Origin of the sequence: Bradyrhizobium sp. 160, assembly GCF_023073735.1 — a bacterium.
Classification (GTDB): domain Bacteria; phylum Pseudomonadota; class Alphaproteobacteria; order Rhizobiales; family Xanthobacteraceae; genus Bradyrhizobium.
In genome coordinates this window covers 1-56145 of sequence record NZ_JADPKD010000084.1, presented here as the reverse complement: position 1 = coordinate 56145, position 56145 = coordinate 1, and the positions used below count along the sequence as shown (strand labels likewise).

Below are 56145 nucleotides of genomic sequence, written 5' to 3'. Positions count from 1 at the left end.
CTTATCCCAAAGGCAAGACAGCAAGCGGTTCATCGTTTGATCGTAATCGGCTAACAGCGGCGCACCGCCACCTGCCCTTCGGCACCAAGTTGCGCGTTACTCACGGCAGCCGAAGCGTCATCGTCACAGTCAATGACCGCGGTCCGTTCGTCCGCAGTCGTGTCCTCGACCTTTCGCTGGCCGCTGCGCGCAGCTTGGGGATTACCGATCGTGGCGTGGCTCAGATTCGTGCAGAGGTGTTGTGAACACACAACCGGCGTCGAAGCGAAATGGCCTGCAATTCAAAGAACTCCGACGCTACTGCGCCATTATTCTCGTCAGTATACCATTTACTCTGCGGGCTGACGGCAGCGCCGAATGGCGCAAATCCGATAACCCCCGGCCCTCTACTTAAGTGACCCTGGCAGTCTCTTCTCCACCGCTGTCAAATCGCTTCGGAAAACCGTCATTCTCCAATGACATCGCTACTGTGCATGGGGTTGTTTTCGGCGTTTTTGTTTCCCGACCACCGAAGCAGCCGCCCACGACTGACGCGCGCATCCGTCACGGGCGGGAGCAGACTCCACGCCGACGGTCAATCCACCCGACAGATGAGTTGAGAAAATGGTCGGAGCGAGAGGATTTGAACCTCCGACCCCTAGTCTCCCAGACTAGTGCGCTAACCGGGCTGCGCCACGCTCCGAATGCCGTTCCATTAGCTAGGATCGCCGCCTTGTGCAAGGCGCCCGCACCAAATTGGTGTCGGCTCAAATTCCGGAACTGCCCGCAAAGCCGGCGGAACGGCCCTACCCGTCCTTCAGCGCCTGATCCAGCATCTCACGGCAGGCAACGAGGTCGGCGAGCGCCCGCCCTAGCCGCTCCCGGTCCAGCGCGCTGGGGCCAGCCGGCGCGGCGGCAGTGCCGCCCTTGCGGAAGGTGGTGAGGATGTCCTCGTCGTCGATCTCGGCGAAGCGGAAGTCGATGCCTTCCTCTTCGTCGCCCTGGTAATCGTCATCGTCGCTGTCGGTGACGCCCCTGATCGGTGCCTCGTCGTCGGGCTCCATCAAGCTCGCGCCGATGGCGTCCTCGATGGCCCCGAACGAGACCGCGGCGGCGCTGTCGGCGAGGCCCTGCACCGATTTGACGCCGTGCTCTTTCAGGATCCGCTGCACCCCGCGGATGGTGTAGCCCTCCCCGTAGAGCAGGCGGCGGATGCCCTTGAGCAGGTCGACGTCGTCGGGGCGGTAGTAGCGGCGGCCGCCGCTGCGCTTCATTGGCTTGATCTGGGAGAACCGCGTCTCCCAGAACCGCAGCACGTGCTGCGGAATGTCGAGTTCCTGCGCTACTTCGCTGATGGTTCGGAACGCATCCGGCGCCTTGTCCAAATGCCAATCCTTTCCGAAAGGCGATTACGCCTCGGGTTGAGCCTTGCTGGCGTCGCCATTGGTGCGGTGCTGGGCGTTGATCCGCTGCTTCAGGATCGCCGACGGCTTGAACACCATCACCCGGCGCGGCGAGATCGGCACCTCGGTGCCGGTCTTCGGATTACGGCCGATACGCTGACCCTTCTTGCGCACCATGAAGGAGCCGAACGAGGACAATTTCACCGTCTCGCCCTTCTCAAGGCAGTCGGTGATCTCCTTGAGCACGAGTTCCACGAAGGCGGACGATTCCGTGCGCGACAGGCCCACCTTCTGGTAGACGGCTTCGCACAGATCGACACGCGTTACGGTTTTGCTTTGATCGGTCATCGCCCTGCCCCACATCACGGCGAACAATTGTTGTCTGAAATTAGGAGCTTACGATACAACGGTCAACAGCGCTCATCAATGCAGACGCATCGATAATCGCGCTGATTCCGGCAAAATTTTATCGACTGTTGCTACCAGCGCACGAGCGCGGAGCCCCAGGTGAAGCCGCCGCCCATGGCCTCCAGGAGAACCAGGTCGCCCTTCTTGATGCGGCCGTCCCTGCGTGCCACCGACAGCGCCAAGGGAATCGAAGCCGCCGAGGTGTTGCCGTGACGGTCCACGGTCAGCACCACCTTCTCCGGCGCGATATGCAACTTGTGCGCGGAGGCGTCGATGATTCGCTTGTTGGCCTGGTGCGGCACGAACCAGTCGATGCTGTCGGCATTGAGCCCGGTCGCCTGGAAGGCATCGACGATCACGTCCGTGATCATGCCCACCGCATGCTTGAAGACCTCGCGGCCCTCCATACGCAGATGGCCGACGGTCTGTGTCGAGGACGGCCCGCCGTCGACGAACAGCTTTGCCTTGTGGCGGCCATCGGAGCGCAGATGAGTGGTCACGATGCCGCGGTCGGTCGCGGCGGTGCCCGGCTGCTCCTGCGCCTCCAGCACGACAGCGCCGGCGCCGTCGCCGAACAGTACGCAGGTGCCGCGGTCGTTCCAGTCGAGGATGCGCGAGAAGGTCTCGGCGCCGATCACCAGCGCGCGCTTATAGGCGCCGGTGCGCAGGAAATTGTCGGCGGTGGCCAGCGCGAACACGAAACCGGAGCAGACCGCCTGGAGGTCGAACGCCGCGCCATGGTTGATGCCGAGCCCGTGCTGCACGGCGACCGCGGTTGCGGGAAACGTATTATCCGGCGTCGAGGTCGCCAGCACGATCAGCTCGATCGATTGCGCGTCCACCCCCGCATCGCTCAGCGCAGCCTGCGCCGCCCGCAGCGCCAAGTGCGAGGTGAACTCGCCCTCAGCCGCGATGTGCCGTTCACGGATGCCGGTGCGCTGTACGATCCACTCGTCGGAGGTGTCGATGCGGGCCGCCAATTGGGCGTTGGTCACCACCTGCTCCGGCAGATAAGAGCCGCAGCCGAGCACGACCGAACGAATTTTCGTCACGAAACAGCCTCCTGCGCGGCCTGCACGGAACTGAGTGCACCACCCTCGCGGTTGAGCATCTGATTGATCTTGTTCAGGAGATCGTAGTGAGCCATCTCATAGCCAACATCGATCGCATAGGCAAAGCCTTCGGCGCTGATTCCGCCATGGCTCTTGACCACTAGTCCCTTCAGTCCCAGGAACACTCCGCCATTCGACTTGTTTGGGTCCATCTTGTCGCGCAGGGCCTGAAAAGCGCTGCGCGCAAACAGATAGCCGAGCTTGGACAGCCAGCTCCGCTGCATCTCGTTACGGAGTAATTCCGCCATCTGCCGTGCGGTTCCCTCGGCGGCCTTGAGCGCGATGTTGCCGCTAAAACCTTCGGTCACGATGACGTCGGCCAGCCCCTTGCCGATGCCGTCGCCCTCGACGAAGCCGATATAGTCGAGCTCCGGCAGGTTCCTCGCACGCAGGATCTCGCTAGCCTCGCGGATCTCCTCGTGGCCCTTGATCTCCTCGGCGCCGATGTTGAGCAGCCCGACCGTGGGCCGCGTCTTGTCGAACAGCACGCTCGCCATGGCCGCGCCCATGAGCGCGAGCGACACCAAATGGTGGGCGTCGCCGCCGATGGTCGCACCGAGGTCGAGCACGACGGACTGGCCACGCTTAGTTGGCCATATCCCGGTGATCGCCGGGCGGTCGATGCCCGGCAGCGTGCGTAGGTGGAAACGCGCCATCGCCATCAGCGCGCCGGTGTTGCCGGCGGAGATCGCAACATCCGCCTCGCCCTTCTTCACGGCATCGATCGCGAGCCACATCGAGGAGGTTTTGCGGCCGCGCCGCAACGCCTGGCTCGGCTTGTCCTCCATGCTGACCGCGACGTCGGTATGGATGATCTTCGAGGCGGCCTTGAGCGCGGAGTGCTTTTCGAGCTCGGGCTCGATCTTGGCGCGGTCCCCGACCAGCAGGAATTCGCTGTCGCGGTGCCTGCCAAGCGAGATGGCAGCGCCGGGAATGACCACGGCGGGGCCGACATCGCCTCCCATGGCGTCCAGCGCGATGCGAATCTTGCTTGGCATGAAAGTCCTGGAACTGGTCTCGTGCGGTCTTAAGCTAGCGGGCCGCAAAATGGGTTCGCCACGGACATGGCGGTTGGCCGAGCGCCACGCCGCACCCGGACCGGGCCGCGACAATAGCGTTTTGTACCCCCGAAACAACCTCTTGCCCCCAGCCTTTTGCATTCAGGACGATCCGCGAGCGCACCGACAAATCAGGGCGGAAACGCATTGAAATCAAACGGATGAAACCGTTCTTCAAACCAGCGCGGCAAACGGTTCGTGTCCGGTCCGAAGCGGTCCCGCCGCAAATCCAAGCTATTTGCCCTTTTTCCTGTCCTGCAGGGCCTTCAGGGCTGCGAAGGGATGGTCCTCGGGATCGAGGGCGGTGACGTCCGCCTCGAACACGGCCCCCTCCTTGCGCGGATAGGGATCGATTGCCAGAAACAGCGCGTCAGTGGCGAGACGCCCAAGGTCGATGATGCCATTGACGATCGCCTCCGGCGGGTCGGCGACCGCAGGCAGCGCCTCGTCGTCCTGTCCCTCCTCGATCAGGTCGGCCAGCCGGCGCGCCTCGGCTTCGGGAGCGAACATCAGGTCCACCTCCTCCTCGATCTCGGTCTCGATCGGATCGAGCGTGACGACGCAGGTCTGGCCGATCCGGCCGCGGACCAGCCCCGTGACCTGGATCCGCCCGCCGCTTCTCGGCACCACATCGAAGCTGGCATGAGCGGACAGGATCTCCCGCAGGCCCGCGAGCTCGGCCATGGCCTGCCGTTCGGCCGCCGAGGCCTCGAGTACGCGATGCAGGCCGGTGTCAGGGACCTGCGCCACGATGACGGGCGCCCGCCAGGGATCGGGCTCGGATCCGGTCGTCGGTCGGCTCATGGCGTGACATCCTCTGGGAGGGCTGAGGGAAACTTGAAGGACGCGCGCAAGAGCGCGGCCTCGTCGGTCCGGCCGAGATCGGCTTCTGTGGCCCGGGCATAAGCCGCGAGCCTCTGCGCCTGATCGATGCCGGTCCCGTTCAAGATATTCTTGCAGATCGCCGATGCCAGCGCCTCGCCGCCGCCCTCCATGGCCTGGTCATAGGCCTGGACGCGGCCATAGAAGGCCTCGCCAAAAGCCCGCATCCGCTTCGGCACGGTCTGGTCGCCCACCCCCATCTCGCGGAGATTGTCGTCCATGTCCTCGCAGAAGCGGTCGAACAGCGCCTGCGACAGCTCGGGGGCGCCCTGGACCGTGCGCAGGCGGCGCAGCAGCAGCCAAAGATGCAGCAGCAACAGGTCGAAACGCCCGTTAACCGTGTCCGGCACGCCCAAGTCACGGTAAAATATGGGTTCTCGCGCCTGCGTCACGATCATGCCATAGATGGCCTCGATGGTGCCCCGCGGGGCTAGCCGGGGTTTCCTGAAGTGATTGAACGGCCAAAGCATTGTGGTGTCCGCAAGCAGGCGCGCGCGTGTTGCATTCAGAGCCTCCGCCCGGTACTTCAGCGCCTCGCGCGACGCAAGGGGACGGAATCAGTTCCGCAATGACGATAACGAACCAGACCAGCCAGCGCGCAAGTCAGCGGCGCGGCCTTCACGCATGTTGGCGCGGCCTGCGCATAGTCGCGGCCGCGACCCTGGTCAGCGCGGCGCTTGCGGGTTGCACCGGCGAGCAGTTCCAGAAGGGCTACATCCTGCCGCCTGGGGCACTGGAGCAGATTCCGATTGGCGCGAGCCAGGACCAGGTGCTGATCGTGATGGGCACGCCCTCCACCGTCGCGACCCTGGACGGCGAGGTGTTCTACTACATCTCCCAGCGCTCCGAGCGTCCCGTCGCCTTCATGAACCAGAAGGTGGTCGACCAACGCGTGATCGCGATCTATTTCGACAAGAACCGGCGCGTGCGCCGGCTGGCGAATTACGGCCTTCAGGACGGCAAGATCTTCGACTTCATCAGCCGCACCACGGCGACCTCGGGTCAGGAGATGAGCTACCTCACCCCGCTGTTCAAGCTGCTCAGCTTTAACTGAGCCCTTAGGGCGTTTTCGAGCCAAGTGGATACCGGTTCGCGTAAAGAAAACGCATGAAGAATCTGGAGCCCGTTCCGATTGCACCGGAATGGGCTCGAGCCTGCGGCGTCGTGCCGTTTCGTGCGACTTGCCGTCGCACGTCGGGTTCCCTACGCTCGCTGCAAAACGAGAAGCAGGGAGTGGACTCGTGCCCAAGACTTTTTTGTCCCGTCGTCGTGTGCTCGCTGGCGCTGCCGGCCTCTCGGCCGCAGCAATCCTGCCGCGATCGAGCCTGGCCGACTGGAAGCCCACCGAGAACGTTCGCCTCATCGTGCCGGCGGCGGCTGGCGGCTCGACCGACGTCATGGGCAGGCTCCTCGCCGCGCATCTGCAGACTGCCTGGGGCCAGTCGGCGGTCGTGGAGAACCGCTCGGGCGGTGGCGGCACCATTGGCACAGCCGAGGTGGTCCGCGCCAAGCCCGATGGTCACACCATCCTGATCGGCAATCCGGGGCCGAACGCGATCGCCTACAGCATTTTCAAGAACCTCACCTACAAGCCGGAGCAGCTCCAGCCGGTCTCCAACATGATCCGGATTCCGAACATCGTCTCGGCGCATCCGAAGACCGGCATCACATCGATTCCCGAGCTGATCGCGTACCTGAAGGCCAATCCGGACAAGCTCAGCTACGCCTCCTCAGGCGTCGGCCAGAGCCCTCACCTCACCGGCGCCTGGTTCCTTCAGCTCACCGGGTTGAAGATGACCCACATCCCGTTCCGCGGCGCCGGCCCCGCACTCCAGGCCGCGCTCGCGGGCGACATCCAGATCCTGTTCGACAATCTCTATCCGAGCCTGCCGCAGGTGCAGAACGGCACGCTCAACGGCCTCTGCGTCACCACGACCGAGCGTAGCGAGCTCGCGCCGAATCTGCCGACCATGCGCGAGAGCGCGCCGGAGCTGGCGAACTTCGACGTGTCCTCCTGGTTCGCCGTCTTCCTGCCGAAGGGCGTCCCCGCGCCCGTGCTCGAAGCGCTCAATCTCCAAGTGAAGGCGATGCTGGAGCGCGACGACATCAAGAAGCAGATCGCCGCCATGGGCGCCCGCGCCGACTACGGCACGCCGCAGCACTTCGCCGCCTTCGTGGATGCCGAGACAAAGAAGTTCGCCGCGATCATCCAGAAGGAAGGCCTGCAGATGGACGTGCAGTAACGCACAGCGTCATTCCGGGGCGGCTCCAACGAGCCGAACCCGGAATCTCGAGATTCCGGGTTCGGTCTGCGGACCGCCCCGGAATGACAATGAGAAAGAAAACCCCGCGGCTCGCGCCGCGGGGTTTTGTCTCGTTCCACTTCCGCCGCTCAATGCGCCAAGATCGCCAGCAGCAGCAAGGCCACGATGTTCGTGATCTTGATCATCGGGTTCACCGCGGGGCCGGCGGTGTCCTTGTAGGGATCGCCGACGGTGTCGCCGGTCACCGCCGACTTGTGGGCATCACTACCTTTGCCGCCGAAATGGCCGTCCTCGATGTACTTCTTGGCGTTGTCCCAGGCGCCGCCGCCCGAGGTCATGGAGATCGCGACGAACAGGCCCGTCACGATTACGCCGAGCAGCATCGCGCCCACCGCCGAGAACGCCGCTGACTTGCCGGCCGCACCTCCACCCGCGATCGCGTAGATCAGGAAGTAGACGACAATGGGCGACAGCACCGGCAGCAGCGAGGGGATGATCATCTCCTTGATCGCCGCTTTCGTGAGCAGATCCACCGCCTTGCCGTAGTCCGGTTTGTCAGTGCCCTGCATGATGCCGGGCTTCTCGCGGAACTGACGGCGCACCTCTTCCACGATCGCGCCGGCAGCACGGCCGACGGCCGTCATGCCCATCGCGCCGAACAGATACGGCAAGAGGCCGCCGAACAACAGGCCCACCACCACGTAGGGATTGTTGAGCGAGAAGTCCGGATTGACGCCTGCGAAGTAGGGATGGCGCGCGGAGTCGGCAACGAAGAACTTGAGGTCCTGGTTGTAGGCCGCGAACAGCACCAGCGCACCGAGTCCGGCCGAGCCGATCGCGTAGCCCTTCGTCACCGCCTTGGTGGTGTTGCCGACCGCGTCGAGCGCGTCGGTCGACTTGCGCACCTCCTTCGGCAGGCCCGCCATCTCGGCAATGCCACCGGCATTGTCGGTGACCGGACCGAATGCGTCGAGCGCGACGATCATGCCGGCCAGCGCCAGCATGGTGGCAGTCGCGATCGCGATGCCGAACAGCCCAGCGAGGCTGTAGGTGACCAGGATGCCGGCGATGATGACGATCGCGGGCAGCGCGGTCGCTTCCATCGAGACGGCGAGGCCCTGGATCACGTTGGTGCCGTGACCGGTCACCGAAGCCTGGGCAATCGACTTCACCGGTCGATAGTCGGTGCCGGTGTAGTATTCGGTGATCCAGATGATCAGCGCCGTGACGACGAGGCCGACCACGCCGCATTCGAACAGAGCTGTGCCGGTGTAGTCGACGCCGTCGAGCTTGCCGAAGCCGATCAAGTAGTAGATCACCAGCGCGATGCCTATCAGGGACAGGATGCCGGTCGCGATCAGGCCCTTGTAGAGCGCGCCCATGATCGACTGGCTCGGCCCGAGCTTCACGAAGAAGGTGCCGATGATCGAGGTGATGATGCAGATGCCGCCGATCGCGAGCGGCAGCGTCATCATGTTGGCGAGGATCGGCGTCTTGGCGAAGAAGATCGCCGCCAGGACCATGGTGGCGACGGCGGTCACCGCATAGGTCTCGAACAGGTCAGCGGCCATGCCGGCACAGTCGCCGACATTGTCGCCGACATTGTCGGCGATCGTGGCGGGGTTGCGCGGGTCATCCTCGGGGATGCCGGCCTCGACCTTGCCGACGAGGTCGCCGCCGACGTCCGCCCCCTTGGTGAAGATACCGCCGCCAAGACGGGCGAAGATCGAGATCAGCGAGGCGCCGAAGCCGAGCGCCACCAGGGCGTCGACGACGAGACGGCTGTCGGGCGCGAGCTTAAGCGAGTGGACCAGGAAGGCGAAATAGAGTGTGACGCCCAGCAGGGCGAGACCGGCGACCAGAAGGCCAGTGATGGCGCCTGCTTTGAAGGCGAGCTCCAGGCCGCCCGCGAGCGAGGTCGTCGCGGCCTGAGCAGTGCGCACATTGGCGCGGACCGAGACGTTCATGCCGATGAAGCCGGCCGCCCCCGACAGGATGGCGCCGATGGCAAAACCGATCGCGACATAAACCCCAAGGAAATAGGCAAGCAGCACGAAGATGACGATGCCGACGAGACCGATCGTGGTGTACTGGCGCCGCAGATACGCCTGTGCACCTTCGCGCACCGCTCCTGCGATCTCCTGCATGCGCGGCGACCCCGCATCCGCGCTCAACACCGAAGACGTCGCCCAAATCGCGTAGACGACGGAAAGCACTCCGCAGAGTACTATCAACCATAATGCTGTCATGTGATTTTTTGCCTCAGATCCTTGATGTACCCCCGGCGCCTTTTGTTGTCCGTCGTGCGGTGCGGCGCCTTGATTTTGAACAAAGCCGCCCCTTGCCCGAAGGGGCGGCCCCAGTCGGTTGCGAGCTTGCCAAAATCAAATTGAGGGTGCAACGCCGGATAAGGCCGAAACAGCCGATCTCGGCAGGTATTTAGGCCGGGCCCTGAGCGTCTGGCGCTGGCTTGGAGCGATTCCTAGAAATGGCTGTACGAAAGGCGCTTCAAAGTCAATTCCTGCCCCTGCCCATCAAGGAAGCGCGGCGGCTCTTGGCCCGCAACAATCGTGCCGATCGCCGTGACGGCAAGGCCAGCCGCCCGCCCCGAGGCGATCAGCGCATCGCTTTGCGCCGGCGGGACGGTGCACAGCACCTCGTAATCGTCGCCACCGGCCAGTAGCGTCTCGACGCCAACAGCCTTGCGCGCGACCAGGCCTGCTGCCGCAGCCGATAGCGGTATGTTCGCGACGTCGACCGTGGCCGAGACACCGGATGCTGCGCAAAGCTTGGCGAGATCGCCCGCGAGCCCGTCGGAGACATCCATCGCGGCGCTTGCGTGATCGCGCACGGCCTGCGCCAGCGCATTGCGCGGCCGCGGCACGCGATAGCGCGAGACCAGAAAATCCCGCGCGGCGGGATCGGATGTCAGCGCGCCGGCCGCAGCGCCGCCGGTGAGCACGTGGAGGCCGAGCGCGGCATCGCCGATCGTCCCCGTCACCAGAATGCGGTCGCCCGGCCGGGCGCCGATGCGACCGACCATTCGTCCTTGCGGGACGCGGCCGAAGGCAGTGATCGAGATCATCTGCGGTCCCGGCGTCGACACCGTATCGCCGCCGAGCAGCGGGCACGCGAAGCTCTTGGCGTCCTCGCCGAGCGCATCCGCAAACGGCCGCAGCCAGGCATCCTCCCCGTTGCGCAATGCCAGCGTCAGCACGAATCCGGCTGGGACCGCGCCCTTGGCCGCGAGATCGGACAGGTTCACCCGCAGCGCCTTGCGCGCGATGGTGTCAGGCGGATCAGCGGCAAGATAATGCACGCCCTCCACTACCGCATCGGTGGTGACGACGATGTCCTCGCCAGCCGATCTCAGGATCGCGGCATCGTCGACTAGGCCGAACGCGCCGGGATCGATCGCCAGCGGCTTGAAATAGCGCGCGATGAGGGAGTCTTCGCCAGAGAGATTTTGCGTGTCTGCCATCGGCGCCAGCCTCACTCCTCTCTGTCATCGCCCCGGCAAAGGCGCGAAGCGCGTCTCCAAAAAAGCGACTGGGCGATCCGGTATTCCAGAGAGCTCGGGCGACATCGATAGGCCCCGCCGTATTGGATCACCCGCCTTCGCGGGTGATGATGGCGATGTATGGGGCAATCATACCGCATCACTTCATCACCCCAGGGTATCGCTACCCACGCCCGAACTCGTCACCGCGAAACTGGCGGCCGATCTGGTCGAGGACTGCGTTGACCATGCCGGTCTCCTCGCGGTCGACGAAAGCGTTGGCGACGTCGACATATTCAGAGACCACGACGCGGCCCGGGACGTCCTTGCGGTGCTGGAGCTCATAGGCCCCGGCCCGCAGCACTGCACGCAGGATCGCCTCGATCCGCTTCAGGGGCCACCCCTTCGACAGCGCCTCGTCGATCAGCGGATCGAGCTTCTTCTGGTCGCGCACGACGCCGGAAACGACGTCGCGGAAGAAGGCGGCCTCCGCCGGAAGGTACGTATCGCCCTCGACCTCGTTGCCGAGCCAGTGGCTCTCGAACTCCGCAAAAATGTCGTTGATGCCCGCACCGGCGATGTCCATCTGGTAGAGCGCCTGGACGGCGGCGAGCCGCGCCGCGCCGCGGCGGTTCGCCTTCTTCTCCGGAGCACCCGCCGGCTTTTTGTTGTTGTCGGCCATGGCTCAGGCCTGCGCCAGACGGCGTTTGATGCGCAGCATCACAAGCGCGGCACGTGCGGCATCGCCGCCTTTGTTGAGCTCGCTGGCGCGTGCCCGCGCCCAGGCCTGCGCTTCGGTGTTGACGGTGAGAATGCCGTTGCCGAGCGGCAGCTTTCGCGCCACGGCAAGATCCATCAGCGCGCGCGAGGATTCCTGCGAGACGATCTCGAAATGAATGGTGTCGCCGCGGATGACGCAGCCGAGCGCGATCACTGCGTCATAGGGCTTGCCGTTCGCCGCAGCCGCGTCGACCGCGATGGCGACCGCCGCCGGAATTTCCAGCGCGCCGGGAACCGTGATGACCTCATGCGTCAGGCCGGCCGCCTTCAGCTCGGCGATTGCGCCGTCGAGAAGCGCGTCCTGGAGATCGTCATAGAACCGCGCTTCGACAATCAGCGCGCGGGCGCCGGAAATGTCGGTCTGGTCTTTCAGGGGTGCGCGCCGCGCGTCTGCCATCGTTCAATCCGTTTCGAAAGGGTCGGCGCTATGTAGTCGCCGGAAGCAGGTAAGCCAAGTTCTAAAGACATGGTCATTCCGGGCGGCTCGAAGAGCCGAACCCGGAATCTCGAGATTCCGGGTTCGATGCTAACGCATCGCCCCGGAATGACGGCTACGCCGTCATTTCCGTCAGCCGCGCCGCGTAGCGAGCCATCAGATCGACCTCGATATTGACCTCGTCCCCCGCTTTCCAGCCGCCGATCGTCGTCACCGTCAGCGTGTGCGGGATGATAAGCACCGAAAAGGTCACGTCCTTCACTGTATTGACGGTCAGCGAGACGCCGTCGAGCGTGATCGAGCCCTTGGTGGCGATGAAGCGCGCCAGCTCGCGCGTCGTCGAGAGCTCGAACCGCGCCATCTCGGGCAGGTCCTCGCGGCTGAGAAGCGTCGCGACACCGTCGGCATGGCCGGCGACAATATGACCGCCGAGCTCGTCGCCGATCTTCAGCGCCCGCTCGAGGTTCAGCCGTGTGCCGACCTTCCAGTGTTTTGCGGTCGTCAGCGCCAGCGTCTCGGCGGCGGCATCGACCTCGAACCACGTCTTGTCCGCTTGAACGCCGGAGGCGACCACGGTGAGGCAGACGCCGTTGCAGGCGATCGAGGCGCCATCGGCGATGGTGGCGCGATCATAATTGCAGGCGATGCGCAGACGGTGCAGCTGCCCCTGCGCCGTCGGCGTGAAACTGACGATCTCGCCAATATCGGTGACAATGCCAGTGAACATTACGAGCGCTCGTAAACGGTGAGAGTATCCTTGTCGAATGTCTCGCTAGCATGAACCTTGTAGGCCCGCGACTGCGTGATTTTCGACAGGGGCAATGCATCGAGCGCATCGACGCCGCCAGAGCCCACCTCTTCCGTGCCGCGGAACAGCCAGATTTCGTCGACGAGGTCGGCCGCGACGAAGGACGCGGCGACACGGCTGCCGCCTTCGACCATCAGCCGCGTGATGCCTTTCTCGGCCAGCGCATGCAGCACGGCCGTGAGATCGAGTCCTGATGCCCCGACCGACGGCACACGCAACATTTGCGCACCGGCCGCGCCAAGCCGTGTGGCGGCTGCGGCTTCGGCGAGTTCAGAACTCACCACCCAGAGCGGTGTTTCTCGCGCAGTGCGGACAAGCTTGCTCGCGCCGGGAATGCGCAGGTTCTGATCGAGCACGACCCGCACCGGCGAGCGCGCCCCCATGCCCGGCAGGCGGCAGGTGAGCATCGGATCGTCCGCCAGCACCGTGCCGATGCCGACCAGGATGGCATCGCTCTGAGCGCGCAAGAGATGCACGCGATTGCGCACCGCCTCGCCGGTGATCGCGACCGGCTTGCCGCCGGCCGCGCCGATCTTGTCGTCAGGCGAGACCGCAAGCTTCAGGATCACGTGAGGACGCTTGTCCCGGATGCGACGGAAATGCCCGGCGTGATCGAACGCAGCCTCTGCCGCGCACAGACCGACGTCTACTGCGATGCCGGCTGCCCGCAAGCGCGCATGACCCTGGCCGGCGACTTCAGGATTGGGATCCTCGATCGGCGCTACGACCCGCTCGATCCCGGCGGCGATCACCGCATCGGCGCAAGGCGGCGACTTGCCGAAATGCGAGCACGGCTCCAGTGTGACATAGAGCGTGGCGCCGCGCGCCGCTTCGCCTGCCCGCCGCAAGGCTTCGGGCTCGCCATGCGGCCGCCCGCCAGGCTGTGTCCAGCCGCGACCGACGATCACGCCGTCCTTGACGATGACCGCGCCAACCGCCGGATTAGGCCAGGTGCGGCCCTGCCCGCGACGCCCAAGCGCCAGCGCAAGCTGCATGAAGCGGAGATCCGCATCCTTGGCCTCACGGGCCTTCTGCGCGAACTGATCTTCCAGGAGGCGGAAGATCATTTGCGGATCGCGGCGAGCCGCGCTTCCTCCTCACCGGAGAGCTCGCCGAGCACGTCGGCGAAATCCTTGGCCTCGCGGAAATTGCGGTAGACGGAAGCAAAGCGTACATAGGCGACGTCGTCGAGCGTGCGCAGATGCTCCATCACGGTCTCGCCGATCACCTCGGAGGAGATCTCCGCCTCACCGCCGGTCTCGAGCTCGCGCACGATGGTGGAGACCATCTTCTCCACCCGCTCCGGCTCGACCTGCCGCTTGCGCAGCGAGATCTGCACCGAGCGCATCAGCTTGTCGCGGTCGAACGGCACGCGGCGGCCGTTGCGCTTGATCACCGTGAGCTCGCGCAGCTGCACGCGCTCGAAGGTGGTGAAGCGGAAATTGCAGGCGACGCACACGCGCCGCCTGCGGATGACGGACGAATCCTCGGTCGGACGCGAGTCCTTTACCTGCGTATCGAGACTGTTGCAGTTCGGGCAGCGCATCCGTGTACCTTGACCTTACTGGTAGATCGGGAACCGGTCGGTGAGCGCCTTGACCCGTTCCTTGATCGCCGCTTCCACGAGCGGCGCCTTGCCGTCGTCGGATTGTGCGATCGCGTTGAGCACTTCGGCGATCATGCCGCCGACCTGCTGGAATTCGGCGACACCGAAACCGCGGGTGGTCGCGGCCGGAGTGCCGAGGCGGAGGCCGGAGGTGACGAACGGCTTTTCGGGATCGAACGGAATCCCGTTCTTGTTGCAGGTGATGGCGGCGCGGACCAGCGCCTTCTCCGAGACGTTGCCCTTCAGGCCCTTCGGCCTGAGGTCAACGAGCATCAGATGGTTGTCGGTGCCGCCCGAGACAATATCGAACCCATGGCTCTTCATCGCCTCGGCCAGCGCCTTGGCATTCTCGACGACGTTCTTGGCGTAGACCTTGAAGTCCGGACGCAGCGCTTCGCCGAAGGCGACCGCCTTCGCCGCGATCACATGCATCAGGGGACCTCCCTGCAGGCCCGGGAAAATCGCCCCGTTTAGCTTCTTTGTCAGCGTCTCGTCGTTCCAGAGCATCAGGCCGCCACGCGGACCGCGCAGCGATTTGTGCGTCGTGGTGGTGGTGACGTGGGCATAGGGCACCGGCGAGGCGTGCACGCCGCCGGCGACGAGGCCGGCGAAGTGAGCCATGTCGACCAGCAGATACGCGCCGACGCTATCGGCGATCTCGCGGAAACGCTTGAAGTCCCAGGCGCGAGAATAGGCCGAGCCGCCCGCGACGATCAGCTTCGGCTTGACCTCTTCGGCCTGCTTGGCGACCGCGTCCATGTCGATGATCTGGTCCTCGCGGCGCACGGTGTAGTGCGCGGCCTTGAACCACTTGCCGCTCATGTTGACGGGCGAGCCGTGGGTGAGATGGCCGCCGGCCGCAAGATCAAGACCCATGAAGGTGTCGCCCGGCTGGAGCAGCGCCAGGAACACCGCCTGATTCATCTGGCTGCCGGAGTTCGGTTGCACGTTGGCAAAGTTGGCGCCGAACAGCTTCTTGGCGCGATCGATCGCAAGGTTCTCGGCGACGTCGACCCACTCACAACCGCCGTAGTAGCGCGCGCCCGGATAGCCTTCCGCATATTTGTTGGTCATCACCGAACCCTGCGCTTCCAGCACGGCCCGGCTGACGATGTTCTCGGAGGCGATCAGCTCGACCTCATGGCGCTGCCGGCCGAGCTCGCCCTTGATGGCGGCGGCGATGTCCGGGTCGGCCTGCTCGAGCGAGGCGGTGAAAAACGAATCGGGCGCGGAAGCGGTTTTGGCTGAGGTCATCTTGCGAATATCTCCACCGCCGCAGCCTTTTGGCGGGCTACGGGCGGGTCTGGTGTGGCGGTCGGAAGCATGCGCGATCTACCACATTGCCCGCTCCCGGCCAAGCATTTGCGGGTCCGGCCTGAGATTTGTGCAAGATATGGTGGGGATTGGAGGTTCTCGGCATTGGAGCGGTTTCATAGAACCGCGCCTTCCGCGAATGTCCGGACAGAACCACTTTGGACCGCACCTCGCCCAACGGCCGGCGGCCCAAGCCGGCGCGGTTTTAAAGCCCGGTATACCCCGCTTTCACGGGGTCCACGCTGCCGTCGAGCTGCCGCAGATAAGTCAGGCCGCAGACCGTCAAGCGGTGGGGGTCCTTCTCGCCGGCCTCCATCAAGGTAGTGAGATAGTTCGTGACCTTGGCCCGTGCCTCCTCGCTTGCCGCCGCGGTGCGGTTGGCGAGCAGGTCATAGGTCTGCATGATGCGGTCGATGGCGGCTTCCATGGCACCCTCTGGTTCTCTCGAATTTTGGGAGTTTTGATCAGGCAACCGCTCGAGCCTCGGACTGCATCTCAAACCCGGTGATCGCCTTGTTGGCGAGCCTGATCTTGTTGAATTCGCCCTGCTGGAGCAGCTTGACGATGATCCCGAGCAGGCGCTCGTCGGTGACGAGGGAATCTGGGATCGCGCCGGAGCGGCGAAGGTAGTTGGCGGCAATCGCGTAGGCTTCGCTCACAAGTTCCACGTTCAGCGCCTGAAGCCCACGCTCGACCAGCATCGACGTTTCTCCGATCCGAAGGAGATAAGCGCCGAGGCCGGAACTGGTTCCTCACAGCGAGACATTTTTTTCGCACTGCAAAAAGTAAAACGCACCGGACGAAATCCGGGCCGGTGCTCTTGGGGAAGTCGAGGCACGTTCGGAGGCTTGCCGGTCTTATTGGGGCCGGCTTGGCCTTGATCCCTTGGAACTCAGAGCCGGTACAGGATCTGGTCGGTCCAGAACCGCTCGAGGCGGTGCAGCGACTTGTTTAGGGTCGAGAATTCCTCGCCCGAGATGCCGCCGACCTGCTCCACCGTCTTGACGTGCTTCTGGTAGAGCGCATCAACGATGCGGCGGACTTCCTGGCCCTGTGGCGTCAGGCGGATGCGCACCGAGCGGCGATCAACGCGCGAGCGCTGATGATCGAGGAAACCGAGCTCGACGAGCTTCTTCAGATTGTAGGAGACGTTGGAGCCGAGATAGTAACCGCGCGTGCGCAGCTCGCCCGCGGTCAGCTCCTTGTCACCGATGTTGTAGAGCAAAAGCGCCTGGACCGAGTTGATGTCCGCACGGCCGCGGCGATCGAACTCGTCCTTGATCACGTCGAGGAGCCGGCGATGCAGCCGCTCCACCAGAGTCAAAGCTTCCAGATAGAGCGACTGCACCGAACCCTGCTGGCCGGAGACGCGCTCTGCGGTATCTGCCGCAGTTGCGACGGCTTTCATCATGACACTTCCCCTGTTGTCGTTTTTATCGACACTTATTCGACGAAACTTGTGTCCCGCCTGATAGGTGCAACTTAAGGGGCTCGTTTGAAGAACGGCTTAAATAAGAGAATAAAGAGATCATGAATTTAAGACAGTGAATTGCGGATTAAGCCTGTGCTACAAGCACTTTTCGCAACACTCTGTTGACCCTCGCAAGGTCCTGTTCACCCTCCGTCCGCCCCCCTTGTCGCATTCCAGCACAGCCCCGCCCCGTTTCGAAACGCGGGCGTAACAGCTGTGGCGGAACAACGCTGGTCAACGAAAACTTACCGCAAATTTAGGCAACCAACGGTCAACCAAACGCGCAGTGTCCCGGACAAGCGCAGCGAAGCGGAGCGCAGAGCCGGGACCCAAGAAGCCACAAACGAGATTGCGGTGAGATGGGCCCCGGCTCTGCAACGCATCACGCCGCACCGGACGATGCTTCGCATCGCCAGGGGCGCGCCGCATTGCGTCCGGGGCACGCGAGCATCTTTGATCGCGCCGAGAAACGCTGCTACGGCGGTCGTTCCCGCGCAGCCATCCAGGCCAGCGCGAGATAGGCGGCGAGCATGAACGCTTCGACACCGACCACGACCAGGCTGCCGCCGTAGATGCCGGGAAACATCAGCTCGATCACCGCCATCGACACTACGGTCGTCAGCCACACCACGGCGCCCCAGGGCGTCGCCAGCCAGAGACCAACTGCTGCGACGAGCTCGATCACGGCGAAGTAGACGGTTGCGGCCTGCCAAGCCATCGCCTGGTTCTCGAAAGCCTCGTCCTCGCCGCCGACGAAACCCGTCACTTGCGCCCAGTGATAGAGACCCTTCAGGATCGAGAGCAGCGCCATCCCACGCAGGAACAGCACGAGCCGGCGCGTCCAGACATTGTCATCGGACGCAGAGCGCTCCGACGAGATCGCCGCCACCGACAACGCGCTATCCCTGGCGCTGTCTCTGGCATTGTCCCGGGCGCTGTCGCGGGCCGCATCGCGTGTGGAGATCTCGGACATGGCCCCCTTCTGGCTGCTTCGCCCCGCAAAATCAATCGGCTGCCATCCCTTGCGGCAGGTCAAGCCGCGGTGACGGGAACCATGCGAGCTGGTATAAGAATAATTCCAGCCGGAGGAAGAGTGATGGCGATCAAATACGGACGTCCGATCGAATTGCGCGAGGTTTCGCGCCGGGATGGCGCCAGCGCCTCCCCTGCCCTCGATCTGACCGTCCGTCCGCGCCGCAACCGCAAGGCCGAGTGGGCCCGGCGCCTGGTGCGCGAGAATGTCGTCACCACGGATGATCTGATCTGGCCGCTGTTCCTGATCGACGGCAACGACAAGCGCGAGCCCGTTGCCTCGATGCCCGGCGTCGACCGCCTCAGCGTCGACCAGGCGGTGCGCGAGGCCGAGCGCGCCATGAAGCTCACCATCCCCTGTATCGCGCTGTTTCCCTATACCGACCCGTCCTTACGCGACGAGGAAGGATCGGAAGCGACCAACCCGAACAATCTGGTCTGCCAAGCTGTGCGCGCGATCAAGAAGGAGTTTCCGGAGCTCGGCATTCTCTGCGACGTCGCGCTCGATCCCTTCACCAGTCATGGCCATGACGGCCTGATCTCCGACGGCAAGATCTTGAATGACGAGACGGTCGCGGTGCTGGTGCGCCAGGCCCTGGTGCAGGCCGAAGCCGGGTGCGACATCATCGCGCCTTCGGACATGATGGACGGCCGCGTCGCCGCGATCCGCGAGGGGCTCGACCGCTCAGGCCTGCTCGACGTGCAGATCATGGCCTATGCGGCCAAATACGCTTCCGCCTTCTATGGCCCGTTCCGCGACGCCATCGGCTCGGCCAAGACGCTCATCGGCGACAAGCGCACCTACCAGATGGACAGCGCCAATACCGACGAAGCACTGCGCGAGGTCGAGCTCGACATCACCGAGGGCGCCGACATGGTGATGGTGAAGCCCGGCATGCCTTATCTGGACGTGGTCCGCCGTGTGAAGGATACTTTTGCGATGCCGACCTTCGCCTACCAGGTCTCCGGCGAATACGCGATGATCGCGGCCGCGGCCAATAACGGCTGGCTCGACGGCGAGCGCGCGATGATGGAAAGCCTGCTCGCCTTCAAGCGCGCCGGCGCCGACGGTGTGCTGAGCTACTTTGCGCCGAAAGTCGCGGAGAAGCTGCGGGCGCAGGGGTCATAAACGCCCACCGCCTCTTCGATGTCGTCGCGGCGAAGGCCGGCCACCTGTCCTGGTCTTCGCGAGGACGACGATGGAGGCGTCGCGCCGGCGCATCCCCGCCGCGCCGCTCCGCCGCCGAATTGCCAGAATATTTTCGCTTGTTGATCCCAGCGCGCCCTTGGCATGCGAACGGCCTGTTCCCATGTCCTGCCACGGGGGTTCGCTGGGAGAACGGACATGTCGGACTCGGGCAATTCAGGCGCCTGGCGCAACGGCGGCCTGCAGCCGCACGCCTACGATCCCTATCTGCATCCGGAGCTGTTCCGCGGTGTTGCGACGCGGCGGGTGTTCGCCTTCCTGGTCGACATGGTCGTGATCTCGGTGCCGGTGATCCTCGGCTATATCTTCATCGCCTTGTTCGGTGTGGTCACGCTCGGCATCGGTTGGGCGCTGTTCTGGATCGCCTGGCCGGCCTCGGTGGTCTGGGCCATCATCTATTACGGCGCGAGCATCGGCGGCCCTTCCTCCGCGACGGTGGGCATGCGCCTGATGGATCTGGAACTGCGCACCTGGTACGGCGCGCCCGGCTACTTCGTGCTCGGCGCCACCCATGCGGTGCTGTTCTGGGTGATGGTCTCGTTCCTGTCGCCCTTCGTGGTGCTGGTCGGCCTGTTCAACGGCCGCCGTCGCCTGCTGCATGATTTCGTCTTGGGAACGGTCGTGATCAACAATTCGGTCCGCGTACCCGCGCCCCAGGCCGCAAGGACGTTCTGATCAAGGACCTATCAACCCGGATCTTCTAAGCTGACTGATCTGATCTGCCGAGCAGGCCAATTGACCCGGAGCTTCCGTAGCGCGATGCTGACACACAGTTTGGAGGCCCACGACGTCCCTTGACCCAGCACTCGCGCGATACCCCGCAATTTTACCTCACGGCGCCCTCCCCGTGCCCCTATCTGCCGGGCCGGCATGAGCGCAAGGTGTTTACGCACCTCGTGGGTGAGCGCGCCGGTGACCTCAACGATCTCCTGACCCATGGCGGGTTCCGCCGCAGCCAGTCGATTGCGTACCGTCCCGCCTGCGACCAGTGCCGCGCCTGCGTCTCCGTCCGGGTTGTCGCCAATGAGTTCCGGCCGTCCCGCAACTTCAGGAAAGTGCTGGCGCGCAACGCCGACATCATCGGCGAGCAGCGCAGCGCCGTTCCCACCTCCGAGCAATATTCGATATTCCGCGCCTATCTCGACGCCCGCCATCGCCATGGCGGCATGGCCGACATGACCGTGCTCGACTACGCCATGATGGTCGAGGACAGCCATGTCGAGACCCGCATCATCGAGTACCGCAAACGCGGCCCCGACAGCGGCCTCACCGGCCGCGGCGAGGAACTGATCGCGGTGGCGCTGACCGACGTGCTCAGCGACGGACTGTCGATGGTCTATTCGTTCTTCGAGCCGAGCCAGGTCAGCCGCTCGATGGGCACCTTCATGATCCTCGACCACATCGCCCGCGCGCGCCGGCAAGGGCTGCCCTACGTCTATCTCGGCTACTGGATCGAGGGCTCGAAGAAGATGGACTACAAGGCCCGCTTCCTGCCGCAGCAGCGCCTCGCGCCCTCAGGCTGGCTTCGCGTCGACGCGCAGGGGGATGTGGCATCCGAGCCGCAAGACTGAAGAAGCGAATGGTGAGTGGCGATAGCGAGTAGGTGAAACGCTCCCCATTCACTACTCGCCACTCACCCGAACAGCGTGTCCGCCAGCAGCTTCAGGTTCAAAACAACGATCACGCCTGCGACGATCCACGCGATCGCGGCGACTGACATCGGAATCGCGAACTTCCCCATCTTGCGGCGGTCGGAGACGAAGCGGACCAGCGGGATGACGGCGAAGGGCAGTTGCATCGACAGCACGACCTGGCTGAACACCAGCAAATCGGCGGTGCCGCGCTCGCCATAGATCGCGGTGACGACGATCACGGGAATGATGGCTATGCCGCGCGTGAGCAGGCGGCGCGCCCAGCTCGGCAGACGCAGATCGAGAAAGCCTTCCATCACGATCTGGCCGGCGAGCGTCGCCGTAACCGTTGAATTGAGGCCGGAGGCGAGCAGCGCCACCGCGAACAGCGTCGAGGCGATGCCGAGACCGAGCAGCGGCGACAGCAGTTCAAAAGCCTGGCCGATCTCGGCGACGTCGGAATGGCCGCTTCTGTGGAAGGTCGCAGCAGCGACGATAAGGATGGCGGCATTGATGAACAGCGCCAGCATCAGGGCGATGGTCGAGTCCGTCGTCGCCCATTTGATCGCCTCGCGCCGGCCAGCGTCATTGCGCTCATAGGCGCGCGTCTGAACGATCGAGGAGTGCAGGTAGAGATTATGCGGCATCACGGTCGCGCCGATGATGCCGATCGCGATGTACAGCATCTCGGAATTGGTGAAGATCTCGGTCTTTGGCACGAAGCCACGCAGCACCTCCGCAACCGGCGGCGCCGCAGCCACGATCTGGACGGCGAAGCAGACCGCGATGACGCCAAGCAGCGCGATCACGAAGGCTTCGAGGAAACGGAAGCCGCGATTCATCAGGAGCAGCAGCAGGAAAGCGTCAAGCGCGGCGAGCAGCGCGCCGCCGATCAGGGGAATGCCGAACAGCAGCTTCAGCGCGATCGCGGTGCCGATGACTTCGGCGAGATCGCACGCGATGATCGCCGCCTCGCAGGCAAGCCAGAGCAGGAAGTTCACCACCGGCGAATAGGTCGCGCGGCAGGCCTGCGCGAGGTCGCGGTCGGTGACGATGCCGAGCCGCGCTGCCAGCGACTGCAGCAGGATCGCCATCAAATTCGAGAGCAGGATGACCGAGAGCAGCGTGTAGCCGAACTTCGATCCGCCGGCGAGGTCGGTCGCCCAGTTGCCGGGATCCATGTAGCCGACCGAGACGAGATAGCCCGGACCGACGAAGGCCAGCAGCCGCCGCCACCAGCGGCCGGCGGCCGGAATGGCAATTGTGGAATTGACCTCGGCGAGGCTCTTGGTGGTGGGCGCATCGGTGCGCCAGCCGGCGGCGTCTTGGCTCAGGGCTCGGGTCAGATGGGGTGATTGGGCATCCATGGCGGCAGAATACCTGACTTGTTTCTTATTGCAACTCATTTGCAACTGCATCTAGCCGTACCGGTTCTCAGCGCAGACCCGTGGCCCTTGTCGGGAAGCGGGTGGGTTCGGCGGTCCTCGCGGGCGAACATGGGCGCAAATTCGCCTTTTGCAGGATAGAGCCATGTCAACGCCCCCGCGCCTCCCTGACACCTTCAACCGCCTCGCCTGGTCGAACCTCGCGGCGCAATCGGCCGAGCAGATCGCACTGGCCGCAGCGCCCATCGTTGCCGTGCTGACGCTGGGGGTCGCCGAAGGCCGGACCGGCCTGCTGCAGACCGCCCTCACTTTGCCCTTTGTCCTGTTCGCCATTCCCGCTGGCGTGCTCGCCGACCGCATCTCCCGCCGCTGGCTGATGGCGGGAGCCGAGGCGGTGCGGACCGCTGCACTCGCGGCCATCGTCCTCCTGCTGGCGCTGGGCGCGCTCAATTTGCCGCTGCTGGCGCTGCTCGGCTTTGCCGCTGTGTGCGGCACCGTCGTCTACAGCGTGGCGGCACCGGCACTGGTGCCCTCGCTGGTCAGTTCGGACCTTTTGCCGGCGGCGAATGCGCGGATCGAGCTCGCGCGCACCATCGCGTTTGCGAGCGGACCTGCGCTCGGCGGCGCGCTGGTGGGCTGGTGGGGCGCAAGCCCGGCCTTCGGCTTTGCGGCTGCGCTGTCGGCGATCGCCGTGGTGCTGCTCGCCGGCATCTACGAGCCCGCGCGGGCAACATCTCCGCGGCGCCATCCGTTCCAGGATATCCGCGAAGGCGCGGCCTTCGTGTTTCACCATCCGCTGCTGCGGCCGGTGTTCATCACCCAATTCATCTTCAACACCGGCTGGTTCTTGCAGATCGCGGTGTTCGTGCCCTATGCCGTGCGTCATCTCGGCCTCACCGCCGCCGGCGTCGGCACCGTGCTGACGATGTACGGCGTCGGCATGGTGATCGGCGCGCTGGTCGCCACCCGCGTGATGCAGCGCGTCGCGTTCGGCGCGGTCGTCGGCCTCGGCCCCGTCACCGGCTTCGTCGCAGCATTGGTGATGGCGCTGACGGTGCTGGTCCCCTCGCCCTGGCTTGCGGCTTTGAGCTTCTTCTTGCTCGGCGTCGGACCGATCCTGTGGGTGATCTCGACCACGACGCTGCGCCAGTCGGTGACGCCGCCGCGCCTTCTGGGGCGCGTCTCCGCCATCAACATCATGAGCTACGGCGCCCGCCCGCTCGGCTCGGCGCTGGGCGCAATCGTCGGCGGGTTCTGGAGCGCGGAGGCCTGCCTCTATCTCGCAGCGGCAGTGTTCGGCGTACAGGCCCTGGTGATCCTGCTGTCACCGGCGGTGGCGCTCGACCGGCAGCCGGACATGGTGGGGGACGAAGTGGTGGCGGGGTGCTGAAGCCCGGTCATTCCGGGGCGATGCTGGTGAAATCACCTACCCCGCCAGATAGCGCTCGTAGCTCCCCGTCACCGGCTCGCTGACATCGACGTCGGGATCGAGCGTGTAGAGGTCCTGCGCGCGGCCGATGCCGCGCAGTGCGTAGCGGCCGGTGGAGACGAGATAGCGCCGGCCGGCGGCGTCGAGACCCTTGTAGAATTCCGAGGACGCGAGCAGTTCGCGATCGACCGAGCGGCTCATCGAGGCGATGCGACTGACTTCGTTGACGGTCGGTCCAACCACGGTGAAGTCGAGCCGGTCCTCGCTGCCGATATTGCCGTAGAAGACCTCCCCGACATGCAGACCGATATAGGCCGACGTGGTGGGACGACCGTCGGCCGCGCGGCGTGCGTTCAGCGCCGCGACGTTCTTGCGAAACAGATGCTCCGCCCGTAGCGCGGCGCGGCGCGCCGCCGCCATGTCCTCGCCGGTGAACATCGCAAGCACGCCGTCGCCGATCAGCTTCAGCACGTCGCCGCCCGCATCGTGGATCGGGTCGATCACCGCTTGCGCATAGTCGTTGAGGAACGGAATGATCTCGTCGGGACCGATGCTCTCGCTGATCCCGGTCGAGCCACGCAAGTCCGAATACCAGAGCACGGCGTTGATGCGCTCGGTGACGCCGCGCGAGATACGTCCGCGCAGCACCTGCTCGGAGGCGTCCCGCCCGAGATAGACGCGGCCGAGCGTGCGGGCGATATCGACCTGCTGTGCCGATTTGATCGCGAGCCCCAGCACCGGCACCAGATCGCGCAGGGCTTCGAGCTCGGGTTCGGAGAACCCGCTGTCACGACGCGTCGTCCAGCAGGAATAGAGGCAATCCATCAGGCCGAGCGCGCCGTTCTCGCCGAAGCGGTGTACGAAGGCGAGATAATGCTTGTGCCCCTTCTCGGCGAGCTCGCCGATCTGCGAGAAATCCAGCGACGGCGCGTCGGCGAGATCGATCACCATCTCGTCGTGGCCATGCTCGAGCATGTGGAAGAACACCGAGCGGCGCCAGCTCTTGGCCGCATCGCCTTCGGCGGTCGAGCCGTATTCGAACGCGTCGCTCTCGTTGCTCGACCGGTCGCTCCAGCGAAAGCCGCGACCCTCATAGATCGGATGCAGCGTGTCGATGACGACGAGCCCGCGCGATAGTTCCAGCCCCTCGGCGCGGCATCGCTCGCAGAAACCACGCAGCAGTTCCGGTTCGGGCAGGCTGGTAAGGCCCTGGCCGGCGATCCAGTTCATCAATTCGAGGCGCGAGGTCAATTGCATGCGCCATTATGGCGTGCATTCGTGACGAGCGAAAGGCGCGAGCCACGCGCGGGCCGTGCGCAAGGCTCCCATCCCTTGCAGATCGAATATGTCGCAGGGGCGGTTGACGTGTTCGCCGCGCGCGCGGCAGATGCCCACAATGACGAGCTTGTCGGCCAGAATCGGAGCCACGCGCAGATGAGCCGGCGCCAGCTTCCGATTATCCTGGCGCTTGGCGCCACGCAGACCCTGGCCTGGGCTTCCAGCTATTATCTGCCGGCGCTGCTCGCCGATCCCATGGCGCACGACCTCGGCATTTCCTCCAACTGGATCTTTGCCGCGTTCTCGGCTTCGCTCGTGATCTCGGCGATGCTCGGCCCGCGCATCGGGCGGCAGATCGATCTCGTCGGCGGGCGGCAGGTGCTTTCGGCCTCGAACCTGACCATCGCCGCCGGCCTCGTCCTCCTCGGCCTCTCGCACTCGGTGGCAGTGATGGCGATCGCCTGGCTCATTCTCGGCATCGGCATGGCGATGGGCCTTTACGACGCCGCCTTCGCCGCTCTGGGGCGCATCTACGGCACCGAGGCGCGCAGGCCCATCACCGGCATCACGCTGATGGCGGGCTTCGCCTCGACGGTCGGCTGGCCGCTCACCGCGTGGGGTCTGTCCCATATCGGCTGGCGCGAGACCTGCTTTGCCTGGGCGGCTGCCAATATCCTGATCGGCCTGCCCCTCAACTTCTTCATGCTGCCGGTGATCAGGGGCGCGAGGCAGACGGCAGCGACCGCCGAGAAGCCGCATTTGCCGCTCGACCGCACCATGATCCTGCTTGCCTTCATCTTCGCCGCGGTCTGGACCGTCACCGGCGCGATGGCCGCGCATTTCCCCCGCATCCTGGAGACGACGGGCGCAACACCCGTCGAAGCCATCGCGGCGGGCGCGCTGATCGGCCCGGCCCAGGTCGGCGCGCGCATGCTCGAGGCGGGCTTCCTCAGCCGCTTCCATCCGCTGTGGTCGACGCGGCTCGCCTGCTTCACCCATCCGATCGGCGCGGTGGTCGTCGCGATCTTCGGCGGCGCTGCGGCGAGCGCGTTTGCGCTGTTCCACGGCTCCGGCAACGGTATCCTGACGATCGCGCGCGGCACGCTGCCGCTCGCGATTTTCGGACCGAAGGACTTTGGCTACCGTCTCGGCATCATCGGCGCACCGGCGCGGATGGCCCAGGCCGTGGCGCCGCTCGCGTTCGGTCTGCTGATCGACGTCATGGGCGCCAAGGTGCTGATCGTCTCCTCCGCGCTCAGCCTGTCGGCGTTGGCGGCGTTGTTCCTGATCCGTGCCGGGCCGCGCCCGGATTGACCGCCCGGCCCCTTTCGCGCACAAGCGGGCCATGAGCGAAGACCCCGGCCCGCCGCGCACGTTCAAAGGCCTCCTGCGCTGGGCGACCACGCCGCCGCAGGCCTGGGGCGTCTATCTCCTCGCCGTCCTGCTGGTCTGGCTGCTCTCGTTCTATGCCGGCACGCTGAAGCCGAAGAAGCCGCCGGAAGCGAGTCCGCCCACGGTGACCTTCCCGCGGAGCTAGGCGGGCTTCGTCTCGCTGGTCGCGATCCAGATTCCGGCGAACACCGCAACCAATCCGACAAGCAGATGAGGCGTAATCGGCTCGCGGATGAGGAGCGCAGCAAGCAGAGCGGCGGCGATCGGATTGATCGTCATCGTGTTGGCGACGCGAGTCGGCGTTGCCCGCTCCAGCGCCATGACCCAGAGGATGAAGGCGAGTGCGCCGCCGCCAATGCCGAGATAGACGCCGGCAATCCACTGCGCCGTGGTGAAGTGCTCGAGCGCCGCAAAGCTGCCTCTCACCAGACCCGCCAGCACCAGCACGACGGCACCCGCACCCATGCCGACGGTGAGAAAGCCGAGCGCGCTCGAGCGCTGCATCAACGGACGCGACAATACGTTGTAGAATGCCATGCAGAACACGGCTGCGGTCATGATCAATTCGCCGCGCCAGGCCCCTGGCGGACTGTGCGCCAGGCCGGTAGCCAGCGCTGCCGCCACGCCGAGCACGGCGATGCCGACACCCGTGATCTTGCGCGCCGTCAGCCGCTCGACGCCAAGGAGCGCCCCCACCACCATCGTGTGAAGCGGCAGCGTCGCGAGCGCAAGACTGGCGCGGGCAGCGGTCGTGTAGGACACCGCGATGTTGTAGAGGATGAAGAACAGACCGAAGAAGCTGATGCCGAGCAGCGCCACGGTCGGCCAATCGGACCGCTGCGGCCAACGCACGCCAAGCAGCAGCGCGCATGGCACGAGGCAGAGAAAGCCGATCCCCCAGCGCAGGATCGCGAGCATGATCGGATCGGCGCCGCCGACGAGATAGCGGGTAATGGCCGCCGCCGTGCCACCGAGGCTGCTCGACGCCAGCGCGATCACAACCCCGGCCCATTCGCCCACCGCTGTCTCCTGTCGCGGAGCTTTTGGCGGGCCTAGCACGAAGCTGCTGCCATCGTCGTGGCAGCAGCTTCGTCACACGCCCAGCGCGTCCGGTCCGATGCGATCGGAACGGAAGCTCTGGATGCTTGTTTTGACGCGTTTTCTTGGCGCGAACCGGTGCCCACTTCGCTCGAAAACGCTCTACTCGTAAAACTCCGGCGCCAGCTTCTGGCTGTCGCGCTGGGCCTTGTCGTGGTTGATCCAGAGCTGCGCTTTTTCCCTGGCGAGCGTGTCGGCGATCTTCTGCATCGAGGCCGCGCTCTGGTCCTTGTTGACGTTCATGCTCGGCACGCGGCGGTTGTCCCAATTGTCCTTGAAGTGGACGGCATCGCCCGACAGGATCACCGCGCCGGTTTTTGGCAGTTTCACCAGCAGCGACTGGTGTCCCGGCGTATGGCCGGGCGTGGATAGAATGGTCACGCTGCCGTCGCCGAACACGTCCTTGTCGCCTGCGAGCTGCTCGACCGGATGCGACGGCTTGAAGCGCGGCGCGTTATTGGGCCCGGGCCAGTCGTATTCGGCCTTCTGCACGTAGAGCATGGACTGCGGAAACAGCTCGACATTGCCGGTATGATCGGGATGCGTGTGCGAGACAGCCATCGCCTTGACGTCGTCGGGCTTGAGCCCGAGCTGTTCGAGCTGGGCGGCAAGCGTCTTCGGACGGCGCCAAGTGACGGCTTTGGGATCGGCGGGCGCGAGTCCATTCGGCATCGCGGCGACGGAATCCGCAATGCCGGTGTCCCACAGGAACCAGCCCTTGGCGTGCTTGATGAGATAGCAGCTGTCGACGAAGTCCATCGCCTTGCCCTCGTTGAGGCCAGGCGTCCAGCGCGAGATGTCGCCGGCGGTGCCCTCGCCGCAATTGAGCACGTAGAGCTTTTCGACCCCGGTTTTCTCCGATTGCGCCAGCGCTGAAGCGCCGGGCAGAGCGAGTGCAGCGATGGCGAGCGCGAGCTTGATCCTCGGCATCATTGTTGTTCCTCCCGTACAGGGCGACGACCGAGGATCAACCCCGGCCCGTTCGCGAAATTCCCGTCAAGCCAATCAATGCGGGCAGGTCTCGACTTCGACCGTGACGTGGCTGAGGCCCTTCAGCCCCGCGAGCCGCCGCTTGTAGACGGCCGGCTGCTTCGGCTGGTCCGACACCACCGAGAGCAGCACGGCACAATGGCCGGGCCCCACCTGCCACAGATGCAAATCGGTGACGCGGTCCTCGCCGACTTCCATCCGCGCTCGGATCACCCGCTCCAGCTTCTCGTCGGCGCGCACGTCGAGCAGCACCGCCCCCGATGACTTGATCAGCCCGAACGCCCAGCTCGCGATCACGGCGCTGCCGATCAGCCCGACGGCTGGATCGGCCCAGACCCAGCCCGAATACATCGCGACGGCGAGTGCTGCGATCGCCAGCACCGAGGTCGCTGCGTCCGCCATGACGTGCACATAGGCGGCGCGAAGATTGTTGTCGTGATGATGATGGTGATGGCCATGATCATCCTGGTCGTGGTCATGATCGTCGTGATGATCATGCGCGTGGCTGTGGCCGTGATGATGATCGTGGCTGCCGCGCAAGAGCCACGCGCTCGCGAGATTGACGCACAGGCCGAGCGCGGCGACCGCGATTGCCTCGGCATAGACGATCGGCACCGGCGTGATCAGCCGCAGCACGCTCTCATATGCGATCTCGATCGCGATCAGGCCGAGGATGATCGCGCTAGAGAAGGCGGCGAGATCGCCGAACTTGCCGGTGCCGAAGGTGAAATGCGCATTCCCCAGGTGCCGGCGCGCGAAACGATAGGCAAAGGCGGCGATGCCGAGCGCCGCCGCATGGGTGCCCATGTGCCAGCCGTCGGCCAGCAGCGCCATCGATCCGAACAGCGAGCCGGCGACGATCTCGCCGACCATCATGACCAGCGTCAGGACGACCACGAGCCAGGTACGCCGCTCGTTCTCGTCGTGCTTGTCGCCAAGAAAGGCGTGGTCATGGGTCCATTGTTCGATGGAGTGGGAATGCATCGAATTCTCCAGAAGATTCAGGTCTGTCGGCCTGCAGTATAGACCGCCGAGGCGCGATTTTCTAAGGTCCAATCGTGCCGCGGATTGACAGTCCTGCTTAGTTTCGCTGTAATCGGCGCCATGGGGATTTGAGCGATCTCCCCACGAGGCGACACGCCCAAGCATCGCGTCCCGTTCGTTTCTTGCGAGGACGCATCATGTCTACTTTCACGACCATCTCATCTGACAAATTGGCACGGCTGATCGGCACCGCGAACAGCCCTGCCCTCATCGATGTACGCACCGAGGAGGATTTTGCCGCCGACCAGCGGCTGATCCCAGGCTCTATCAAGCTCAGTCACGACAAGGTGACGGACTGGGGCGGCAACTTCGCGGGCCGAAGGGCCATCGTCTCCTGCCTGCGCGGTGAAAAGCTCGCGCAGGGCACGGCGGCGTGGCTGCGCCAGCTCGGCGTCGAGGCTGAGACCCTGGAGGGCGGCTTCGAGGGCTGGAAAGCGGCAAACCTGCCGCTGCTCGACACGCGCAAGCTGCCGCCGCGCGATGCCAGAGGGCGCACTGTCTGGGTCACGCGGGCCCGGCCGAAGGTCGATCGCATCGCTTGCCCCTGGCTGATCCGCCGCTTTGTCGATCCCAATGCGGTGTTCCTGTATGTAGCACCGTCCGAGGTGATCGGCGTCGGCGAGCGGTTCAATGCAGCTCCCTTCGACATTGAGAACGTGTTCTGGAGCCACCGCGGCCAGCTCTGCACCTTCGACGTCATGATCGAGGAATTCGGGATCGCCTCGCCGCCTCTGCTCCGGCTGGCGACGCTGGTGCGCGGCGCCGACACCGCGCGGCCTGATCTTGCGCCAGAAGCGCCGGGCCTGCTCGCGGCCTCGCTCGGACTGTCGCGCATGTATGACGACGACCTCGCGCAGCTCGAGGCTGGCATGCTGCTCTACGACGTCTTCTACCGCTGGTGCCGCGACGCCACCACCGAGACCCACAACTGGCCGACCAACAAGGTGAAGGCGTAATGGATATCCGCAACGTTCAAGCAGGAGCTGATGCCGGTCACGGCGTCAGCTTCGGTGAAGCCTTTCGCGTCTGGCTCCGCGTCGCCTCTTTGAGCTTCGGCGGGCCCGCGGGCCAGATCGCGGTGATGCATCGTATTCTGGTCGAAGAGAAGAAGTGGATCTCTGAAGGCCGCTTCCTGCACGCGCTGAATTACTGCATGCTGCTGCCGGGACCGGAAGCACAACAGCTTGCCACCTATGTGGGCTGGCTGATGCATCGCACCGCCGGCGGGCTGATGGCGGGCGGGCTGTTCATCCTGCCCGGCATCATCGCCATCATGGGCCTGAGTTACGTCTACGCCGCCTATGGCAATGTCAGCTTCGTCGAGGCGCTGTTTTTCGGACTGAAAGCCGCCGTGCTCGCCATCGTGGTCGAGGCCGTGGTCCGCGTCGGCAAGCGCGCGCTGAAGAACCGCATCATGATGGCGCTCGCGGCCGCGGCCTTCATCGCCATCTTCTTCTTTGCGGTCCCCTTCCCGATCATCATCATCGCCGCCGGCATCATCGGCTATGCCGGCGCGCGCGCTGGCCGGCCGGAATTCGCACCGGCTGGTCACGGCCACGGCGGCAGCGGCGCCGCGATCGATAGCATGCTCGGCGAAGCCGTGCCCGAGCACGTGCGGCCCAATACGGCGCGCGCGATCCGCGTCGGCGCGCTGTGGCTTGCGCTCTGGCTCGTGCCGGTGATCGCCCTGCTCGCCGTCTTCGGTCAGGCCAACGTCTTCAGCCAGATCGCACTGTTCTTCTCGAAGATGGCGCTGGTCACCTTCGGCGGCGCCTACGCCGTGCTGGCCTATGTCGCGCAGCAGGCGGTCGAGCATTATCACTGGCTGAAGCCGCATGAAATGCTGGATGGCCTCGGCATGGCCGAGACCACACCGGGCCCGCTGATCATGGTGCTGCAGTTCGTCGGCTTCATGGCCGCCTACCGCGACCCGAGCGGTCTGTCGCCGATGCAGGCGGCAACGCTTGGCGGCTTGCTCGCGACCTGGGTCACCTTCACGCCCTGCTTCCTCTGGATCTTGCTCGGCGCCCCCTATATCGAGCGCCTGCGCGGCAACACGGGATTGGCCGGCGCGCTCAGTGCGATCACCGCCGCGGTTGTCGGCGTGATCCTCAACCTCTCGATCTGGTTCGCGCTGCACACGCTGTTCCGCGCGACGGTGCCGGTGAACGCCTTCCCGTTCGACTTCGACATGCCGGTGCTGACGAGCGTCGACGTGCCGGCGCTGGTGCTGTCGATTGCAGCGGCCACCGCGATCTTCCGGTTCAAGCTCGGCATGCTCACAGTTCTCGCCGGCAGTTGTGCGGCGGGCGTGGCGATGCGGTTAGCGGGGGTAATTTAGGGCCTGCTCCCATGAGGTCCATCGCGTCGGACTTGCCATCGGAAGGCGACGTTGAAGCCGACAGCGCTACATGGCGCTAAGGGCCTAGAAGCAGACGCGGCGGACGCGGCCGGCAACGCTCAAAGCAGCAGTACCGAAGCTAGTGAGGCGCCGAGTAAGCTACACAAACAAATCATGCGTCAGATGGTGCTCAACTCTTGCGTGATCAACGGCGCTTTGCTCGGCGTGCGAAGGGCCAATCAGGTCCGCATCCTGAATTAGCGCCAGTCCATTTTTTCCGGCATCGTGCAGAGTATATTCCACTGCATCCCGTCCGTGGCCGTTCCCAGAATTCTCTGAAATCCTGACCTCTGCCCTATCATTCTTGAAATGAAAGGAATCTTCGAACTGGGGCGCAGCTGCCGTTGCATTCTGGTCCGGCCCCGCATGCAAAGTTTTAGAACCGCTTATGGGCGCCTTGTGCGAGTCAGCCTCCGAAGCGTCTAAGTCGCGATGCGATTGCCCCCAGTCAGAATCGTGTCCGGTTGAGTCGTGCTTGGCGGGCTGCTTACCGGCTGCTGCCCCCTGTTCCGAAATATGCAAATCACGCTGCGGTTGTCCATGATCTGGATCATGTCCCGGCCGCCCGTCTTCGGCGTGTGGCTTACCGGCTGCTGCTCCCTGTTCCGAAACATGCAAATCACGCTGCGATTGTTCATCATTGGATCCGTCTAGTGCAGTCGCGTGTATTGTGCCGTGTTCGGCCTTCCTCGATGCGTCCGTCGCGGCCGCCTGCTCGAGGCCGCTATGATCGATCGGAGCGTCGATGGCGCCGGACCCGACGTGAGGGTTGCCGCCGGCGCCTACGCCATGTTCGCTTGCGAATGCATCGACGATCTGAAGCTCGTCGCTTCTGCCGATGGCATCGCTTCGGCCAGCCTCGAAAACGAATGATTCGTGGCGGCCTTCGGGATTAAGCCAGGCTAGGTTCTCGAACTCGTTTAGGTTCGCATCGGCGCTGCCAGGCATATTAAGGACGCCCAATTCGCTGGTGGCGTTTGCGGCAGCCGACGCAAAGGTATCGCAAAAAGTGAACGCCTGCGCAGGACTGTTAAGGAGTTCGTAAATCGAAACTCCGACCGCCATGAGCATAAACCCGCCAAAGTCACTGATGCTTGACCTCGGAGGGTTGAGTGTCGGCGATGTGATCGTGCTGGCGGCAATATCGGCGCGGGACTCGACGAGCTTGCTGCCCCGCGTCGGGATGTCAGCTGCAGAGTTCTCGGCACGATCGGCTTTACCCACGGCTCTGGCCGTTTTACCCGAAGCCGCGGTCGTTTTTTGGGGGCTGATTTTGATGGTCACGACAGCGCCGGTGTCGTCTGCGGCCATTACCGTGACACTATCGGTAAGCGCATGATCAACTGCGCTCGCGCTCGCGGGTTGAACGTCGTCCAGCGCTGCCCAAATCAGAGCTGCAAGCGCGCCGACCCTGCCGTAAAGGCGCGACAGGGCGAACGTTGCGAGCTCGGTTCGGCTTTTGATCTCAAGCTGCGCAGATATGTGATCAACTCGCGCCTTGATGGTGCCTGTGGCGACGTTGAGCTGGCGCGCAATCTCCTTGTTCGACATACCGCAGGCGACCAGACGTAGGATCTTGTGCTCCAGGTCCGTCAACGCTGCAAGTCCAGTTTCGCCGCACGCGCCCTTGCCGGGCTTGCGGGTAGCCGTCCGATCCGCGGTCGGTGCCACCAGCCTCAGTGACCGGAACAAGGTTTCGGGCTCCTCGCGCATCGGAATTGCAGTGCAGGCACCCGCCGCGACGGCGTCAGCGATATCGCCTCGCGCAACCGATGCTGTGTAGAATACCAAGCGCGTGGGAAGGTTTTCCGCAGTAACGGCGGCGAGCATTTCAGAAGCCGTCACGTCAGAAAATCCGTCCTCTAAAAGGGCGACATCTGGCGTCAACCTCCGGAGTGCTTCGAGGCAACCCGCTCCATTAGTGCATGACGCAACAATCTCGAAGTCACGCTCCGCCGCAAGTAGCGTCCCAAAACCCTGCAGAACGATCGGACGACGATCTGCTATCAGTAGTCGGATACGAAGCACCTGCTCTACCTCGCCCGGCCTTCCGTCCTAAGTTCACCCAGCAGAGGCGAGCTAGCTTGAACGGAGTGACACTCAAGAGCAGCCCGGCAACGCACAACAATCCTCTTGGTTCCTGTAGATTAGTAAGGCGATCGGATGATGTTCATGCTTGCAGCCGATCGATGGCCCTCGGAGAAAAGCCCATCGGATGGGAAATCACAGTGTGGGCAGAACGAGATGAGTAAACCGTCCGCTCAAGGAGCACGCCATGTCTCAGAACCTCAGTGCGACGATCGCGGTGATCGGCATCGATAATGGCAAGAATTCGTTCCACGTCGTGGGTCATGATCACCGCGGTGCCATCGTGCTGCGGCAGAAGTGGTCAAGCCTCCGATCCGCGAGGGTATAGGGTGTCAGTCCACAGCGACCTCTCGAAACGCTGTCGGTGCCATGGACACGCCTCCAAAGCCAAAAGGCCGGTCGTAGACCATGAGCAGGACGAGGCACACAGCGACTGCCGTTGAAAAGATCAACAGGGTCGCCGCCATCGCCGTTCGATTATCGATATGTATCATTGCGATCGTCACGAGGATCAGCATCGTCAAGGCAACGATGACTGCCCACTGGATCGGCGCGATCTGAAGCTGGCTGAGCCGAATTCTATCTCGCCGGACTTCAAACGCATGTTCGATCGCCACCAAAGCGCGCTCCTGGGCCAGTTGCTGAGCGGGTTGTGCGGGCGTAAAGGAAAGGACCGCCGCCATCGCGTCAGTCAATCCAGTCGGGATTGCTTGCAAGGTGGCTTCGCCCCTGCCCATCGCTGGCCAATCCTGCGTTTCGATGAAATGAAGGTGGCGCTTGAGGCTATCGCGCAGATTGTTCCGAACATCCGGTGGCAAAGCATCCGCGAGGAGCAGGGCCTGTCGGAGAGCACTGGCTTCCTGACCGACATATTCCCCGGCGCGATCGACATTTGTCCATACACGCGAGGACAGGAAGGCGAGGAGCAGGGCCAGGATAACCGCTAGAGGCGTCAACGTCACAGGCGAGGCCGCCTTCAGCTCCCTCACCACTGCGCGCCGGGACAGGATTGCCGCTGCGCCGAAAATCGCAATCGTCAACACGTAACAGAAGCCGAATACAAGAAGCATGATGCCGAGAATCGAATGGGACTCAATCCAATGCAACATTGGTCCTCCGGAGCTGGCTACTCCTGCCTTCTAGAATACGCCCCGAGTCCCCTGACCGGAAGGCCACACCGCACGGGTGCTGCAGGCCAGCGGGCATTCGCGTGGTGCCGAGGACGACACCGACTAGGATCGGGAATATGCTTTGCCGACAATCGGCAGATGCCGAAGCCGTTAACCGCTGCGCCGCGGCAGCTCGAACCCCGATGTCCGGAGGGGTCAGGAGCCCTCGATAATGCTCGAGCGGGCGACTTCCGCTTTGCCCATTAGAGGATGCCGTTCAGGAGCACCAGCCCAGGACGCGACATGGCCCTCAGCGTGCGGTCGCTGTGGTGATGGGACCGCGATCTTGCGCCCATCTTATTGAGTTATTGAGTATCTGACTGGATCATCAGGTCGGCGAGCCCGATGTTGAAAAGCTGCGAAACGGCCGTAACTAGCTGCGCGGGAGCAAGTGGCTTCAGAAGGATGCTTATTGGGTACTCCTTCAGATGACCATACGGCGCCACCTTCACAATGAGGCGGCTTACCCAATTGCCGACGAGCTGATCCGGCAGAGGATAACTTTTTGTCTTCTGTAGCGGGTACGACGCCAATATTATTCCGGAGCGATTTACAGGTGTGAGCCCGGTGGCACAAACCTGTTGACCTGCCAAAGCTCGTCGGATCACATCCCGCAACTCTGTCGGTGACAACCTGCTGAGGTGCGCATCTGAGTCCAACTCCGTTCTGGGTCCAGCAGGCGACATTCACGACATGAAAGAGGCCGCCAACTGAAGCGGCCCTCTAAGTGAATAGTGCCCCCGGATCCTCTTAGTAAGCACCCGAGGTCAATCTTCTGGTCCGATACCGCTAGTCACAACGGCGGATCCTGCGGACCGAACCGTCGTCGCGCTCGATCGTGACGGTGCGGCAGTCACCGCGATATCCGCGATCATATCCGTAGGCGCGATAAGCGGGCCGATCATACTCTCGGTAGTAACGCCGCTCCGGCCCCACTCTTACGCCGCCAAACGGAGTATCAACGGCAACTTGAGCTGATGCCGGTGCAATAGAGATCGGCGCGGCGACAGCGAAACCCGCAATCGCCAGTATACTAGCCAGTAACAGGGTTCTCATGTGAGCCTCCTCCTGGGGAGTTGCGTTGCTTTCGAAACATCTCAGGTAGGGCAAGGTTCCTGCACGAACAGTAGCCCGCCCGTCATGTTCCTGAACCAAAGGAGCACGACCGGAATCTCTCTTGAGGGCACCCCAGCTTCATCCCCGTTGCCGAGCTGGGGCCCGGCGGGTTTCGAAGCGAAAGGGCCAATGGGGCAGGCTTCAGTTCCGCGTTAGTGGCTTCTTTGGCTCCGTGGCGGCCTCAATATCAACCGGGGGCAGCTCACCCGTGCGGTCCTTCAGGTCGGCCGCTCGCTGGACCAATCCCGACGCGACCTGCGGGTCCTTTGTCGTTTTTCCATTCGCAGGAACGTTGCTGCCGCCTCTCGGGCGAAGGAGGTGTAACGCGGCACGTCTTTTCTATCCGATCGAGGTCCCCGTGAGATGACTCAGAAACTCGGCCTGCGTTCCGGTGCTTGTACAAAAATGTACACAGGCGACAAAAAAGCCTCAGCTCCGAGGCTGGCGCCAAGCTGAGACCCACGTTATCGAGGCGTGATCTGGAAGGACCAACTCAGTCAGGTCAGTCGCGGTAGCCCTTGCACTTCGTCTCTTCTTTGTATTCGCCGTGCTTGCCCCACTTTCGTTCGATCTTGCAGGGGCCATGACGGTATTCTTGCTTGTATTCGCGATCGTAATTGTAGGCGCGGTAGGGACCACGATCGTAGCTCCAGCGATGCTTACCGCTTTCGTCCTTCCAGGGGTCGGCTAGCGCGGCCGATGTGAGTAGTCCAAGAAGGCTGAGGATCGCCAAAGAGAATTTCATCGAATTTCTCCGATAGTGCTTCCACATTTGCTCTTCGGCTGAGAGGCAATCCGCGAACTTGTCGAAAACAAGTCGGTGTTCACCGGCGCGATACCGCCAACCAAGACCACGAGCATCCATTTCATTGTTGCTGACCAAACACGAGGTTCGCTCCATTTGCGATCGAGAAAGGCACCAGTTCGTGGGCAATGGAATGCGAGCTGGTGCCTCTCCATGGAACGGGGGCATTCCATGCCCGGGAAAACGTAGCAACGAACCTATGGTTCCGACGTCGAGCTTCGTCACTCCATGAGGGACAGTTTTGTAGCCTTCCGCCGTCGCATCATTGCAAGCTGCGGGTCAAAGGCTCGTCACAGCGCACCCGTCGGCCAGCACCCGTCGGGCAAAACAGCTGACCACTTCCGCACCCTCGCCTGTCAAGCCCGCTTCGCGAAATATTCCACTTTACCGAAATTCGGATTTGTCGTATACGCAAAGCACCCTGGCCCGAGACAAGGGGCGGATCGCGATCGTCACGAACCGCGGGCTGGGCAGCGATGGACGCGACGGCGTCGAGCGTAACAGGCATTGCAGGGCGGCTTCAGCCGTGAGCAATGCCTTCGCGCGAACGACACGGCGCTGACAGCGTCTTCGCATGGGTTCGGGGGCGAGCACACGCCACCCCTCGGATTCCCAGCGAAGACGTGCGCGGACGGAGAAGTCGTGTGGTCCTGACGCCCGCGGTCTGTGCGTCAAGTCCTGTGGTGATGTAGCGGCCCGACCGGGCCCGCGCATCAGTCATCCGCATGGCGACGGGGGCAACAGTGCATCGCTCCCCGAGGAGAGCACGAAGGACACCGTTAAAACCATTCGCGCAGGGAAGGCCGGGCGACCGGCATCACCTGTTGTCCACCCCGTGTGCATTTCCATCGCACACGGACTCGGGTGCCGCCGGCGCCCGGCCTTCCCTGCGCCCTTGTATTTCCGAGGGGCGCGCCGTGAAGCAAAGCTCGGGCGAGATGAGCCGCGAGAATGAGAACGCTCCTCTGCTGTTTGAAAATTGTATCGGAGGTGGTCTAGCCCCCTCGCTGTCATCGCCCGGCTTGACCGGGCGATCCAGTATTTCAGAGAAGGTCGTGATCGGACCGAGAAGCTGCGGCGTACTGGATGCCCCGGTTTCGCGGAGCATGACACCGGCGTTGTGGCGAGAGCCGCCCTACCCGATCACCCGGCCGAACTTGTTCGACTTCGGAAACCCCTTCGGTGCCAGACGGCCGGCATCGGCGCGGTTGCCTTGCCATTCGGCGAGCTCTTTCATCGTTGCCGAGAATTCGCGCCCCGCGGAGTCCTTCCAGGTCAGCCCCGCCTTGGCATCGAATACCGCGACGTCGGAGAGGCCGCCGTCCTTGTATTTCTGCAAGCGCGTGCCCCGGCCGCGGGCCATCTCGGGGACCTGGTCGAGCGGGAAGATCAGCATCTTGCGGTTCTCGCCGATGACAGCAACGGTGTCGCCTGTTACCTCGGTGATCGCGCGTGCCTCGTTCGGCATCTCGACGTTGAGGACCTGCTTGCCCTTCTTGGTGGTGCCGACGCAATCGTCCTCGTTGACCACAAAACCCTGGCCTTCGTGGCTCGCGACCAGGAATTTGCGCCCGCCCTTGTTGACGAACAGCGCAACCGGCGCAGCCTCCTGCTCGAGGTCGATGAACAGGCGGATCGGTTCGCCGTGGCCGCGGCCCCCGGGCAGCTTCGCCACATCGAGCGAGTAGAACTTGCCGTTGGTGGCGAACAGCAGCAGCTTCGAGGTCGTCTCCGCAAAGAAGGCGAAACCGAGCTTGTCGTCCTGCTTGAAGGCAAGGCCCGAGAGATCCTCAACATGACCCTTCATGGTGCGGATCCAGCCCTTGTCAGAGACCACGACCGTCACCGGCTCGCGCTCGACAAAGGCTTCCTCGATCGCGGCGAGATCGTGCTCGGGTGCGTCGGCAAAGGTGGTGCGGCGCTTGCCGAGCGGCGTCTTCGGCCCGAACATGTCGCGGACCTTGCCGACCTGCTCGCCGACCTTTTTCCATTGCTCGGCTTCCGAGGCGAGCACCGCATTGATGCCCTTGAGCTCGGCGCGCAGGTTCTTGTCCTCGGTGCGGATCTCCATCTCCTCGAGCTTGCGCAAACTGCGCAGCCGCATATTGAGAATGGCTTCAGTCTGCACCTCGGTGAGCTTGAACGCCTTCATCAGCTCGGGCTTCGGCTCATCCTCGGTGCGGATGATCTTGATCACCTTGTCGATGTTCAGATAGGCGATCAGGAGGCCGCCGAGCACTTCCAGCCGGTGCTCGATCTGCGCCTTGCGGTGATTGTTGCGGCGGATCAGCACGTCGCGCAGATGGTCGAGCCACTCGCGCAAGCACTCGGCCAGGCCGACCACCTTGGGCACCTTGCCCTTGATCAGCACGTTCAGGTTCAGCGGGATCTTGCTTTCAAGCTCCGTCAGCCGGAACAGCGACTCCATCATCAGCGCGGGATCGACGTTCTTCGACTTCGGCTCGATGACGAGACGGACGTCCTCGGCCGATTCGTCCCTGACATCACCGACCAGCGGGAGCTTCTTCTGGTCCAACAGCTCGGCGATCCTCTCCACCATCCGCGACTTCTGCACCAGCCAGGGGATCTCGGTGACCACGACCACCCAGGTGCCGCGAGCGCCCTCCTCCTGCTCCCACCGCGCACGCACGCGGAACGAACCGCGGCCCGTCGTGTACGCCTCGGCGATTGCCTGCTTGGAATCGACGATGATGCCGCCGGTCGGGAAATCCGGACCCTTAACCCACTTCAGCAGCGCCTTGGATTTCGCGTCGGGCTTCTCGATCAGATGCAGCGCGGCGTCGCACAGCTCGGCGGCGTTGTGCGGCGGGATCGAGGTCGCCATGCCGACCGCGATTCCTTGCGCGCCGTTGGCAAGCAGGTTGGGGAAGCCGCCGGGCAGGACGATCGGCTCCTTCGACTGGCCGTCGTAATTGGCGCGGAACTCGACCCCGTCCTCGTCGATACCATCGAGCAGAAGACGCGCGACGTCGGTCATGCGCGCTTCGGTGTAACGGTAGGCAGCCGGGTTATCGCCGTCGATATTGCCGAAATTGCCCTGGCCGTCGACCAGCGGGTAACGCGAGGAGAAGTCCTGCGCGAGGCGGACCATGGCGTCGTAGATGGCCTGGTCGCCATGCGGATGGAACGAGCCCATCACGTCGCCGACGATCTTTGCGGATTTCTTGAACGCCGTACCGGGGTCGAGCCGGAGCAGGCGCATGCCATAGAGGATGCGCCGGTGCACCGGCTTCAGGCCGTCGCGCGCGTCCGGCAACGCACGGTGCATGATGGTGGAGAGCGCATAGGCGAGATAGCGCTCTTCCAGCGCTTCACGCAGCGGCACCTCGTGAATTTCGGCCGGTTCTTCCGGCGGAACGATTCGTTTTCCCATGCCGCCCGGTTAAACCGTGGAAGCGAATCGGGCAAGGATGGATTGGTTCCTTGGGGGTGGCTAGTGCCCCGCCCAGCCGGCGGTCACAGGCTGGGTGGTTTGCGGATTCTGAGCCTGCGTGCTGGCCGGTGCATTGGCCAGGCAACGCCGGGCGGTCTCGATCTCAGCCTCGCTCGCGCCCTTGGACCGCGCCCATGCCTCTGCGGCTGCAACCGAATATTTTGGCCACATAATACCGAATGACGGTGCAGGATGCCCGACGAAACACGCCATGTTGCGGCTCGCCGGCCATTGCATCAGGCGCGCACGCGAGCAGCGCCGCCGACAAGGCGAATCCCCTGATCAACATTTAGGCTAACCCCGCTGTGGAACCGCGGGTCAATTCGGCCGGCCAAGATTTGGTTCCCGGGAACTTTTAGGTAGGTTGGCAGGCAGAGGCGCTATTTAATCATGGCACCGGAATCTCCGCCCTTCCCTGCTGCCGCATCAAGGCGTTGATAAATCCGGCGCGCGCGTCGGAATGGCCCTGCCCGCGCGGCTCCAGCACGTGGCGCAGCAGGAACAAACCGGTGAGCCGAAAGCCGTCCTGGAGATCCTGCTCGGTAAGGTCGGTGTGCACCTCGCCCTGGCGCAGGAATGGCGGCAGCCGCAACAGCCGGTCGCGCCAGGGCTCGCCCGCGCCGCGCGAGACCGCGCCGCCGGATTTGGGCGAGACATAGATCAGGTCCGTGGTCTCCCCGGTTACCGCGCAATTCTCCAGCGCCAGCCCAAAGCCGAGTTCGGCCAGCATCGCCAGCTCGAAATGGATGACGTGCACGGCGGCGCCGCCGATATCGTCGAAATCATCGAGCGAATGTTCGAGCAGAGCAAAGATCGCCTCATGCGGATCGCGCTCGGGCAGCAGCCGCGCGATCGAAGCGAGATGGGTAACGCCGTAGACCCCGTGGGACGATGCCAGCAGCGTCGCCGCGCGCAGCTTCAATCCCTCGATCGCATAGGTGCCGAGATGCTCGTCGAGCCGCGCCCGCCACACCGCACTGACGCTGTTCCCCGGCTGCAAAAGCGGCCGCATCCGCGAGCCGGCACCGCCGCGGACGAGACCAAGATGCCGGCCGTGCGCGCGCGTCAACAGCTCGACGATGGCGCTGCTCTCGCCATGCCGGCGCACCCCCAGCACGATGCCTTCGTCGGTCCATTCCATGGCAGGAAGTGTAACCCACCCTGCGGCGTCGCGCGAGACGCTAGGCGTTGAACCAGCCCTGTGCATCGCCCGTGAAGGAGAAATACAGGCCCATCGTCGTCAGCACGCAGGAGACGATCTCGATGGCGCTGTCGAGCTCCATGCCCTTCTCGCCGATGATCTGGCCGAGCGAGATCACCGACAGCACGAGGGCTGCCGCAAGCACCCAGCGCGGCCAGTTCTTGCGTCCATGCGCGGCGAGCCAGACGAAATAGACGAGAAGCAGGATCATGCCGCCGGCGAGCAGGGTGGCGGTCATGATCATTTGCTCGGCCATCTCGGCGTTGGGCGTGCGGTCCTGCACCGCGACCGACAGGGCATCCAGCATCAACGATGCATAGAGCAGCGCTTCGAAGCGCCGGACGTTGCTGGGCACGCTCATCGGATACCGATCTGTTCTTGGTTATTCCTTGGGGAAGTCCAGGCCCATCTCGCGATAGCGATCGGGATCGTCGCCCCAGTTCTCGCGCACCTTGACGAACAGGAACAGATGCACCGGTACATCCAGGATCTGCATCAGTTCTTTGCGCGAGTCGGCGCCGATCGACTTGATGGTGGCGCCGCCCTTGCCGAGCACGATCTTGCGCTGGCTTTCGCGCTCGACGAAGATGGTCTGCTCGATGCGCACCGACTTGTCCTTGCGCTCCTCCCACTTGTCGGTCTCGACCGTGGACTGGTAGGGCAATTCCTGGTGCAGCTTCTGATAGATTTTTTCGCGCGTGATTTCGGAAGCTAGCTGCCGCATCGGCGCGTCCGACATCTGGTCCTCGGGATAGAGGAATGGACCAGGAGGCACCATCTCGGCCAGCGTCGTGCGGATGTCGTCGACGCCGTCGCCCGAGATCGCCGCAATCATGAAGGTCTTCGCGAATTTCATGCGCTCGTTGGCGGCCTGGGCCAGAGCCAACAGCTTCTCGCGCTGGACCAGGTCGACCTTGTTGATCACCAGGATCTTCTCGTGGTTGACGCTGGCCGCCTTGGCGAGGATCGCCTCGGCCTCCTCGTCGATCCCGGTCTTGGCATCGAGTAGCACGCAGACGAGATCGGCGTCGTGAGCCCCGCTCCAGGCGGTCGAGACCATGGCACGGTCGAGCCGGCGCTTCGGCGAGAAGATACCGGGCGTGTCGACCAGGATGATCTGCGCGTTGTTCTCGATCACGATGCCGCGGATCAGCGCGCGCGTGGTCTGCACCTTGCGCGAGACGATCGTAACCTTGGCGCCGACCAGCGCGTTCGTCAGCGTGGACTTCCCGACATTCGGCGCGCCGATCAGCGCAACGAAGCCGCAGCGCGTAGCGGTAGGCGCCTCGCCGCTTGCTTCAGCCGTCATTGCCGCCGCCAACGCCTTCGCGTTCGATCATCACTGAAGCCGCCACCTTCTCTGCCGCACGCTTGCTGCCGCCGATGCCTTCGGCCGGGGCCAATCCCGGCAGGTCGACGGCAACCCGGAATTGCGGATCGTGATGCGGGCCGGTACGCTCGACCTCGCGGTAGACCGGGGTCGGCAAGCCTTTCCCCTGCGCCCATTCCTGGAGCACGGTCTTGGGGTCGCGCAAGGGCCGGCGCGGCTTGTGCATGCGCTCGGTCCAGTTGCGCCTGACGAATTCGGCCGCCGCCGCGTACCCGCCGTCGAGGAAAACGGCGCCGATCACGGCCTCGCAGATGTCCCCGAGCACGCTCTTGCGCAGGCGGGCGTCGGCGCTGGGGCCGACCGAGCCGAGCTTGATGTCGTCGAGCAGACCGAGCGTTTTTGCGACGTCGGCACAGCTCTCCTTGCGCACGAGCTCGGCAAGCCGCTTGGACAGCTCGCCTTCGTCGGCGTTCGGGAAGGTGTGATAGAGCATGTCGGAGACGACCAGCCCGAGCACGTGGTCGCCGAGAAATTCCAGGCGCTGATAGCTGTCGCCGCGCTTGCGCCCGGACTTCAGTGCCGAGACATGCGTGATCGCCTGCATCAAGAGGTTCGGGTCAGTGAAGCTGTGGCCGATACGCGCCTCGAGCGCCGCGTTCGCGTCCGCGCCCTTGGCCTTGCTGCTTCGCGTCCGCTTCTTCTTCGCGGGCGCCTTGCTCGCAAGCGATTTGGTCGCAGCTTCGCCCTCGGGGCCGGCTTGCGCCTCCGTCAGTGGGGTCGCGATGTCCTTGGCTTCGTCTTTCATCGGACGATATTGAAGAAACGATGCCAGCGCACCGCCCAAGGCCAGCGCCAGAACATCCAGGCATGCTCGCCTTCGGCGATGGAGAAGAAGATCATCTGCGCGCGGCCGATCAAGTTCTCCTGCGGTACATAACCGACCTGGCCAAGGAAGCGGCTGTCGGTCGAGTTGTCGCGGTTGTCGCCCATCATGAAGAAGTGACCGGGCGGCACCGTGTAGACGTTGGTGTTGTCCATGTAGCCGTTGTCGGCGCAGTCCAGCGTCTCGTAGGACACGCCGTTCGGTAGCGTCTCCTTCCAGCGCTTCACCCGGGAGATGCCCCCGCCTTCGGAGCCGCACGGATCCTCGCCGACGAACTCGCTCATGCGCTGCCGCTCGACCGGAGTGTCGTTGATGTAGAGCAGACCGTCCCGCATCTGGATGCGGTCGCCGGGAAGACCGATCACGCGCTTGATGTAGTCGGTGGAATCGTCCTTGGGCAGCCGAAACACGACAATGTCGCCGCGGTCGGGGTCAGAGCCCCAGACCCGCCCCGAGAACAGCGGCGGCGAAAACGGGATCGAATAGTGACTATAGCCGTAGGAATATTTCGAGACGAACAGATAGTCGCCGACCAGCAGCGTGGCCTTCATCGAACCGGACGGGATGTTGAACGGCTGGAACAGGAACGTGCGGATCACCAGCGCGATCAGCAGGGCATGGATCACGACCCGAATCGTTTCGCCGACACCGCTCTCAGTTTTCGTTCCCGAAGTCACGCTCATTGCTCTCTCAATTCCGGCCGGCGGTCACAGAGCGCCCTCCTCCCGCGAACAGCCGATCGGCTCGCGGCCCAAGGAGATTGTCCTGATTCTGATAGTGAGGGCCAATTCCGGCGTAAAGCCGAATTCACCCAGCCTGATTTGCGTCGACGGACTTTTAGACGGTTGTCGGAGACCACGCAATCAAGGATCGCATCAAAACTGCATAAGATATTGGTATTTCAAACGAATTATGAGATTACAGGATCCGGTCAGGGCTTGGCCAGCGGGACGGCGGAAATCACGACGAAGGCCTGCGCGAGCGGCCAGTCGTCTGTGATCGAAACATCGATCCGCGCCTCGAACCCTTCCGGTGTCAGGGCCTGAAGCCGAGCCAAGGCGCCGCCGGTCAGGTGCATGGTCGGCCGTCCGCCCGGCAAGTTGACTACCCCCATGTCGCGCCACCAGACGCCGCGCCGGATCCCGGTACCGAGCGCCTTGGAGCAGGCCTCCTTGGCGGCAAAGCGCTTGGCGTAGGTCGCCACCACCATCTTGTCGTTCTTGGCGCGCCGCTCCGCCTTGGCCCGCTCGGCCGCGGTGAAGATGCGTTCGAGGAAGCGCTCGCCATGGCGCTCGATCACCTTGGCGACGCGGGTGATGTCGATCAGGTCCGAGCCGATTCCGATGATCATGCCCGGCTCCGGCCGCGGTCCATCGCCGCGCGCATGCTGCGCACGGTCTCGGCGAGCCCCACGAACAGCGCCTCGCCGATGATGTAGTAGCCGATGTTGAGCTCCATGATCTCAGGCAGGGCCGCGATCGTCTCCGCCGTCGTATAGTCGAGCCCGTGGCCGGCATGGACCTCGAGCCCCGCTTCCTTCGCCAGCTTCGCCCCCGCCACGATCCGCTGCCATTCGGCATCGGCCTTGTCGGTCTGGCCGTCGACGACGGCGTGGCACCAGGCGCCGGTGTGGATCTCGATCACGGGGGCGCGCAGCCGTGCCGCCATCTCGATCTGCGCGGGATCGGCGGCGATGAATAGCGAGACCCGGATGCCGGCATCGCTCAGCCGCGCGATGTAGGGCGCGAGCGCATCGTGCTGGCCGACAACATCTAACCCACCCTCGGTCGTCACCTCCTGCCGCCGCTCCGGCACGAGGCACACCGCGTGGGGCCTTGTGGCGAGCGAGATCCGCATCATGTCGTCAGTCGCCGCCATCTCGAAATTGAGCGGCTTGGAGATCTCCGCCTTCAGCCGCGCCATGTCCTCGTCGCGGATGTGCCGGCGATCCTCACGCAAATGCGCCGTGATGCCATCGGCCCCGGCCTCGATCGCCACCAGGGCGGCGCGCACCGGATCGGGATTGCGGCCGCCGCGCGCGTTGCGCAGGGTCGCGACATGATCGACGTTGACGCCGAGGCGGAGCGGAAGTGCGGGCATTGCAGGACTCACGAGCTCAGGGGGACAGACGCATGCGAGAAGCGTCTATCCATTAACACGTTCGACGCGGGCGACGACCGCCTTGGCGCGCAATTGGGCCAGGATCGCGCTCAAATGCTTCAGATCGTAGACTTCGAGGTCGATCGTCGTCTCCGTGAAATCAGGTGAGCGGCGCTGCATGCTGATATTGTCGATGTTGCCGTCGTGCTCGGCGATCACCGTCGCGATCTGTGCCAGCGCGCCGGGCTCGTTGACGTTCTCGACCTTGATGCGGGCCGGGAAGCGCTGCGGCAAGGAATCCTCGATGTCCCAGCGCACGTCGAGCCAGCGCTCCGGCTCCTCCTCGAAATCCTTCAGGGCCGGCGCCTGGATCGGGTAGATCGTGATGCCCTCGCCCGGCGTCACGATGCCGACGATGCGGTCGCCGGGCACGGCGCCACCGTTCGGCGCGAACTTCACCGGCAGGTCGGAATTGATGCCGCGGATCGGAATGGCGACCGGGCTGCGTGGCGACTCCGACGACTTCTCCTTGAGCTTGGCGGCGAGCCCCTTCTTGAGGCCGTAGCGCGCGATGCGCTCCTCCTTGTAGTCCGGATACATCGCGCGCGCGACGTGGGAAGCCTTGATCTCGCCGCGCCCGACCGCCGCCATGACGTCCTCGATCGAGGTCCGCGCCAGCCGCGGCAGCGCGCCCTTGAGCTTGTCGTCGGCATATTCGATCTTGGCGCGCTCGAACAGGCGCTCGACGATGCGCCGGCCGAGACCGACATATTGATCGCGCATGGCGGTGCGCGTGGCGCGCCGGATCGCGGCGCGCGCCTTGCCGGTGACCGCGAGCGTCTCCCAGGCCGACGGCGGTGCCGACTGCGCTTCCGAGGTCAGCACCTCGACCTCGTCGCCGTTCTGGAGCTCCGAGGACAGCGGCGCGAACTTGCCGTTGATCTTACAGCCGACGGCGCTATTGCCGACGTCGGTATGCACCGCATAGGCGAAGTCGATCACGTTGGCATGGCGCGGCAGCGCGATCAGCTTGCCCTTGGGGGTGAAGCAGAACACCTGATCATGGAATAGCTCGAGCTTGGTGTGCTCGAGGAATTCCTCGGGATTGGCGCTCTCGGAGAGGATGCCGATGGTGTGGCGCAGCCAGGCGAAGGCGTTGGATTCGCGCTTGAGGTACTCGGTCGGCGAGCCTACGCCCTCCTTATAGAAGACGTGCGCGGCGATGCCGCGCTCGGCGATCTGGTCCATCGCCTCGGTGCGGATCTGGAGCTCGACGCGCTGGTTGCCGGGGCCGATCACCGTGGTGTGGATCGAGCGGTAGTCGTTCTGCTTCGGCGTCGAGATGTAGTCCTTGAAACGCCCCGGCACGACCGGCCAGGTGGTGTGGACGATGCCGAGCGCGCGATAGCAGGCTTCGATGTCGCTGACGACGAGGCGAAAGCCGAAGATGTCGGACAATTGCTCGAAGCCGACCGACTTGCGCTCCATCTTGGTCCAGATCGAGAACGGCTTCTTGCGGCGGCCATAGACCCGTGCGCCCAGCCCCCGGTGGCGCAGATTGTTGGAGAGCTGGTCCTCGATCTCGCCGATCAGATTGCGGTTGCGCTCGGCGAGCGCATCGAGCCGCTGCATCACCACCGAATAGGCCTCGGGATCGAGCGTGCGGAAGGACAGATCCTCCAGCTCTTCACGCATTTCCTGCATGCCCATGCGGCCGGCCAGCGGCGCATAGATGTCGAGCGTCTCCTCGGCAATGCGCCTGCGCGATTCGGTCGGCACGAAGTCCAGCGTGCGCATGTTGTGCAGGCGGTCGGCGAGCTTGACCAGAAGCACTCGGACATCGTCGGCAATGGCCAGCAACAATTTGCGCAGGTTCTCGGCCTGTTTGGCCTCCCGCGACACCAGCTCCAGCCGCTTCAGCTTGGTCAGGCCCTCGACCAGAGCGCCGATCTCGGGCCCGAAGATCTGGTCGATCTCGGCCCGTGTCGCTTCGGTGTCCTCGATCGTGTCGTGCAGCAACGCGGCCACGATGGTGGCGTCGTCGAGCTTGAGGTCGGTGAGAATCGCCGCCACTTCGAGCGGGTGCGAGAAATACGGATCGCCCGAGGCGCGGGTCTGCGAGCCGTGCGCCTTCATCGCATAGACATAGGCACGGTTGAGCAGGTCTTCGTTGGTGTTGGGATTGTAAGACCTGACGCGCTCGACGAGGTCATATTGGCGCATCATGCGTGCGCGAGGCTTCGCCGGGCGCGCCACCGGCGCAGTCGGGGCCACGGCAACCGATTCGGTTGCGGCCTGCATCTGCATTGGTTTCCAGCGCCGATACACCATACGTCCTGCCTTCAAACGGACCCCGACGCGACCCGTTGCATACATCTTAACGCCGATCCCCGGCGCGTCCGATCAATTCAGTGACAGGGCGCAGCGCGAACCGACAACACTATGGTAACCACGAAAACACCAACAAAAGCAAAGGCCCGAACAACGGTTCGGGCCTTGATAAGATCACAAGAGGTCGATGATTGCGACGGGAGGACCTACTCGTCCTCCTCCGGCTGCTCCTCGGGCGGTGCGAGGCCTTCGAGACCCTTTAGGAGCTCCTCTTCGGTCATGCGTTCGACGGCGACCTCGGTATCGTCCGCATCGACGCTCGCGCCCGCGGAACCGATCAGCGGGACCGTATCAGGCTCGGGCTCGTCGACCTCGACGAACTTCTGGAGCGAGTGCACCAGCTCCTCGCGGAGGTCCTCCGGCGAAATGGTCGTCTCGGCAATTTCGCGCAAGGACACAACAGGGTTCTTGTCGTTATCGCGATCAACCGTTAGTTGTGAACCGGACGAAATCATGCGGGCGCGGTGGGCGGCCAGCAGGACCAGGTCAAACCGGTTGTCGACCTTGTCGATACAATCTTCTACGGTGACGCGAGCCATGGACTGTCGCTCCGTTGTGGGTGGGACGAAATATGTGGGTGATCGGGGCTAGTTATAGGGACCGGGCCGTTTTCGCAAGGCCAATTTGTGATTTGGCCTCGCCAAACGGCTCTGCTACCCCCACATTGGGGCTGGGATGGGTGATTTCCCGGGCTGCCATCGAAGGTAACGCCGGGCGTGTGGAAGTCCGCCATAACTATACCTTGATTGCCCCGACTTCTCCGGATTTGCGGTTTCGACGGGTTTTCGACGGCGCCTTAGAACTGCGCGGCTTGCTGCCGCCGCGCCAACAATAAAACGATCAATCACGACCACTACGCGAGCAAACTGAATGTCACTTTCTCCTACCAACAAGATCGCGCTCTTCATCGATGGCGCCAATCTCTACGCGACGGCGAAAACTCTGGGCTTCGACATCGATTACAAGCGCCTGCTGAAGGAGTTTCAGAGCCGCGGGACTCTGCTTCGGGCGTTCTACTACACCGCCATCATCGAGGATCAGGAATACTCCTCGATTCGCCCGCTGATCGATTGGCTCGACTATAACGGCTACACCGTCGTCACCAAGGCGACCAAGGAATTCATCGACGCCTCCGGACGCCGCAAGGTCAAGGGTAACATGGACATCGAGCTCGCCGTGGACGCCATGGAGCTCGCCGAGCATATCGATCAGATGGTGCTGTTCTCGGGTGACGGCGACTTCCGCTCCCTGGTCGAGGCCGTGCAGCGCCGCGGCGTGCGGGTCACCGTGGTCTCCACCATTGCCAGCCAGCCGCCGATGATCGCCGACGAGCTGCGCCGTCAGGCCGACGTCTTCACCGATCTCGTCGAGCTGCAATCCAAGCTCGGCCGCGACCCGTCCGAACGACCCGCCCCGCGTGATCGCGGCGAGCGCGAGGGACGCCACCACGCCCCGCAATTCCTCCAGCGCGCAACCACGATGGCGCCGAGGGGCGATGACGACTTCGAGGAGTGAGGCGGCCCGGCCAAGCCGCCAGCCTTCCACCGTCGTTCCCGACCGTGACTGCCCGCTCTGTCCGCGCCTGGTCGCCTTTCGCGAGGCCAACCGCGCGCGTGAGCCGTCGTGGCACAATGCGCCGGTTGCGCCCTTCGGTGACATCAAGGCGCGCCTGCTGATCGTCGGCCTTGCGCCGGGGATGCAGGGAGCCAACCGCACCGGTCGTCCCTTCACCGGCGACTATGCCGGTGATCTCCTTTACGCGACGCTGCTCGAATATGGGTTCGCCAAGGGCACCTATCAGGCGCGCCCCGATGACGGCCTGAAGCTGGTCGATTGCCGGATCGCCAATGCCGTGCATTGCGTGCCGCCGCAGAACAAGCCGCTTCCGATCGAGATCACCACCTGCCGCCGGTTTCTCGTTGCCAATCTGGCGAGCATGCCGAACCTGCGTGCCATCGTCGCGCTCGGGCGGATTGCGCACGACAGCGTGCTCAAACCGCTGAATCTGAAGGGCTCGCAAGCTCCCTTCGGCCACGGCGCCGTGCACCAGGCCGGCGCGGTCAAGCTTTACGACAGCTATCACTGCTCCCGCTACAACACCAACACAGGGGTGCTGACGCCCGACATGTTCCGGTCCGTCTTCGCGAAGGTGAAGGCCGACCTCGATTAGGCCTCGACCTAGCCCCTGGCTGGATTGGCCTTCAGCCAATCGAGCACATCGCCGGCGTTCCGGTCCGGCGGAAACACCGGGTAGAACACGTGCGTGATCCTGGCGTCGTCGATGACCAGTGCAAGCCGCTTGATCAGCGTCAGGCCTGCGACCTGCATCGTCGGTAAATTCAGGGCGCGCGTCAGCTTCAGCTTCTCGTCCGACAGCACCGGGAACGGCAGATGCAGCCGCGAGGCCATCTCGATCTGGTAGTCGTTGCTCTGGGTCGAGAGACCGAACACGTGCGAGGCGCCAGCCGCCCTCAAATCGGCAAACAGGTCGCGAAACGCGCAAGTCTGCGGGGTGCAGCCGCGCGCGCCCGGGATCATGTCCCAATCGTCGACCAGTGCGATCTTGCCGGGCTCGCCTGTGCGGGGATAGGCGAACACCACGGTCCGGCCGCGCAGCGCCGACAGCGTGACTGACGTGTCGTCCGTCGCGCGCAGGCCGATCGGCGGCAACGTCATGCCCGTCAGATGCGCGGCGCCGCCGTCGTCGGCGGGCGCGGGAATCTGGCTCCAATCGACCTCAAGCAGATTCCTCTGAATCATCCCCTATCCCCTTGCCCGCATCAGGCGGCCCTTCTCCCGGCTCCAATCGCGCTTCTTCTCGGACTCGCGCTTGTCGTGCAGCTTCTTGCCTTTTGCAATCGCCAGCTGCAATTTGGCCCGACCGCGCTCGTTGAAGTATAGCTTGAGCGGGATCAGCGTCATGCCTTCGCGGTCGACCGCGCCCATCAGCTTGTTGATCTCTCGGCGGTGAAGCAGCAGTTTTCGCGGCCGTTTGGGCTCGTGATTGAAGCGGTTGCCCTGGAGATATTCGGGAATGGTGGCGTTGATCAGCCAGATCTCGCCATTCTTCGAGTCGGCATAGGATTCCGCGATCGTGCTCTTGCCGTTGCGGATCGACTTGACCTCGGTGCCGGTCAGGGCAATGCCCGCCTCGATCGTATCCTCGATGGCGTAGTTGAAGCGGGCCTTGCGATTTTCCGCCATGACCTTGATCGGACGTTCGTTTTTATCGGCCATAGCAGACAAACCTGATCAAGATGCGCACGGATTCTAACAGGTCGGATGAAGCGCGCGCGTCAAGACTTCTTGAGGAGATCACGGATCTCAGTCAGCAGCTCGACCTCGGCCGACGGCTTCGGCGGAGCGGCAGGTGCCGCCTCCTCCTTGCGCTTCAAGGTATTTATGGCGCGGATCACCAGGAAGAGCACGAAGGCGATGATGATGAAGTTGATCGTCAGCGTGAGAAAGCTGCCCCAAGCGAGTACGGCGCCTTGCTTTTTCGCATCGGCTAAGTTGGTGGCTGTGACCTTCGCCGACAAGGGGGTGAAGTAGTTCGAGAAGTCGAGTCCGCCGGTGACGGCGCCAATGATCGGCATGATGACATCGCCGACCAGCGAGTTGACAATGGCGCCGAAGGCCGCGCCGATGATGACACCGACCGCAAGATCAACGACGTTCCCCTTCACGGCGAACTCGCGGAACTCCTTGAGCATCCGCGTGCCCCTTTCCTCGACGCTCATGAAAGGCTCCCCGAAGGCCAACGCGTCAGTTGATCAGGCCCGCATGCACCATCGCGCTGCGCACGGCAACGCGGGTCGGCTCGGAGACCGGCACCATCGGCAGCCGCAGCGTCTCGTCCAGCTTGCCGAGCAGCGACATCGCGTATTTGATCGGCGCCGGATTGCTTTCGATGAAGAGGTTGTTGTGCAGCGGCATCAGCTTGTCATGCAGCTTCAAGGCGGTGGCATGGTCGCCCTTCTGCCAGGCAACGTGGAACTCCGAACACAAGCGCGGCGCGACGTTCGAGGTCACCGAGATGCAGCCATGGCCGCCATGGGCCATGTAGCCGAGGATGGTCGCGTCCTCGCCGGAGAGCTGATTGAAATCCTCGCCCATCGCCGCGCGCTGCTGCGACACGCGGACCATGCTGGCGGTGGCGTCCTTCACGCCGGCGATGTTCTTCAGCTCCCACAGCCGCTTCATGGTGTCGACCGACATGTCGATCACCGAGCGCGGCGGAATGTTATAGATGATGATGGGAATGCCGATCGCGTCGTTGATCGCCTTGAAGTGCTGATACATGCCTTCCTGGGTTGGCTTGTTGTAGTAGGGCGTGACGACCAGCACGGCATCGGCGCCCGCCTTCTCGGCGTGCTGGGAGAGCTCGATGGCCTCCTTGGTCGAGTTGGAGCCGGCGCCCGCGATCACCGGCACGCGGCCCTTGGCCTCAGCGATGCACCATTCGACGACCTTCTTGTGCTCGTCATGGCTGAGCGTCGGGCTTTCGCCGGTGGTGCCGACCGGGACCAGGCCGTTGGTGCCCTCTGAAATCTGCCAATTCACCAGAGAGCGGAACGCCGCCTCGTCCAGCGAGCCGTTCTTGAACGGCGTGACCAAGGCGGTGAACGACCCCCGGAATTTCGTCTTGGCTGCCATGGACTTCCTCCGTACGCGGCGATCTCTTGAGCAAGGCCCATTCATATCGGGTCTGTCCGGCCGGTAAAAGGCCCGCCGCGTGTGACTCACTGTTTAGGCCGCGATTTTGCCGCGGTGATGGTGCAAATCGGCCCGAGGTAAGCGGCTGTTGGTATTTTGTCCGCATATTCAATCAAATTCAGCTAGATCTTGGGCCACTTGACTGATTCGGGGCGACGAAACGCCGTGACCTCCCTTCCTCGTGCCGCATGGCGATCCACCGGTCTGGTCGTGTGCCTGATGGCAGGGCTGTCGGTCGGCTGTGCTGCCTTGGCCAAGTCCAACGAAAAGCCCAACGAGACGACTGCGGACGAGGCTAAGAATTCCGCGAGGCCAGCCGCCAAGGACTCGTCCAAGGGAACCGGCAAGGAAACTTCGAAGGATACGGCCAAGGGCACCAGCAAGGGGGCCAGCGCCCCGGCCAAAGATGCCGCGAAGAAATCTGCCAAGGACGCTGGGACGAACGCCGGCAAGGAACCCGCAAAGGACAGGCCCAAGCCCGCGGCAGCAGCGTCCAAGCCCGCGGCAGCATCCAAGCCCGCGACAGCTCCCCCCGCGCCAGCATCAAAACCGACCGCCAACGGGGCGCCGCCCAAAACCGCACCCGCCCCGGCTTCGACGGTCACCGTCAGACCGGCCGCCCCGACCGCGGCCAAACCCATCGCAGCTCCCGTGCTGGCTCCTGCGACCCGCCAGCATGCAGCGCCGCGCAAGCCGGTCATACCGGCTGCGGTCGCCGCAACGTCGTCGACCTCGCAGGCCGACAAGGACACGCTGGAGACCGTCATCGAGCTCGTGCGCAAGCGCAAGGCGGGCGATGCCACCAATTATGCAGCTTCGATCTCGGATCCCGTCGCGCGAAAGCTCGCGGAATGGATCATCCTGCGCAGCGAGGACAATGGCGCGACCGTGGAGCGCTACCGCGCCTTCCTGTCCGCCAATCCGAGCTGGCCGTCGCAGACTTTCCTCCGCCGACGCCTGGAGGCCGCGATGTGGGACGACAGGCGCGACGATTCAGTTGCGTGGTCGTGGTTTGAGAATGAGTCGCCGATCTCCGCCAAGGGCCGCTTCACGCTCGCCAAGGCGATGCTGGCGCGCGGCGACCGCGCCAACGCCGAGCGGCTGGTGCGCGAGGCCTGGCGCAGCGATCCGATGTCGGAGGAGACCGAGAACAATGCGCTCGACCAGTTCGGCGCCCTGCTGACGCCAGGCGATCAGAAGGCGCGGATGGACACTTTGCTCTACGGCAGCGAGAACGAGGCCGCGCTGCGCGCCGCCAAGCGCCTTGGCGCCGGCTATGTCGCGCTCGCCAAGGCTCGCATCGCCGCCGTCAAGAAGGCGCCCAACGCGCGCGCGCTGCTCGACGCCGTGCCGCGTGAGCTGCACAACGATCCCGGCTTCATCTTCAGCAAGATCCAGCTCCTGCGCCGCGAGGAGAAGTTTGCCGAAGCGGCGCAGCTCATGCTGTCGGCGCCAAAGGATCCGAACCGGCTCTACAATCTCGACGAATGGTGGATCGAGCGGCGCCTCCTGGCGCGCAAGATGATCGACACCGAGGAATTCCGCAGCGCCTATCTGATCGCGCGCGATGCCGCCCTGCCCTCGCGCGACATCTACAAGACCGAGCAGGAATTTACCGCGGGCTGGATCGCACTCCGCTTCCTCAACGATCCCGCGACCGCCGCCCAGCATTTCGCCCGGATCGGGGTCGGCAGCGTCAATCCGACGACGCTGGCGCGCGCCGGCTATTGGCAGGGCCGCGCCGCGGAAGCGATGGGCCGCCAGCAGGAGGCGCGCAACGCCTATGCCCGCGCAGCCGAGCAGTCGACCAGCTATTACGGCCAGCTCGCGCGCGCAAAACTCGGACTGCCCCAGATCGAGCTCAACAGTCAGCCGCGGGGCCGCGGCGCCGAGCGGCTCGAGATCGTGCGCGCCGCGCAACTGCTCTACGAGCTTGACGAGCGTGAGATGGCAGTGCCGTTGCTCGCCGACATGGGCGAGAACGGCGATCCCGAAGCGCTTGCCGGCCTTGGCGAGCTCACCCAGCGCTACCGCGACGCGCGCGGCATGCTGCTGCTCGGCAAGGCCGCGCTCAATCGCGGCCTGCCGTTCGACTTCTACGCCTATCCCGTCAACGGCATTCCGCAGTTCACGCCGATCGGGCCCGAGGTCGAGCGCAGCATCGTCTATGCGATCGCGCGGCAGGAGAGCGCGTTCAATCCGTCGGTGGTCTCGCCGGCGCAGGCCTACGGGCTGATGCAGGTGACGCCGGACGCCGCACGCTACGTCTGCAAACGCCACGGCGCGACTTACGATCTGTCCCGGTTGAAGAACGATTCGGTCTACAACGCCACGCTCGGCTCGGCCGAACTCGGTGGGCTGCTCGAAGATTATCGCGGCTCCTACATCATGACCTTTGCCGCCTACAATGCCGGTCGCGGCAGCGTGAAGAAATGGGTCGAACGCTATGGCGATCCGCGCGATCCGAAAGTTGACGCGGTCGATTGGGTGGAGCTGATTCCGTTCTCCGAGACGCGCAATTACGTGCAGCGGATCATGGAAAACCTTCAGGTCTACCGCGCCCGGTTCGGCGGCGGCACGCGGTTGCAGATCGAGGCCGACCTGCGCCGCGGCACCGGCAGCGTGGAATAGCCGCGCCACCTTTAGGGGGTGGCATGCCCCGCCGTATCCGGTCGCGGTGCGCGGGTCGATGTTCGAATCTTGTTCCAGATCAGCTGGGGCGGCGTCCTGAGCTTGGTTCCCTTGGCCTTAATTCCGGCCAGCCGCCTTCCCTCTCGCACCATACTGTCCTGGTTACAGTTTTTGCGAGAGCGCCATGCGGTCACGGCAACACCCACCGTGGAGGCGGCAGCATTCCACGGGCGGGCGCGGGATATTGAAGGACAATGAGCGGCCCGAGACATAGGTGACATTTCGTACCGGACAGACGGGTTACACTTTCCGCTTTTGTTCTGCGGGAGGTGTAGATGCCGTGGAAAGCGAGTT

At 64.1% G+C, this 56145-nt stretch carries 54 protein-coding genes, 1 tRNA gene and 1 pseudogene (1 of these 56 only partly in view); 15 read left to right on the top strand and 41 right to left on the bottom strand.

Translation table 11 applies throughout. The annotated features are described in order from the left end of the window. Positions 1 to 245, top strand: partial view of a septal ring lytic transglycosylase RlpA family protein gene (locus IVA98_RS36170; RefSeq protein ID WP_247299593.1) — the final stretch only. Its footprint begins 268 nt before the window's first position; only the last 245 of its 513 coding nucleotides appear in the window; the start codon falls outside the window, past its left edge; it ends in the stop codon at positions 243 to 245. A 359-nt stretch (positions 246 to 604) separates the two neighbouring features. Here the strand turns inward: IVA98_RS36170 and IVA98_RS36165 are convergent. From IVA98_RS36165 to IVA98_RS36135, 7 genes are all read right to left on the bottom strand, one after another. Next, positions 605 to 682, bottom strand: a tRNA-Pro gene (locus IVA98_RS36165). A gap of 103 nt (positions 683 to 785) precedes the next feature. Beyond that, positions 786 to 1364: a MerR family transcriptional regulator gene (locus IVA98_RS36160; protein ID WP_247299595.1), complete on the bottom strand. Its 579-nt coding sequence runs from the start codon at positions 1362 to 1364 to the stop codon at positions 786 to 788. Between the two features lie 24 nt (positions 1365 to 1388). Further along, the gene (locus tag IVA98_RS36155) at positions 1389 to 1730 is read right to left on the bottom strand and encodes an integration host factor subunit alpha (protein ID WP_018456841.1); all 342 of its coding nucleotides are present in this window, start codon (positions 1728 to 1730) and stop codon (positions 1389 to 1391) included. Between the two features lie 131 nt (positions 1731 to 1861). After that, entirely contained in the window at positions 1862 to 2842 is a 981-nt protein-coding gene (locus IVA98_RS36150; RefSeq protein WP_247299596.1) for a beta-ketoacyl-ACP synthase III, read from the bottom strand. After that, complete coding sequence (gene plsX / locus IVA98_RS36145) at positions 2839 to 3900, bottom strand: phosphate acyltransferase PlsX (RefSeq protein ID WP_247299598.1); 1062 nt, start codon at positions 3898 to 3900, stop codon at positions 2839 to 2841. The genes IVA98_RS36150 and plsX overlap by 4 nt, the downstream gene beginning before the upstream one ends. A 294-nt stretch (positions 3901 to 4194) precedes the next feature. Further along, positions 4195 to 4764, bottom strand: coding sequence for a YceD family protein (locus IVA98_RS36140; protein WP_247299607.1), 570 nt, complete (start codon positions 4762 to 4764; stop codon positions 4195 to 4197). Further along, positions 4761 to 5312, bottom strand: coding sequence for a ubiquinol-cytochrome C chaperone family protein (locus IVA98_RS36135; RefSeq protein ID WP_247356849.1), 552 nt, complete (start codon positions 5310 to 5312; stop codon positions 4761 to 4763). The genes IVA98_RS36140 and IVA98_RS36135 overlap by 4 nt, the downstream gene beginning before the upstream one ends. A 98-nt stretch (positions 5313 to 5410) precedes the next feature. On the opposite strand from IVA98_RS36135, the gene IVA98_RS36130 reads away from it, so the two are divergent. Next, entirely contained in the window at positions 5411 to 5896 is a 486-nt protein-coding gene (locus IVA98_RS36130; RefSeq protein WP_247299612.1) for an outer membrane protein assembly factor BamE, read from the top strand. A 187-nt stretch (positions 5897 to 6083) separates the two neighbouring features. Further along, on the top strand, positions 6084 to 7085 hold the full coding sequence (locus tag IVA98_RS36125; RefSeq protein ID WP_247299614.1) for a Bug family tripartite tricarboxylate transporter substrate binding protein: 1002 nt from the start codon (positions 6084 to 6086) through the stop codon (positions 7083 to 7085). A gap of 149 nt (positions 7086 to 7234) precedes the next feature. On the opposite strand, the gene IVA98_RS36120 is transcribed toward IVA98_RS36125, so the two are convergent. From IVA98_RS36120 to IVA98_RS36065, 12 genes are all read right to left on the bottom strand, one after another. Continuing rightward, on the bottom strand, positions 7235 to 9355 hold the full coding sequence (locus tag IVA98_RS36120; RefSeq protein ID WP_247299616.1) for a sodium-translocating pyrophosphatase: 2121 nt from the start codon (positions 9353 to 9355) through the stop codon (positions 7235 to 7237). Positions 9356 to 9588: 233 nt separating this feature from the next. After that, the gene (gene thiL / locus IVA98_RS36115) at positions 9589 to 10587 is read right to left on the bottom strand and encodes a thiamine-phosphate kinase (RefSeq protein ID WP_247337348.1); all 999 of its coding nucleotides are present in this window, start codon (positions 10585 to 10587) and stop codon (positions 9589 to 9591) included. A gap of 202 nt (positions 10588 to 10789) precedes the next feature. Continuing rightward, a complete protein-coding gene (gene nusB, locus IVA98_RS36110; RefSeq protein ID WP_027548253.1) occupies positions 10790 to 11287 on the bottom strand; it encodes a transcription antitermination factor NusB in 498 nt (165 codons plus the stop codon). Positions 11288 to 11290: 3 nt separating this feature from the next. After that, on the bottom strand, positions 11291 to 11782 hold the full coding sequence (gene ribH, locus IVA98_RS36105; RefSeq protein ID WP_247299620.1) for a 6,7-dimethyl-8-ribityllumazine synthase: 492 nt from the start codon (positions 11780 to 11782) through the stop codon (positions 11291 to 11293). A gap of 154 nt (positions 11783 to 11936) precedes the next feature. After that, on the bottom strand, positions 11937 to 12548 hold the full coding sequence (locus tag IVA98_RS36100; protein WP_247299622.1) for a riboflavin synthase: 612 nt from the start codon (positions 12546 to 12548) through the stop codon (positions 11937 to 11939). After that, on the bottom strand, positions 12548 to 13696 hold the full coding sequence (ribD, locus tag IVA98_RS36095) for a bifunctional diaminohydroxyphosphoribosylaminopyrimidine deaminase/5-amino-6-(5-phosphoribosylamino)uracil reductase RibD (RefSeq protein ID WP_247356847.1): 1149 nt from the start codon (positions 13694 to 13696) through the stop codon (positions 12548 to 12550). Before ribD ends, IVA98_RS36100 begins: the two co-directional genes overlap by 1 nt. Beyond that, positions 13693 to 14175 (bottom strand): transcriptional regulator NrdR, encoded by a 483-nt coding sequence (gene nrdR / locus IVA98_RS36090; RefSeq protein ID WP_011087793.1) that lies wholly within the window; start codon positions 14173 to 14175, stop codon positions 13693 to 13695. The genes ribD and nrdR overlap by 4 nt, the downstream gene beginning before the upstream one ends. A gap of 15 nt (positions 14176 to 14190) precedes the next feature. Further along, positions 14191 to 15489, bottom strand: coding sequence for a serine hydroxymethyltransferase (gene glyA / locus IVA98_RS36085; protein WP_247277066.1), 1299 nt, complete (start codon positions 15487 to 15489; stop codon positions 14191 to 14193). A 265-nt stretch (positions 15490 to 15754) separates the two neighbouring features. After that, positions 15755 to 15976, bottom strand: coding sequence for a hypothetical protein (locus tag IVA98_RS36080; protein ID WP_028144414.1), 222 nt, complete (start codon positions 15974 to 15976; stop codon positions 15755 to 15757). Between the two features lie 37 nt (positions 15977 to 16013). Continuing rightward, positions 16014 to 16250, bottom strand: a complete 237-nt coding sequence (locus IVA98_RS36075; RefSeq protein ID WP_247299626.1) for a hypothetical protein — start codon at positions 16248 to 16250, stop codon at positions 16014 to 16016. 191 nt (positions 16251 to 16441) lie between these two features. After that, complete coding sequence (ldtR, locus tag IVA98_RS36070) at positions 16442 to 16960, bottom strand: transcriptional regulator LdtR (protein WP_018320040.1); 519 nt, start codon at positions 16958 to 16960, stop codon at positions 16442 to 16444. Between the two features lie 535 nt (positions 16961 to 17495). Continuing rightward, positions 17496 to 17993 carry a DUF6163 family protein gene (locus IVA98_RS36065; protein ID WP_247356845.1) on the bottom strand — a complete coding sequence of 166 codons (498 nt, stop codon included), beginning with the start codon at positions 17991 to 17993 and terminating at the stop codon, positions 17496 to 17498. Positions 17994 to 18116: 123 nt separating this feature from the next. Here IVA98_RS36065 and hemB point away from each other — a divergent pair, with 123 nt between their 5' ends. The 3 genes from hemB (at position 18117) to IVA98_RS36050 (ending at position 20830) form a co-directional block, all read left to right on the top strand. Next, positions 18117 to 19181 carry a porphobilinogen synthase gene (gene hemB / locus IVA98_RS36060; RefSeq protein WP_247299629.1) on the top strand — a complete coding sequence of 355 codons (1065 nt, stop codon included), beginning with the start codon at positions 18117 to 18119 and terminating at the stop codon, positions 19179 to 19181. A 216-nt stretch (positions 19182 to 19397) separates the two neighbouring features. Beyond that, on the top strand, positions 19398 to 19934 hold the full coding sequence (locus IVA98_RS36055) for an RDD family protein (RefSeq protein WP_247299631.1): 537 nt from the start codon (positions 19398 to 19400) through the stop codon (positions 19932 to 19934). Positions 19935 to 20053: 119 nt separating this feature from the next. Continuing rightward, the gene (locus IVA98_RS36050) at positions 20054 to 20830 is read left to right on the top strand and encodes an arginyltransferase (protein WP_247277061.1); all 777 of its coding nucleotides are present in this window, start codon (positions 20054 to 20056) and stop codon (positions 20828 to 20830) included. 62 nt (positions 20831 to 20892) lie between these two features. On the opposite strand, the gene IVA98_RS36045 is transcribed toward IVA98_RS36050, so the two are convergent. Beyond that, positions 20893 to 22257: an Nramp family divalent metal transporter gene (locus IVA98_RS36045; protein ID WP_247337338.1), complete on the bottom strand. Its 1365-nt coding sequence runs from the start codon at positions 22255 to 22257 to the stop codon at positions 20893 to 20895. 163 nt (positions 22258 to 22420) lie between these two features. On the opposite strand from IVA98_RS36045, the gene IVA98_RS36040 reads away from it, so the two are divergent. Next, complete coding sequence (locus IVA98_RS36040) at positions 22421 to 23665, top strand: MFS transporter (protein ID WP_247337336.1); 1245 nt, start codon at positions 22421 to 22423, stop codon at positions 23663 to 23665. Between the two features lie 36 nt (positions 23666 to 23701). On the opposite strand, the gene IVA98_RS36035 is transcribed toward IVA98_RS36040, so the two are convergent. After that, a complete protein-coding gene (locus IVA98_RS36035; RefSeq protein WP_247356844.1) occupies positions 23702 to 24961 on the bottom strand; it encodes an adenylate/guanylate cyclase domain-containing protein in 1260 nt (419 codons plus the stop codon). A gap of 177 nt (positions 24962 to 25138) precedes the next feature. On the opposite strand from IVA98_RS36035, the gene IVA98_RS36030 reads away from it, so the two are divergent. Continuing rightward, positions 25139 to 26296, top strand: a complete 1158-nt coding sequence (locus tag IVA98_RS36030; protein ID WP_247356900.1) for an MFS transporter — start codon at positions 25139 to 25141, stop codon at positions 26294 to 26296. Positions 26297 to 26327: 31 nt separating this feature from the next. Beyond that, a complete protein-coding gene (locus IVA98_RS36025) occupies positions 26328 to 26519 on the top strand; it encodes a hypothetical protein (RefSeq protein WP_247299639.1) in 192 nt (63 codons plus the stop codon). On the opposite strand, the gene IVA98_RS36020 is transcribed toward IVA98_RS36025, so the two are convergent. The 3 genes from IVA98_RS36020 to dmeF form a co-directional block, all read right to left on the bottom strand. Beyond that, positions 26516 to 27394: a DMT family transporter gene (locus IVA98_RS36020; RefSeq protein WP_247356842.1), complete on the bottom strand. Its 879-nt coding sequence runs from the start codon at positions 27392 to 27394 to the stop codon at positions 26516 to 26518. The two genes, IVA98_RS36025 and IVA98_RS36020, sit on opposite strands and share 4 nt — an antisense overlap. A gap of 180 nt (positions 27395 to 27574) precedes the next feature. Beyond that, the gene (locus IVA98_RS36015; RefSeq protein ID WP_247356840.1) at positions 27575 to 28405 is read right to left on the bottom strand and encodes an N-acyl homoserine lactonase family protein; all 831 of its coding nucleotides are present in this window, start codon (positions 28403 to 28405) and stop codon (positions 27575 to 27577) included. Positions 28406 to 28477: 72 nt separating this feature from the next. Continuing rightward, entirely contained in the window at positions 28478 to 29446 is a 969-nt protein-coding gene (gene dmeF, locus IVA98_RS36010; protein WP_247299644.1) for a CDF family Co(II)/Ni(II) efflux transporter DmeF, read from the bottom strand. 197 nt (positions 29447 to 29643) lie between these two features. Here dmeF and IVA98_RS36005 point away from each other — a divergent pair, with 197 nt between their 5' ends. Then, positions 29644 to 30462, top strand: coding sequence for a chromate resistance protein ChrB domain-containing protein (locus IVA98_RS36005; protein ID WP_247356838.1), 819 nt, complete (start codon positions 29644 to 29646; stop codon positions 30460 to 30462). Next, positions 30462 to 31847: a chromate efflux transporter gene (gene chrA, locus IVA98_RS36000; protein ID WP_247356836.1), complete on the top strand. Its 1386-nt coding sequence runs from the start codon at positions 30462 to 30464 to the stop codon at positions 31845 to 31847. The genes IVA98_RS36005 and chrA overlap by 1 nt, the downstream gene beginning before the upstream one ends. A gap of 159 nt (positions 31848 to 32006) precedes the next feature. On the opposite strand, the gene IVA98_RS35995 is transcribed toward chrA, so the two are convergent. Further along, positions 32007 to 33752, bottom strand: coding sequence for a LuxR C-terminal-related transcriptional regulator (locus tag IVA98_RS35995; protein ID WP_247356833.1), 1746 nt, complete (start codon positions 33750 to 33752; stop codon positions 32007 to 32009). Positions 33753 to 34182: 430 nt separating this feature from the next. Here IVA98_RS35995 and IVA98_RS35990 point away from each other — a divergent pair. After that, positions 34183 to 34299: pseudogene (locus tag IVA98_RS35990) on the top strand (IS110 family transposase); the annotation flags it as partial. 28 nt (positions 34300 to 34327) lie between these two features. On the opposite strand, the gene IVA98_RS35985 reads toward IVA98_RS35990, so the two are convergent. The 12 genes from IVA98_RS35985 to rpoZ form a co-directional block, all read right to left on the bottom strand. Continuing rightward, positions 34328 to 35104, bottom strand: coding sequence for a bestrophin-like domain (locus IVA98_RS35985; protein WP_247356830.1), 777 nt, complete (start codon positions 35102 to 35104; stop codon positions 34328 to 34330). 1678 nt (positions 35105 to 36782) lie between these two features. After that, entirely contained in the window at positions 36783 to 37025 is a 243-nt protein-coding gene (locus tag IVA98_RS35980; RefSeq protein ID WP_247299657.1) for a hypothetical protein, read from the bottom strand. A gap of 1195 nt (positions 37026 to 38220) precedes the next feature. Continuing rightward, on the bottom strand, positions 38221 to 40479 hold the full coding sequence (gene parC, locus IVA98_RS35975; RefSeq protein WP_247299659.1) for a DNA topoisomerase IV subunit A: 2259 nt from the start codon (positions 40477 to 40479) through the stop codon (positions 38221 to 38223). A 448-nt stretch (positions 40480 to 40927) separates the two neighbouring features. After that, on the bottom strand, positions 40928 to 41680 hold the full coding sequence (gene recO, locus IVA98_RS35965; protein ID WP_247299664.1) for a DNA repair protein RecO: 753 nt from the start codon (positions 41678 to 41680) through the stop codon (positions 40928 to 40930). 40 nt (positions 41681 to 41720) lie between these two features. Beyond that, positions 41721 to 42101: a hypothetical protein gene (locus IVA98_RS35960; RefSeq protein WP_247299667.1), complete on the bottom strand. Its 381-nt coding sequence runs from the start codon at positions 42099 to 42101 to the stop codon at positions 41721 to 41723. Between the two features lie 21 nt (positions 42102 to 42122). Beyond that, the gene (gene era, locus IVA98_RS35955) at positions 42123 to 43049 is read right to left on the bottom strand and encodes a GTPase Era (RefSeq protein WP_247356828.1); all 927 of its coding nucleotides are present in this window, start codon (positions 43047 to 43049) and stop codon (positions 42123 to 42125) included. Continuing rightward, positions 43039 to 43875, bottom strand: a complete 837-nt coding sequence (gene rnc, locus IVA98_RS35950; RefSeq protein ID WP_247356825.1) for a ribonuclease III — start codon at positions 43873 to 43875, stop codon at positions 43039 to 43041. The genes era and rnc overlap by 11 nt, the downstream gene beginning before the upstream one ends. Then, the gene (lepB, locus tag IVA98_RS35945) at positions 43872 to 44636 is read right to left on the bottom strand and encodes a signal peptidase I (protein WP_247356797.1); all 765 of its coding nucleotides are present in this window, start codon (positions 44634 to 44636) and stop codon (positions 43872 to 43874) included. Before lepB ends, rnc begins: the two co-directional genes overlap by 4 nt. 248 nt (positions 44637 to 44884) lie before the next feature. Then, entirely contained in the window at positions 44885 to 45304 is a 420-nt protein-coding gene (gene acpS, locus IVA98_RS35940) for a holo-ACP synthase (protein WP_247356794.1), read from the bottom strand. Further along, positions 45301 to 46053, bottom strand: a complete 753-nt coding sequence (locus IVA98_RS35935; protein ID WP_247356791.1) for a pyridoxine 5'-phosphate synthase — start codon at positions 46051 to 46053, stop codon at positions 45301 to 45303. Before IVA98_RS35935 ends, acpS begins: the two co-directional genes overlap by 4 nt. A 45-nt stretch (positions 46054 to 46098) precedes the next feature. Next, positions 46099 to 48384 carry a RelA/SpoT family protein gene (locus IVA98_RS35930; protein WP_247337428.1) on the bottom strand — a complete coding sequence of 762 codons (2286 nt, stop codon included), beginning with the start codon at positions 48382 to 48384 and terminating at the stop codon, positions 46099 to 46101. 206 nt (positions 48385 to 48590) lie between these two features. Continuing rightward, positions 48591 to 48983 (bottom strand): DNA-directed RNA polymerase subunit omega, encoded by a 393-nt coding sequence (gene rpoZ, locus IVA98_RS35925; RefSeq protein ID WP_007603391.1) that lies wholly within the window; start codon positions 48981 to 48983, stop codon positions 48591 to 48593. A 331-nt stretch (positions 48984 to 49314) separates the two neighbouring features. Here rpoZ and IVA98_RS35920 point away from each other — a divergent pair, with 331 nt between their 5' ends. Both IVA98_RS35920 and IVA98_RS35915 read left to right on the top strand, forming a co-directional pair. After that, the gene (locus IVA98_RS35920; RefSeq protein WP_128933338.1) at positions 49315 to 49959 is read left to right on the top strand and encodes a LabA-like NYN domain-containing protein; all 645 of its coding nucleotides are present in this window, start codon (positions 49315 to 49317) and stop codon (positions 49957 to 49959) included. Next, positions 49940 to 50614, top strand: a complete 675-nt coding sequence (locus IVA98_RS35915; RefSeq protein WP_247356781.1) for a uracil-DNA glycosylase — start codon at positions 49940 to 49942, stop codon at positions 50612 to 50614. The genes IVA98_RS35920 and IVA98_RS35915 overlap by 20 nt, the downstream gene beginning before the upstream one ends. Before the next feature lie 8 nt (positions 50615 to 50622). Here IVA98_RS35915 and IVA98_RS35910 read toward each other — a convergent pair whose 3' ends face one another. Genes IVA98_RS35910 through dapA form a run of 4 tightly spaced genes read right to left on the bottom strand, consistent with a single transcriptional unit; the run spans position 50623 to position 53100 of the window. After that, complete coding sequence (locus tag IVA98_RS35910) at positions 50623 to 51204, bottom strand: peroxiredoxin (protein WP_247356779.1); 582 nt, start codon at positions 51202 to 51204, stop codon at positions 50623 to 50625. A 3-nt stretch (positions 51205 to 51207) separates the two neighbouring features. Beyond that, complete coding sequence (gene smpB, locus IVA98_RS35905; RefSeq protein WP_247299684.1) at positions 51208 to 51681, bottom strand: SsrA-binding protein SmpB; 474 nt, start codon at positions 51679 to 51681, stop codon at positions 51208 to 51210. Between the two features lie 59 nt (positions 51682 to 51740). Next, positions 51741 to 52157, bottom strand: coding sequence for a large conductance mechanosensitive channel protein MscL (mscL, locus tag IVA98_RS35900; RefSeq protein ID WP_247356890.1), 417 nt, complete (start codon positions 52155 to 52157; stop codon positions 51741 to 51743). Positions 52158 to 52209: 52 nt separating this feature from the next. After that, complete coding sequence (gene dapA / locus IVA98_RS35895) at positions 52210 to 53100, bottom strand: 4-hydroxy-tetrahydrodipicolinate synthase (protein ID WP_247356777.1); 891 nt, start codon at positions 53098 to 53100, stop codon at positions 52210 to 52212. Positions 53101 to 53379: 279 nt separating this feature from the next. Here dapA and IVA98_RS35890 point away from each other — a divergent pair, with 279 nt between their 5' ends. After that, positions 53380 to 55791, top strand: coding sequence for a lytic transglycosylase domain-containing protein (locus tag IVA98_RS35890; protein ID WP_247337426.1), 2412 nt, complete (start codon positions 53380 to 53382; stop codon positions 55789 to 55791). Positions 55792 to 56145: the final 354 nt, after the last annotated feature.

Bases quoted from the DNA above. Each gene is read 5' to 3' on its own strand.
- IVA98_RS36155 (WP_018456841.1), bottom strand. From the start codon at position 1,730: ATGACCGATCAAAGCAAAACCGTAACGCGTGTCGATCTGTGCGAAGCC.
- plsX (WP_247299598.1), bottom strand. From the start codon at position 3,900: ATGCCAAGCAAGATTCGCATCGCGCTGGACGCCATGGGAGGCGATGTC.
- IVA98_RS36140 (WP_247299607.1), bottom strand. From the start codon at position 4,764: ATGAGCCGACCGACGACCGGATCCGAGCCCGATCCCTGGCGGGCGCCC.
- IVA98_RS36135 (WP_247356849.1), bottom strand. From the start codon at position 5,312: ATGCTTTGGCCGTTCAATCACTTCAGGAAACCCCGGCTAGCCCCGCGG.
- IVA98_RS36130 (WP_247299612.1), top strand. From the start codon at position 5,411: ATGACGATAACGAACCAGACCAGCCAGCGCGCAAGTCAGCGGCGCGGC.
- IVA98_RS36120 (WP_247299616.1), bottom strand. From the start codon at position 9,355: ATGACAGCATTATGGTTGATAGTACTCTGCGGAGTGCTTTCCGTCGTC.
- thiL (WP_247337348.1), bottom strand. From the start codon at position 10,587: ATGGCAGACACGCAAAATCTCTCTGGCGAAGACTCCCTCATCGCGCGC.
- nusB (WP_027548253.1), bottom strand. From the start codon at position 11,287: ATGGCCGACAACAACAAAAAGCCGGCGGGTGCTCCGGAGAAGAAGGCG.
- ribH (WP_247299620.1), bottom strand. From the start codon at position 11,782: ATGGCAGACGCGCGGCGCGCACCCCTGAAAGACCAGACCGACATTTCC.
- IVA98_RS36100 (WP_247299622.1), bottom strand. From the start codon at position 12,548: ATGTTCACTGGCATTGTCACCGATATTGGCGAGATCGTCAGTTTCACG.
- ribD (WP_247356847.1), bottom strand. From the start codon at position 13,696: ATGATCTTCCGCCTCCTGGAAGATCAGTTCGCGCAGAAGGCCCGTGAG.
- nrdR (WP_011087793.1), bottom strand. From the start codon at position 14,175: ATGCGCTGCCCGAACTGCAACAGTCTCGATACGCAGGTAAAGGACTCG.
- glyA (WP_247277066.1), bottom strand. From the start codon at position 15,489: ATGACCTCAGCCAAAACCGCTTCCGCGCCCGATTCGTTTTTCACCGCC.
- IVA98_RS36080 (WP_028144414.1), bottom strand. From the start codon at position 15,976: ATGGAAGCCGCCATCGACCGCATCATGCAGACCTATGACCTGCTCGCC.
- IVA98_RS36075 (WP_247299626.1), bottom strand. From the start codon at position 16,250: ATGCTGGTCGAGCGTGGGCTTCAGGCGCTGAACGTGGAACTTGTGAGC.
- ldtR (WP_018320040.1), bottom strand. From the start codon at position 16,960: ATGATGAAAGCCGTCGCAACTGCGGCAGATACCGCAGAGCGCGTCTCC.
- IVA98_RS36065 (WP_247356845.1), bottom strand. From the start codon at position 17,993: ATGTCCGAGATCTCCACACGCGATGCGGCCCGCGACAGCGCCCGGGAC.
- hemB (WP_247299629.1), top strand. From the start codon at position 18,117: ATGGCGATCAAATACGGACGTCCGATCGAATTGCGCGAGGTTTCGCGC.
- IVA98_RS36055 (WP_247299631.1), top strand. From the start codon at position 19,398: ATGTCGGACTCGGGCAATTCAGGCGCCTGGCGCAACGGCGGCCTGCAG.
- IVA98_RS36045 (WP_247337338.1), bottom strand. From the start codon at position 22,257: ATGGATGCCCAATCACCCCATCTGACCCGAGCCCTGAGCCAAGACGCC.
- IVA98_RS36040 (WP_247337336.1), top strand. From the start codon at position 22,421: ATGTCAACGCCCCCGCGCCTCCCTGACACCTTCAACCGCCTCGCCTGG.
- IVA98_RS36035 (WP_247356844.1), bottom strand. From the start codon at position 24,961: ATGCAATTGACCTCGCGCCTCGAATTGATGAACTGGATCGCCGGCCAG.
- IVA98_RS36030 (WP_247356900.1), top strand. From the start codon at position 25,139: ATGAGCCGGCGCCAGCTTCCGATTATCCTGGCGCTTGGCGCCACGCAG.
- IVA98_RS36025 (WP_247299639.1), top strand. From the start codon at position 26,328: ATGAGCGAAGACCCCGGCCCGCCGCGCACGTTCAAAGGCCTCCTGCGC.
- IVA98_RS36015 (WP_247356840.1), bottom strand. From the start codon at position 28,405: ATGATGCCGAGGATCAAGCTCGCGCTCGCCATCGCTGCACTCGCTCTG.
- dmeF (WP_247299644.1), bottom strand. From the start codon at position 29,446: ATGCATTCCCACTCCATCGAACAATGGACCCATGACCACGCCTTTCTT.
- IVA98_RS36005 (WP_247356838.1), top strand. From the start codon at position 29,644: ATGTCTACTTTCACGACCATCTCATCTGACAAATTGGCACGGCTGATC.
- chrA (WP_247356836.1), top strand. From the start codon at position 30,462: ATGGATATCCGCAACGTTCAAGCAGGAGCTGATGCCGGTCACGGCGTC.
- IVA98_RS35985 (WP_247356830.1), bottom strand. From the start codon at position 35,104: ATGTTGCATTGGATTGAGTCCCATTCGATTCTCGGCATCATGCTTCTT.
- IVA98_RS35980 (WP_247299657.1), bottom strand. From the start codon at position 37,025: ATGAAATTCTCTTTGGCGATCCTCAGCCTTCTTGGACTACTCACATCG.
- parC (WP_247299659.1), bottom strand. From the start codon at position 40,479: ATGGGAAAACGAATCGTTCCGCCGGAAGAACCGGCCGAAATTCACGAG.
- recO (WP_247299664.1), bottom strand. From the start codon at position 41,680: ATGGAATGGACCGACGAAGGCATCGTGCTGGGGGTGCGCCGGCATGGC.
- IVA98_RS35960 (WP_247299667.1), bottom strand. From the start codon at position 42,101: ATGAGCGTGCCCAGCAACGTCCGGCGCTTCGAAGCGCTGCTCTATGCA.
- era (WP_247356828.1), bottom strand. From the start codon at position 43,049: ATGACGGCTGAAGCAAGCGGCGAGGCGCCTACCGCTACGCGCTGCGGC.
- rnc (WP_247356825.1), bottom strand. From the start codon at position 43,875: ATGAAAGACGAAGCCAAGGACATCGCGACCCCACTGACGGAGGCGCAA.
- lepB (WP_247356797.1), bottom strand. From the start codon at position 44,636: ATGAGCGTGACTTCGGGAACGAAAACTGAGAGCGGTGTCGGCGAAACG.
- acpS (WP_247356794.1), bottom strand. From the start codon at position 45,304: ATGATCATCGGAATCGGCTCGGACCTGATCGACATCACCCGCGTCGCC.
- IVA98_RS35935 (WP_247356791.1), bottom strand. From the start codon at position 46,053: ATGCCCGCACTTCCGCTCCGCCTCGGCGTCAACGTCGATCATGTCGCG.
- IVA98_RS35930 (WP_247337428.1), bottom strand. From the start codon at position 48,384: ATGGTGTATCGGCGCTGGAAACCAATGCAGATGCAGGCCGCAACCGAA.
- rpoZ (WP_007603391.1), bottom strand. From the start codon at position 48,983: ATGGCTCGCGTCACCGTAGAAGATTGTATCGACAAGGTCGACAACCGG.
- IVA98_RS35920 (WP_128933338.1), top strand. From the start codon at position 49,315: ATGTCACTTTCTCCTACCAACAAGATCGCGCTCTTCATCGATGGCGCC.
- IVA98_RS35915 (WP_247356781.1), top strand. From the start codon at position 49,940: ATGACGACTTCGAGGAGTGAGGCGGCCCGGCCAAGCCGCCAGCCTTCC.
- IVA98_RS35910 (WP_247356779.1), bottom strand. From the start codon at position 51,204: ATGATTCAGAGGAATCTGCTTGAGGTCGATTGGAGCCAGATTCCCGCG.
- smpB (WP_247299684.1), bottom strand. From the start codon at position 51,681: ATGGCCGATAAAAACGAACGTCCGATCAAGGTCATGGCGGAAAATCGC.
- mscL (WP_247356890.1), bottom strand. From the start codon at position 52,157: ATGCTCAAGGAGTTCCGCGAGTTCGCCGTGAAGGGGAACGTCGTTGAT.
- dapA (WP_247356777.1), bottom strand. From the start codon at position 53,100: ATGGCAGCCAAGACGAAATTCCGGGGGTCGTTCACCGCCTTGGTCACG.
- IVA98_RS35890 (WP_247337426.1), top strand. From the start codon at position 53,380: ATGGCAGGGCTGTCGGTCGGCTGTGCTGCCTTGGCCAAGTCCAACGAA.